General features: G+C 67.4%; 49 protein-coding genes and 1 tRNA gene (1 of these 50 running past the window's edge). 16 read left to right on the top strand and 34 right to left on the bottom strand.

The window, feature by feature from the left end; genetic code table 11:
* Positions 1-559: 559 nt before the first annotated feature.
* From tsaB to mrcB, 4 genes are all read right to left on the bottom strand, one after another.
* The gene (gene tsaB, locus AC5P6E_RS00005) at positions 560-1,273 is read right to left on the bottom strand and encodes a tRNA (adenosine(37)-N6)-threonylcarbamoyltransferase complex dimerization subunit type 1 TsaB (protein ID WP_483698789.1); all 714 of its coding nucleotides are present in this window, start codon (positions 1,271-1,273) and stop codon (positions 560-562) included.
* Positions 1,274-1,282: 9 nt separating this feature from the next.
* Complete coding sequence (gene yoaA / locus AC5P6E_RS00010; RefSeq protein ID WP_241885054.1) at positions 1,283-3,331, bottom strand: DNA repair helicase YoaA; 2,049 nt, start codon at positions 3,329-3,331, stop codon at positions 1,283-1,285.
* Between the two features lie 566 nt (positions 3,332-3,897).
* Positions 3,898-4,434 carry a hypothetical protein gene (locus AC5P6E_RS00015; protein WP_071306674.1) on the bottom strand — a complete coding sequence of 179 codons (537 nt, stop codon included), beginning with the start codon at positions 4,432-4,434 and terminating at the stop codon, positions 3,898-3,900.
* Positions 4,431-6,875 carry a penicillin-binding protein 1B gene (gene mrcB / locus AC5P6E_RS00020; RefSeq protein WP_329836159.1) on the bottom strand — a complete coding sequence of 815 codons (2,445 nt, stop codon included), beginning with the start codon at positions 6,873-6,875 and terminating at the stop codon, positions 4,431-4,433. Before mrcB ends, AC5P6E_RS00015 begins: the two co-directional genes overlap by 4 nt.
* A gap of 96 nt (positions 6,876-6,971) precedes the next feature.
* Here mrcB and AC5P6E_RS00025 point away from each other — a divergent pair, with 96 nt between their 5' ends.
* Positions 6,972-9,071: a glycosyltransferase gene (locus tag AC5P6E_RS00025; RefSeq protein WP_329836157.1), complete on the top strand. Its 2,100-nt coding sequence runs from the start codon at positions 6,972-6,974 to the stop codon at positions 9,069-9,071.
* Here the strand turns inward: AC5P6E_RS00025 and AC5P6E_RS00030 are convergent.
* Together AC5P6E_RS00030 and AC5P6E_RS00035 are read right to left on the bottom strand one after the other, a co-directional pair.
* On the bottom strand, positions 9,068-10,633 hold the full coding sequence (locus tag AC5P6E_RS00030; RefSeq protein WP_313123538.1) for a hypothetical protein: 1,566 nt from the start codon (positions 10,631-10,633) through the stop codon (positions 9,068-9,070). The genes AC5P6E_RS00025 and AC5P6E_RS00030 overlap by 4 nt on opposite strands.
* 30 nt (positions 10,634-10,663) lie before the next feature.
* Positions 10,664-12,820, bottom strand: coding sequence for a RelA/SpoT family protein (locus AC5P6E_RS00035; RefSeq protein ID WP_019336379.1), 2,157 nt, complete (start codon positions 12,818-12,820; stop codon positions 10,664-10,666).
* A gap of 130 nt (positions 12,821-12,950) precedes the next feature.
* On the opposite strand from AC5P6E_RS00035, the gene AC5P6E_RS00040 reads away from it, so the two are divergent.
* On the top strand, positions 12,951-13,487 hold the full coding sequence (locus tag AC5P6E_RS00040; protein ID WP_010481716.1) for a hypothetical protein: 537 nt from the start codon (positions 12,951-12,953) through the stop codon (positions 13,485-13,487).
* Between the two features lie 107 nt (positions 13,488-13,594).
* Here AC5P6E_RS00040 and hrpA read toward each other — a convergent pair whose 3' ends face one another.
* Positions 13,595-17,677, bottom strand: a complete 4,083-nt coding sequence (gene hrpA, locus AC5P6E_RS00045) for an ATP-dependent RNA helicase HrpA (protein WP_019336380.1) — start codon at positions 17,675-17,677, stop codon at positions 13,595-13,597.
* A gap of 86 nt (positions 17,678-17,763) precedes the next feature.
* Between hrpA and AC5P6E_RS00050 the strand changes: the two genes are divergently transcribed.
* The 6 genes from AC5P6E_RS00050 (at position 17,764) to AC5P6E_RS00075 (ending at position 24,724) form a co-directional block, all read left to right on the top strand.
* Positions 17,764-18,312, top strand: a complete 549-nt coding sequence (locus AC5P6E_RS00050; protein ID WP_005410730.1) for a Dps family protein — start codon at positions 17,764-17,766, stop codon at positions 18,310-18,312.
* A gap of 557 nt (positions 18,313-18,869) precedes the next feature.
* Positions 18,870-20,675, top strand: coding sequence for a DNA helicase RecQ (recQ, locus tag AC5P6E_RS00055; protein ID WP_010481711.1), 1,806 nt, complete (start codon positions 18,870-18,872; stop codon positions 20,673-20,675).
* Positions 20,676-20,828: 153 nt separating this feature from the next.
* Positions 20,829-21,209 carry a CopL family metal-binding regulatory protein gene (locus AC5P6E_RS00060; RefSeq protein WP_049481793.1) on the top strand — a complete coding sequence of 127 codons (381 nt, stop codon included), beginning with the start codon at positions 20,829-20,831 and terminating at the stop codon, positions 21,207-21,209.
* A 75-nt stretch (positions 21,210-21,284) separates the two neighbouring features.
* The gene (locus AC5P6E_RS00065) at positions 21,285-23,093 is read left to right on the top strand and encodes a copper resistance system multicopper oxidase (RefSeq protein ID WP_329836018.1); all 1,809 of its coding nucleotides are present in this window, start codon (positions 21,285-21,287) and stop codon (positions 23,091-23,093) included.
* Positions 23,090-24,130: a copper resistance protein B gene (locus tag AC5P6E_RS00070; RefSeq protein WP_019337554.1), complete on the top strand. Its 1,041-nt coding sequence runs from the start codon at positions 23,090-23,092 to the stop codon at positions 24,128-24,130. Before AC5P6E_RS00065 ends, AC5P6E_RS00070 begins: the two co-directional genes overlap by 4 nt.
* Positions 24,131-24,211: 81 nt before the next feature.
* Positions 24,212-24,724: a GNAT family N-acetyltransferase gene (locus AC5P6E_RS00075; RefSeq protein ID WP_329836015.1), complete on the top strand. Its 513-nt coding sequence runs from the start codon at positions 24,212-24,214 to the stop codon at positions 24,722-24,724.
* Positions 24,725-24,802: 78 nt separating this feature from the next.
* On the opposite strand, the gene AC5P6E_RS00080 is transcribed toward AC5P6E_RS00075, so the two are convergent.
* Positions 24,803-25,123 (bottom strand): TFIIB-type zinc ribbon-containing protein, encoded by a 321-nt coding sequence (locus AC5P6E_RS00080; protein WP_010481706.1) that lies wholly within the window; start codon positions 25,121-25,123, stop codon positions 24,803-24,805.
* A 149-nt stretch (positions 25,124-25,272) separates the two neighbouring features.
* On the opposite strand from AC5P6E_RS00080, the gene AC5P6E_RS00085 reads away from it, so the two are divergent.
* Positions 25,273-26,040 carry a CPBP family glutamic-type intramembrane protease gene (locus tag AC5P6E_RS00085; RefSeq protein ID WP_329836014.1) on the top strand — a complete coding sequence of 256 codons (768 nt, stop codon included), beginning with the start codon at positions 25,273-25,275 and terminating at the stop codon, positions 26,038-26,040.
* 94 nt (positions 26,041-26,134) lie between these two features.
* A complete protein-coding gene (locus AC5P6E_RS00090; RefSeq protein ID WP_019337551.1) occupies positions 26,135-26,560 on the top strand; it encodes a response regulator in 426 nt (141 codons plus the stop codon).
* Positions 26,561-26,667: 107 nt separating this feature from the next.
* On the opposite strand, the gene AC5P6E_RS00095 is transcribed toward AC5P6E_RS00090, so the two are convergent.
* Positions 26,668-27,606 (bottom strand): alpha/beta hydrolase, encoded by a 939-nt coding sequence (locus tag AC5P6E_RS00095; RefSeq protein WP_019337550.1) that lies wholly within the window; start codon positions 27,604-27,606, stop codon positions 26,668-26,670.
* Positions 27,607-27,688: 82 nt separating this feature from the next.
* Positions 27,689-28,528 (bottom strand): alpha/beta hydrolase, encoded by an 840-nt coding sequence (locus AC5P6E_RS00100; RefSeq protein WP_495230581.1) that lies wholly within the window; start codon positions 28,526-28,528, stop codon positions 27,689-27,691.
* Positions 28,529-28,810: 282 nt separating this feature from the next.
* Here AC5P6E_RS00100 and AC5P6E_RS00105 point away from each other — a divergent pair, with 282 nt between their 5' ends.
* Together AC5P6E_RS00105 and AC5P6E_RS00110 are read left to right on the top strand one after the other, a co-directional pair.
* Positions 28,811-29,101 carry a hypothetical protein gene (locus AC5P6E_RS00105; protein WP_019337548.1) on the top strand — a complete coding sequence of 97 codons (291 nt, stop codon included), beginning with the start codon at positions 28,811-28,813 and terminating at the stop codon, positions 29,099-29,101.
* A gap of 78 nt (positions 29,102-29,179) precedes the next feature.
* Positions 29,180-29,497 (top strand): hypothetical protein, encoded by a 318-nt coding sequence (locus tag AC5P6E_RS00110; RefSeq protein ID WP_010481695.1) that lies wholly within the window; start codon positions 29,180-29,182, stop codon positions 29,495-29,497.
* Positions 29,498-29,573: 76 nt separating this feature from the next.
* Here AC5P6E_RS00110 and AC5P6E_RS00115 read toward each other — a convergent pair.
* Positions 29,574-29,649 (bottom strand) — tRNA-Lys (locus AC5P6E_RS00115).
* A gap of 178 nt (positions 29,650-29,827) precedes the next feature.
* On the opposite strand from AC5P6E_RS00115, the gene AC5P6E_RS00120 reads away from it, so the two are divergent.
* Entirely contained in the window at positions 29,828-30,826 is a 999-nt protein-coding gene (locus AC5P6E_RS00120) for a DUF2268 domain-containing putative Zn-dependent protease (protein ID WP_495230584.1), read from the top strand.
* A 63-nt stretch (positions 30,827-30,889) separates the two neighbouring features.
* On the opposite strand, the gene queC is transcribed toward AC5P6E_RS00120, so the two are convergent.
* The 18 genes from queC to aspS all read right to left on the bottom strand — a co-directional run bounded on the left by queC (position 30,890) and on the right by aspS (position 47,129).
* Entirely contained in the window at positions 30,890-31,555 is a 666-nt protein-coding gene (gene queC / locus AC5P6E_RS00125) for a 7-cyano-7-deazaguanine synthase QueC (RefSeq protein WP_019337546.1), read from the bottom strand.
* Positions 31,556-31,633: 78 nt separating this feature from the next.
* Positions 31,634-32,335: a 7-carboxy-7-deazaguanine synthase QueE gene (gene queE / locus AC5P6E_RS00130; RefSeq protein WP_010481613.1), complete on the bottom strand. Its 702-nt coding sequence runs from the start codon at positions 32,333-32,335 to the stop codon at positions 31,634-31,636.
* Positions 32,336-32,511: 176 nt separating this feature from the next.
* Positions 32,512-33,330 (bottom strand): tol-pal system protein YbgF, encoded by an 819-nt coding sequence (gene ybgF / locus AC5P6E_RS00135; RefSeq protein WP_010481611.1) that lies wholly within the window; start codon positions 33,328-33,330, stop codon positions 32,512-32,514.
* Positions 33,331-33,333: 3 nt separating this feature from the next.
* A complete protein-coding gene (pal, locus tag AC5P6E_RS00140) occupies positions 33,334-33,852 on the bottom strand; it encodes a peptidoglycan-associated lipoprotein Pal (protein ID WP_005410748.1) in 519 nt (172 codons plus the stop codon).
* A gap of 64 nt (positions 33,853-33,916) precedes the next feature.
* Positions 33,917-35,236: a Tol-Pal system beta propeller repeat protein TolB gene (gene tolB, locus AC5P6E_RS00145; RefSeq protein WP_019337545.1), complete on the bottom strand. Its 1,320-nt coding sequence runs from the start codon at positions 35,234-35,236 to the stop codon at positions 33,917-33,919.
* Positions 35,237-35,521: 285 nt separating this feature from the next.
* Complete coding sequence (gene tolA / locus AC5P6E_RS00150; protein WP_019337544.1) at positions 35,522-36,577, bottom strand: cell envelope integrity protein TolA; 1,056 nt, start codon at positions 36,575-36,577, stop codon at positions 35,522-35,524.
* Positions 36,567-36,995: a protein TolR gene (tolR, locus tag AC5P6E_RS00155; protein ID WP_005410751.1), complete on the bottom strand. Its 429-nt coding sequence runs from the start codon at positions 36,993-36,995 to the stop codon at positions 36,567-36,569. The genes tolA and tolR overlap by 11 nt, the downstream gene beginning before the upstream one ends.
* 24 nt (positions 36,996-37,019) lie before the next feature.
* On the bottom strand, positions 37,020-37,799 hold the full coding sequence (gene tolQ, locus AC5P6E_RS00160) for a protein TolQ (RefSeq protein ID WP_006438802.1): 780 nt from the start codon (positions 37,797-37,799) through the stop codon (positions 37,020-37,022).
* Between the two features lie 10 nt (positions 37,800-37,809).
* Positions 37,810-38,241, bottom strand: coding sequence for a tol-pal system-associated acyl-CoA thioesterase (gene ybgC / locus AC5P6E_RS00165; RefSeq protein ID WP_010481597.1), 432 nt, complete (start codon positions 38,239-38,241; stop codon positions 37,810-37,812).
* On the bottom strand, positions 38,231-39,271 hold the full coding sequence (ruvB, locus tag AC5P6E_RS00170; RefSeq protein ID WP_019337543.1) for a Holliday junction branch migration DNA helicase RuvB: 1,041 nt from the start codon (positions 39,269-39,271) through the stop codon (positions 38,231-38,233). Before ruvB ends, ybgC begins: the two co-directional genes overlap by 11 nt.
* 399 nt (positions 39,272-39,670) lie before the next feature.
* Positions 39,671-41,590 (bottom strand): potassium transporter Kup, encoded by a 1,920-nt coding sequence (locus AC5P6E_RS00175; protein ID WP_019337542.1) that lies wholly within the window; start codon positions 41,588-41,590, stop codon positions 39,671-39,673.
* A gap of 49 nt (positions 41,591-41,639) precedes the next feature.
* Entirely contained in the window at positions 41,640-42,233 is a 594-nt protein-coding gene (gene ruvA, locus AC5P6E_RS00180; protein ID WP_005410756.1) for a Holliday junction branch migration protein RuvA, read from the bottom strand.
* A 13-nt stretch (positions 42,234-42,246) separates the two neighbouring features.
* A complete protein-coding gene (gene ruvC, locus AC5P6E_RS00185; RefSeq protein WP_010481590.1) occupies positions 42,247-42,768 on the bottom strand; it encodes a crossover junction endodeoxyribonuclease RuvC in 522 nt (173 codons plus the stop codon).
* Positions 42,769-42,873: 105 nt separating this feature from the next.
* Positions 42,874-43,605, bottom strand: coding sequence for a YebC/PmpR family DNA-binding transcriptional regulator (locus AC5P6E_RS00190; protein WP_019337541.1), 732 nt, complete (start codon positions 43,603-43,605; stop codon positions 42,874-42,876).
* Between the two features lie 174 nt (positions 43,606-43,779).
* A complete protein-coding gene (locus tag AC5P6E_RS00195) occupies positions 43,780-44,412 on the bottom strand; it encodes an esterase/lipase family protein (protein WP_019337540.1) in 633 nt (210 codons plus the stop codon).
* A 75-nt stretch (positions 44,413-44,487) separates the two neighbouring features.
* Entirely contained in the window at positions 44,488-45,009 is a 522-nt protein-coding gene (locus AC5P6E_RS00200) for a GNAT family N-acetyltransferase (protein ID WP_019337539.1), read from the bottom strand.
* Positions 45,010-45,040: 31 nt separating this feature from the next.
* Positions 45,041-45,361 (bottom strand): hypothetical protein, encoded by a 321-nt coding sequence (locus AC5P6E_RS00205; RefSeq protein WP_019337538.1) that lies wholly within the window; start codon positions 45,359-45,361, stop codon positions 45,041-45,043.
* Positions 45,362-45,377: 16 nt separating this feature from the next.
* The gene (gene aspS / locus AC5P6E_RS00210; protein WP_010481582.1) at positions 45,378-47,129 is read right to left on the bottom strand and encodes an aspartate--tRNA ligase; all 1,752 of its coding nucleotides are present in this window, start codon (positions 47,127-47,129) and stop codon (positions 45,378-45,380) included.
* Positions 47,130-47,287: 158 nt separating this feature from the next.
* On the opposite strand from aspS, the gene AC5P6E_RS00215 reads away from it, so the two are divergent.
* Positions 47,288-48,031, top strand: a complete 744-nt coding sequence (locus AC5P6E_RS00215) for a DUF3011 domain-containing protein (RefSeq protein WP_010481580.1) — start codon at positions 47,288-47,290, stop codon at positions 48,029-48,031.
* A 76-nt stretch (positions 48,032-48,107) separates the two neighbouring features.
* Here the strand turns inward: AC5P6E_RS00215 and AC5P6E_RS00220 are convergent, their stop codons facing one another.
* From AC5P6E_RS00220 to blaL2, 3 genes are all read right to left on the bottom strand, one after another.
* Positions 48,108-48,752 carry a hypothetical protein gene (locus tag AC5P6E_RS00220; RefSeq protein ID WP_019337537.1) on the bottom strand — a complete coding sequence of 215 codons (645 nt, stop codon included), beginning with the start codon at positions 48,750-48,752 and terminating at the stop codon, positions 48,108-48,110.
* A gap of 55 nt (positions 48,753-48,807) precedes the next feature.
* The gene (locus AC5P6E_RS00225; protein ID WP_010481576.1) at positions 48,808-50,022 is read right to left on the bottom strand and encodes a cation:proton antiporter; all 1,215 of its coding nucleotides are present in this window, start codon (positions 50,020-50,022) and stop codon (positions 48,808-48,810) included.
* 85 nt (positions 50,023-50,107) lie between these two features.
* A complete protein-coding gene (gene blaL2 / locus AC5P6E_RS00230) occupies positions 50,108-51,019 on the bottom strand; it encodes a L2 family extended-spectrum class A beta-lactamase (RefSeq protein WP_019337536.1) in 912 nt (303 codons plus the stop codon).
* A 175-nt stretch (positions 51,020-51,194) separates the two neighbouring features.
* On the opposite strand from blaL2, the gene ampR reads away from it, so the two are divergent.
* A complete protein-coding gene (gene ampR, locus AC5P6E_RS00235) occupies positions 51,195-52,058 on the top strand; it encodes a LysR family transcriptional regulator AmpR (protein WP_019337535.1) in 864 nt (287 codons plus the stop codon).
* A gap of 91 nt (positions 52,059-52,149) precedes the next feature.
* Here ampR and AC5P6E_RS00240 read toward each other — a convergent pair whose 3' ends face one another.
* Positions 52,150-54,015 carry an ABC-F family ATP-binding cassette domain-containing protein gene (locus tag AC5P6E_RS00240; protein WP_019338701.1) on the bottom strand — a complete coding sequence of 622 codons (1,866 nt, stop codon included), beginning with the start codon at positions 54,013-54,015 and terminating at the stop codon, positions 52,150-52,152.
* 334 nt (positions 54,016-54,349) lie between these two features.
* Between AC5P6E_RS00240 and AC5P6E_RS00245 the strand changes: the two genes are divergently transcribed.
* Positions 54,350-56,737 carry a TonB-dependent receptor domain-containing protein gene (locus AC5P6E_RS00245; RefSeq protein ID WP_019338702.1) on the top strand — a complete coding sequence of 796 codons (2,388 nt, stop codon included), beginning with the start codon at positions 54,350-54,352 and terminating at the stop codon, positions 56,735-56,737.
* A gap of 96 nt (positions 56,738-56,833) precedes the next feature.
* On the opposite strand, the gene AC5P6E_RS00250 is transcribed toward AC5P6E_RS00245, so the two are convergent.
* Positions 56,834-57,221: the 3' end of a hypothetical protein gene (locus tag AC5P6E_RS00250; protein ID WP_237707052.1), read on the bottom strand. Its footprint extends 641 nt past the window's final position; only the last 388 of its 1,029 coding nucleotides appear in the window; its start codon lies beyond the right edge, outside the window; its stop codon occupies positions 56,834-56,836.

The raw sequence follows: 57,221 nt of genomic DNA on the forward strand, positions 1-57,221 counted from the left end.
ACCACAAGGCGAACCGCCTCGTCCCTCATGCCCTGAGTGATCTGCTTTGCCATGGGTCTACCTCGATGCTTGAAATTGATCCTATCGAGTGTCCAAGTTGATTAGACCACCACAACCCATCCATGGGGGCTCGATGGCGCCTTGCTCGTGCGCGCTGTCCTGCGCACACGGCAAGACCGGGGTTGGGCGTCCTGCCCAACCCGCCCGAGGCGTGCCTCGCGCCCATGGCGCCAACGGTCCTGCAAGCCCACACCGCCCCACCTCTGACAGATCGCGGCGCACCATTGCTTTGGTAGGTGTCGACCTTGGTCGATACACATCCACGCCACGCGTGGATGCAAGCGAAGCGACCCGCTTTTGATTTTGACTTTTCTTTTTTTGATCTTCCGTGGCGGACGCGCACGGAAACTGTCAGAGGCCGGGCGGGTGGGCTGCGCAGGGGCGTGAGCCGCATGGATGCGGCGACCGAGCTTACATGGACGTACTTGCAGCGCCCCCTGCGCAGCCCACCCGCCCGGCCAAACCACGGCTTGTGCTTTCGCGCTCCGCCACGAGGGGCTCAGCCGTTGGCCTTCGCCTTCGCCTCGCGCGCAGCCTGCTGCTCGACCAGGGTCAGCGCCACGTTGTCACGCAGGTACGCGGGCTCGACCTTCTCCGGCGCAATCGCCTCGCCACGCGCGAACGCCAGCACCGCCAGTGCCAGCACATCCGATGCCCGCGGCAGTGCTGTCGCATCGAATCCCCGAAGGCCACTGCCCAACTGCGCCACCAGCGCGCCGTCGGCCGCACCGAAGCCGGTGCCGACGCCATAGGCCGACAGCCCGTCCGGCAGCGCCACTGCTGCCGGTGCACATACACGCTCGCCATCGCGCGCGAGCGGCAGGCCGTCAACACGCTCGAAGCGCGCAACGTACAACTCTCCCATCCGTGCGTCGATCGCCGACAGGATCTGCGTTTCTTCTGCCGGTGCCCGCAGCGCCAGCACCTGCAGCGTCGATACCGGCAGCAGCGGACGGTCCAGCGCCAGTGCGATGCCCTGCGCGATGGCGATCGCCAGGCGCACGCCCGTGAACGCACCAGGGCCGCGGCTGAGCGCGATGCCGTCCAGCTGGCGGCGGCTGATGCCGGCTTCGGCCAGCAGCGCCTCGGCCCACGGCAGGCTCAGTTCGGCATGCCGGCGTGGGGCGATCTCGAAGCGTTCCAGTACCTGCCCATCGACATGCAGGGCAACGGAACAGGCTTCGGTGGCGGTTTCAAAGGCGAGCAGTTTCATCGGATCGGGTCAGAACAGGGGGAACGTGGCACCGGGCGCCGGCTCGGGGCCGGTCGCAACAGCGGCCCGGGCAGCCGCATCATCGGCCACGGGCGCCCATTGTGGCGTAAAGAAGGCCTGCACATCGGTCAGGTTGCGGGTACGGCGGAACGGCGGCAGCGAATCGAGGAAGACCCGGCCGTAGCCGCGGTTGAGCAGGCGCGGGTCGCACAACACCAGCACGCCACGGTCGCTCTCGCTGCGGATCAGGCGGCCGACGCCCTGTTTCAGCGCAATCACCGCCTGCGGCAGCTGTTCATCGCGGAACGGATTGCCGCCCTGGCTGCGGATCGCCTCCAGACGCGCCTCGTACACCGGATCGTCCGGTGCCGCGAACGGCAGCTTGTCGATCATCACCACGCTCAGCGCCTCACCCACCACGTCCACGCCCTCGCGGAAACTGGCCGAGCCCAGCAGCACGCCATTGCCCGATTCGCGGAAGCGCTGCAGCAGCGTCGCACGCGGCGCCTCGCCCTGCACGAACAACGGCCATGGCCCATCACGCAGTGCCTCGGCGGCCTCGCGCAATGCACGGTGCGAGGCGAACAACAGGAACGCCCTGCCCTGCGAGGCCTGCAGCACCGGCCGCAGGGTCTGGATCAGCGCGGTTCCGAAACCACGCGCGGCCGGATCAGGCAGGCCCTCGGGCAGATAGCACAACGCCTGCTCCGGCCAGTTGAACGGGCTGGGCTGGACCAGCGTATGCGGGTCGTCCAGGCCCAGGCGCGTGGCGATATGATCGAAACCACCGCCCACGGTCAGTGTCGCCGAGGTAAAGATCCATGCGGCTCGGCTGCGTTCGCGATGCTCGCGCAACGGGCCGGACACATCCATCGGCGTGCGCTGGCAGCGGAAACCACGCGGCGTGAGCTCGTACCAGAGCACATCGGCGGCGCTGGCGGTCTCCTCCGGATCGGTATCGAAATCGAGGGTGGGTTCGTCATCCCCCAGCCAGCGGCTGAGCCGCGAAACCGCTTCGCGCGCACGCGCATGGCAGGCATCGAGGCCGGCAGCCGCTTCGCGCAGCGGCTGCAGCGCCTGCTCCAGCGTCACCAGGCCAGCCATCACCGCATCGAAGCCATCACGCACCTGCGGCATCGCCAGTGCACGCCATTGCGTGCCACGCGCTGGCAGCCCTTCCATTGCCGAGCGCAGCGCCAACAGCGCCTGCTGCAACTGGTCGACCGGTTCCTGCAGCGCCGACTGCGCGCCCCCGACGCCGCGCGCTTCGGCCAGGCAGTCGCGGCCCAGTTCCTGCCACGGACGCATGCCAAAACCTTCGCCGAAGAACTGCGCGGCCAGTTCGGGCAACTGGTGCGCCTCGTCGATGACGAAGGCCTGCGCCCCAGGTAACAACTCGCCAAAGCCGTCCTGCTTCAGTGCCAGGTCGGCCAACAGCAGATGGTGGTTGACCACCACCACATCGGCGGCCTGCGCGCGTTGCCGCGCGCGCACCACGAAGCAGTCATCCCAGAACGGGCAGTCGGTCCCCAGGCAGTTGTCGACAGTGGAGGTGACCATCGGCAGCAGCGGCGAATCATCGGCCAGGCCTTCCAGTTCGGCGATGTCACCGAACTCCGAACGACCGGACCAGGCCAGGATCCGCTGGAACTGCGCAGCCTGTTCGGGGCTGGAAAAACGCGGCTCGCCGCGCGCCTGCTGCAGGCGATAGCGGCACAGGTAGTTCGCGCGTCCCTTCAGCAGCGCACTGCGCAGGCCGACACCGAGCGCCTGGCGCACCCGTGGCAGATCGCGGTGGTAGAGCTGGTCCTGCAGCGCGCGGGTACCGGTGGAGATGATGGTGCGCAACCCGGACAGCAGCACCGGCACCAGGTAGGCGAACGTCTTGCCGGTGCCGGTACCGGCCTCGGCCAGCAGCAGGTCACGCTGCTGCAGCGCATCGGCGATGGCTTCGGTCAGGTGCAGCTGTGCCGGACGCGGGACGAATGCATCCAGGTGCGAGGCGAGCGCGCCGCCGTCGCTGAGGGCTTCGCGGCTGGCATGGACAAGGTCGGACATCAGAGGGAAAGGATACCCGGCCGGGCGCTGCCCGGCACCCGTTTCAAGCCAGGGCACCAGCAAAAGCAACGGCAACAGCTTGGTTCATGGCTCTGGGTTTCTACATGCTGGGCGGGTCGGGAGGGGCAGGCAGGACACGCCGTAAACCCATCCTTGGGGGCTCGATGGCGCCATCCATGGCGCCAACGGTCCTGCCTGCCCCTCCCGACCCGCCTTCGACAGTTTCCCGGTGACGGAGGCACGCGCTTCGTAGCGTCGAGCTTGCTCGACTGGGATGTCAAAAGCGGTGGAGGGAACAGGAAAAGAAGATGGATTACTGCGAGCGCGCGCAGCGCGCGACCCGCTTTTGATTTTCTTCTTCTTTTCCGTGGCTGGCCGCACACGGAAACTGTCAGAGGCCGGGCGGGGTGGGTTCGCGGGGGTGTCCGCGGCATGGATGCCGCGGCCAAGCCCCCAAGGACGGGTTCACGGCGTCCCCCGCGAACCCACCCCGCCCGGCCAAGCGCAGCTTTTGCTTTCGGCGGCCAAGCAGCCAGCCACGAGGGGCTGCGCCGTTGGCTGAAAATTCAGTACCGCTTGATCCCCGGCACCGTGCAGCCTTCAATCTGCGCATGCGCCGACACCGCATTTTCCTTCTCGCCGCGCGCCAGGCGCGACTGCTCGATCGTCGCCCAGTGCCGCCGGCACAGCGGCCCCGTCTTCGAGCCCAGATCCACCGCCTTGCGCGCGAACGTCTCCGCCTGCGCCCACTGCCCCTGCAGCAGTGCCAGTTCGGCACGTTCCTGCAGCACCGCCGGGTCGCCGGCGACGATTTCCAGCGCGTGGTCCAGGCTGCTGGCGGCACCGGCCAGGTCGTTCGCCTGGCGTTGCGCCTGCGCGGTCACCCGCAGGTCTTCCACCTGCGAATCACGCAGCGGCTGCACCGACAGCTCCTTGTCGTCCGGACCTGCGGCCGCATCCACCGCAGCCAGGCGCTGTGCCGGCGTAGTGGTATCGACCGGCGTGACCACCGGCGGCGCGCTGGTCACGCAGGCGGCCAGGGCCAGGCTGAGGCCGGTCAGGGCCAGGGGCTGCAGCAGGGATCGCATGTTCATCGGCATCATCGGCTCGGGGGAGGAGTGGCGGCGGCGGGCGCCGCGGCAGGTTCGGCAGGCGCTTCCGGCTTGCGGTCCAGGCCGAACCAGCTGCGCCAGCCACCGCCCTCGCCTTCGCCTTCGGCACCCTGCCCGTCCGGCGACACCGCCGGCGCGCACGGTGCATAGGCCGGTGCATAGCCCACCACGAACGGGAAACGACGCGCGCCCGGGCAGCCTTCATCCGTGCTGTTGAGTCCGGTGGGCGCCACCGACTGCCAGTCCAGGCCCTTGTTGCTGACCCGCAGCGGAGCACTCGGCAGGCGCTGGAAGATACCCGACCAGACCCGCATCGCGCCGGTGGCACCGTACAGGCCGGCCTGCTCGTTCTGGTCGTTGCCGATCCAGATCACCGCCAGATGATCGCCGGTGTAACCGGCGTACCAGCTGTCGCGACCATCGTTGGTGGTACCGGTCTTGCCGGCCGGCTGCAGGCGGCCGAGGCCATCAGCGTTGAGCCGCTGCGCGGTGCCGCTGGCAACCACCTGCTGCAGGCCGACACTGATCAGGTTGGCGGCAATCGAGTCGCCCTCCTGCGCCGGTGCCGGGGTCTTGTCGTAACGCTTGAGCAGCTTGCCCTGCGGATCGAGCACGCCACGCACCGCATGCAGCGGTTGGATCTCGCCACCGGACGCGAGGAACTGGTACAGCTGTGCCATCGCGTACGGGCTCTGGTCGGTCGAGCCGAGGATCACCGCCGGGTTGGCGTCGGCCTTGATGCCGGCCAGGACATGGATCAGCTGGGTCACGCGCTCCGGGCCGACCTGCATGCCCACGCGCACCGTGGCCTGGTTGTAGGAATGCGCCAGTGCGTCGATCAGGCGCACCGTGCCGTGGCTGCGGTTGTCCGCGTTGCCGGGACTCCAGTTGCGGCCGCGGCCGAGCTGCACCGTCACCGGCGAGTCATCGACCCAGCTGGCCAGCGAGTAGCGGTCCGGCTGTGCCAAGGCCAGCAGGTAGACGAACGGCTTGAGCAGCGAACCGACCGGACGCTGTGCTTCGATCGCCCGATTGAAGCCGACCTCGGACACCTCACGGCTGCCGATCACCGCCAGCACATCACCGTTGTGCACGTCGGTCAGCACCATGCCGGCCTGCAGTTCGGGGCGGCGCTTGCTTTCCAGCGACTTGATGGTGCGGGTCACCGCGCCTTCGGCATAGGCCTGCGCGGACGGCGACATGCCGGTCATCACGCTCAGGCCCGCGCCCTGCAGCGCCGATTCCGGATAGTCATGGCCCAGCTGGCGGCGGACCAGATCGACATAGGCCGGGAAGCGGTTGGCGGCAACCAGGCCCGGCGTCTTGGGCACGCCCAGCGGGGCCTTCAACGCACGTTGGTACTCGGCGTCATCGATCAGCGTGGCCTCGTGCAGTTTGCCCAGCACGAAGTTGCGGCGATCCAGCGCGCGTTCCGGATTGCGCCGCGGGTCGTAGAAGGACGGGCCCTTGACCAGGCCGATCAGCAGCGCGATCTGCTCGGTCTCCAGCGACTGCAGGTCGCGGCCGAACCAGAACTCGGCACCGGACGACATGCCATGGATCGCCTGGCTGCCACGCTGGCCCAGGTACACCTGGTTGAGGTAGGCCTCGAAGATGGTGCGCTTGTCGTAGCGCGCTTCCATGATCAGCGCGTACAGCACTTCGTTGAATTTGCGGGTGACCGTTTGTTCCTTGCCGATGCCGAGCAGGCCGCTGCGGGCCAGCTGCTGGGTCAGCGTCGAAGCGCCCTGGCGGCTCTGCCCACCGGAGCGGATGGTCACCCACACCGCGCGCGCAATGCCGGACAGGTCGATGCCGTGATGGCGGTTGAAGTCCTTGTCCTCCACCGCCTGCAGGCCGGTCACCAGCAGGTCCGGCGCCTCGTCCATGCGGATCAGGCGGCGTTCTTCCTGCTTCTGGCCGTACAGGGTGGCGATGCGGGCCGGGTCCAGGCGCGCGGCCTTCAACGCCTTGCGGTTGTCGGCGTCGCGCAGCGAGGCGACCGCACCATCGGCCAGCGACAGCTCGAGCCGGCGCGGGGCAACCCGGCCATCGACGTCGTTGTAGCCGCGGCTGGAGATGACGAAGCGCCCGCCGTTCACCGCATAGGTGGCCGGCTCCTTGCCCTGGCCGTCATCGCGGTAGGCGGAGGCGGCCAGCTCGGTCTTCAGCGTGGACGCATCCATCGCCTTGCCGGGGGTGAGCACCAGCGGGCGCGCATAGACACGCGTCGGGATCTGCCAGCGCAGTTCACCGAAACGTTGGGTCACCTGCTGGTTCAGGTACAGCGTATAGGGAATGAGGAAACCCAATCCCAACGCGACCGCAGCCATGCTCCAGGTGATCAGGCGACGCCGCCACAGTGGGCCGTTGTCCTGCTGGTCGTCGTCGTCGAAATCGTCGATGTCGTCGGAATCGTAGCGTCGGGGCACGGGAATGCGAGAATGTAGGGTCTGGCGAGTCTACCCCAGCCGCTGCGGCTGGCGGATTCTCCCGGGTTCCCCTGCTTAAGCTGGAGTTGCAACCGGATGGCGATGTCCCTGGCCGAGATCCGATACCTGATCAACCGCCTCACGGGCCTGGCCCGCCGGAGCCTGGCCAGCCTGCGTACCCGTGGGTGGCGGGCGACCTGGCAGCGCATCCGCGTGCATACCCAGCGCGCCGTTCCCGCACCGCGCACGCCGCTGTTCCTGCCGCCGGCACAGGATTTCGCCCCCTTCACGGTGCCGTTCAGCGAGACGCCGGAAGTGAGCATCGTCATCCCGGTCTACAACCACGCCGGCCACACCCTGGCCTGCCTGCGCGCCCTGGCGGCACATCCGCCGCTGGCCGCGTGCGAGATCCTGGTAGTGGATGACGGCAGCAGCGACGCCACCGTGCAGTGGATGCCGCAGGTAGCCGGACTGCGCTACGAAGTGCGCGAGCACAACGGCGGCTTCATCGAGGCCTGCAACGATGGCGTGTCGCGCGCACGCGGCCGCTACGTGGTGCTGCTCAACAACGATACGGTGCCGCAGCCGGGCTGGCTCGACGCTCTGCTGGACACGTTCGCCAGCACGCCCGGCGCCGGCCTGGTCGGCAGCCAGCTGCTGTACCCGGATGGCCGCCTGCAGGAATCAGGGGGGGTGATCTTCGCCAACGGCAGCGGCTGGAGCTACGGCCGTTTCGAGGCGGCGGACGACCCGCGTTTTGCCAGCCTGCGCGACGTCGACTACTGCTCCGGTGCGGCGCTGATGCTGCCGCGCGCCCTCTGGCAGCAGCTGGATGGCTTCGATACCCGCTACAAGCCGGCCTACTACGAGGACACCGACCTGGCCTTCCGCGTGCGTGCACAGGGCCTGCGCGTGCTGGTTCAGCCGGCCAGCCGGGTGATCCACGACGAGGGCACCAGCAACGGCACCGACACCGGCAGTGGGGTGAAGGCCTACCAGGTGCGCAACCAGGCCATCTTTGCCGCCCGCTGGGCCACCGAGCTGGCCCGCCATCCGGCGGTGGGCGAAGTGCCATCACCGGCGCTGCTGCTGCGTGGCCGACGCCAGGTGCTGATCCTGGACGAGGAAGTACCGCAGCCGGATCGCGATTCCGCGTCACTGCGCCAGGTGAACCTGATCCGCCTGCTGCTGCAGGGCGGCGCTCATGTGGTGTTTGTTCCCACCCGCCGCGAACATGGCGGTGCCGCCACCGAAGCACTGCAGCGGATGGGCGTGGAAGTCTGGTATGCACCGTTCCTCGATGGCGTCGCCAGCTGGCTGCGAACGCACGGTGCACGCTTCCACGTGGCGCTGCTGGTCCGCCACCATGTCGCCCACGAGTGCCTGCCGCTGCTGGAGCGCTATGCGCCACAGGCACGCACCGTGTTCGACACCGTGGACCTGCACTACCTGCGCGAACGCCGTGGTGCCGAAGTCGCCGGTGATGCCGGGCTGCTGCGCGCCGCCGAGCGCACCCGCGCCAGCGAGCTGGCGGTGACGGAGCAGTGCGACGTCACCGTGCTGGTCAGTGCCGCCGAGCGTGAGCAGCTGCAGGCCGACGCCCCGTCCGTGCAGGTGGAACTGATCTCCAACCTGCACGACGTCGCCGGCGCCGGCAGGCCGTTCGAACAGCGCCATGATCTGGTGTTTGTCGGCGGCTTCCGCCATCCGCCGAACCTGGATGCCATGGAGTGGTTCATCGGCGAAGTCTTCGCCGGCATCCGTGCCCGTCTGCCCGATGTACGCCTGCACTGCATCGGTGCCGCCACACCCGATTCGCTGCTGGCATTGGCCGCACGCCAGCCCGGCGTGCAGATGCACGGTTTCGTCGAGGACATCACGCCCTACATGGACGGCGCACGCATTTCCATCGCGCCGCTGCGCTTCGGTGCCGGCGTGAAAGGCAAGATCAACCTGAGCATGGCCCATGGCCAGCCGGTGGTAGGTACCACCTGCGCCGTGGAAGGGATGCACCTGCGCCCGGGCCAGGACGTGCTGGTGGCCGATGATGCGGCGGGCTTCGCCGATGCGGTGGTCCGCCTGTACCAGGATCCGCAGCTGTGGCAGCAACTGTCCGATGCCGGCCTGGCCAACATCGCAGAGCACTTCTCGCTGGACGCTGCCCGGGCAACCGTGCAGCGGGTGTTCTTCACCTAATCCGGGCGCCCGCCTGCGCGGCGCAGGCGGTCTTCGAACGCTGGCAGCTCGGCCAGGTCCGGCTGCAGCAAACGGGCCTGTCCGGCGGCATGCGCCGCGAAAGCCAGGTCGCCGTTGCCGAGCCGTTCGCTGCCGATCGCCAGCCAGCGCTGGGCCAGGCGCAGGCGCGCCGAGGGAAGTCCGGCCGCGGTCGGCGACAGGGTCTGCCAGGCCTGCAGGCAGGCACCTGCGGCCTGCACGCGGTTCTGCCGCAGGTTGTCGTCGAAGCAGCGGCGGCTGGCGGGCAGCAGCCGCGCTGCGGCAGCCTTCACCCGTGCATCGCGTGGCGCCAGTGACTGCGCTTCGCGCAACGCGTCGAACGCACTGTGGCCGGGGGGGCTGATCCATTGCCCGGCACGTTCGGCGCGCTCGATCCTGCGCAGGTGGTCGCGCAGTTGGCGTTCGCGTTGCGTGTTGCTGACCGCCGGCTGCTGCAGCGCCTTCTGCGCCTGTTGTGCGCGCTGCAGGCGTTGCGCGAGCTGCTGTTGCGCGGCCGGCGAAGCACCCAGTTCCGCCGCCAGCGCGGAATCGGCCTGCGCCGCCTCGAACTGGAAGTCGTCGGCCCGCTTCTGGCTGCGCGCCAGCACCGCCTGCAAGGTCTGTTCGCGGCCGCGCTGGGCACTGGAATCATCAACCGCCACTGCCAGCACGGCGAGGAATCCCTTCGCTGCCGATTCCAGCTGCCGCCGCTGCAAGGCGCGCTGGGCCTGGCGCAGGCGCTGGTCGACAGCCTGTGCCAATGCTTCCTGGCTTGCGGGCAGATCGGCGTGGCCGGCATCGAACTGGCGCGCACGCTGCAGTATCGTCGCTGCCTCGGCCAGCTCGCCGCGCCCGGCCAGGATGCGGGCCTGCTGCAGCAGATCGCTCAGTGCGTCCTCGCGACCTTCCAGCGCCGGCAGATTGTCCGGCTGCAATGCCAGGATGCGCTGGAACAGGGGCAGCGCGCTGCTGTCACCTTCGTCCAGCCGGCCCGCTGCAAAGGCGTTGCGCGCCTGCGCCAGCAGTGCACCGATGCCGGCGCCTGCACTGCGTCGGGCCTGCAGCTGGCGAGCCACGGCGTCCGCATCGGCCTGCGGCACCTGCAGCTCCCGGGCCAGTGCCAGCGCCTTCGCGCTGCCCTCGAGGTCGTTGGCCTGCAGTTTTTCGCTGGCCTGCTGCAGGGCCGCGGCGCCGGTACGGGCCAGGCCTTCGCGGGCCTGCGGACGATCACCATCCAGCGCCAGCACGGCCTGGTAGCGCTCGCGCGCACCACTGCCGTCGGCCGCGCTCAACCGGCCGGTGGCAAGCGCGCGGTCACCTTCGGCCAGCAACTGTTCGATCTGCGGCTCATCCCAGAACCAGTCGGCCAATGGCTTGCGCAGCAGCACCAGCAGCACGAACACCGCCAGCGCCGCGACCAGCGCCCAGCGCCACACCCGGCGCGCGTGGCGTGCCTGCAGCCACCACCAACGGCCTTCACGGCGGACGCGGTCCAGCGCAGGGTGTTCAGCGCCATGCGGGCGATGCGGGGGCTCGCGTTCCATGCGTGCAGGGTAGCCGGGGCAGCGTGAAGCTCAGCCGAGGCGACGCGCCTCGCTCACGCCGGGCAGCGCATCCAGCTTGCCGAGCAGGGTCGACAGCTGGCCGTAGTCGCTCACCTTCAGGCGCAGGCGCAGGTGGGCACGGCCACTGTTGCGTACATTGTCACTGTGGATGTCGAGCACGTAGGCGTCTTCCTGGGCGATCAGGTTGGTGATGTCCTTCAGCAGCCAGCGGCGGTCGACCGCAGTGACCACCACGTCCACTTCGTAGCCGCCGCCGGCCTGGCCCCACTCCACCGGCAGGATGCGCTGCGGGCTGGTGGCTGCCAGCCGGGCCAGCGCGGCACAGTCTGCACGATGCACGGTGACACCACGGCTACGGGTCAGGTAGCCGACAATCGGCTCGCCAGCCACCGGCTGGCAGCAGCGTGCCAGCTGCACCAGCAGGTTGCCCACGCCCTGCACGGTGAACTTGGACTTGCCCAGGTTCTCGCGGCGCGCGGTCGGCCGCGGCAGGGTCGGCGCGGGCGCCGGCTGGCTCGCTGCACGTTCGGCTTCCAGCAGGGTACGGCTGACCTGGTTCGGGCCGGTATCGCCCAGCGCCACCTGGATGTAGAGATCGTCAACGCTGTCGGCATGGAACTTCTTCGCCGCCACCGCCAGGTCCGAGTGCTGCAGGCCCAGACGCTTCAGCTCGCGCTCAAGCAGTTCGCGCCCGGCCTGCACGTTGCGCGCGCGGTCCAGCTTGTGGAACCAGCTGCGTACCTTTTCGCGCGAGCGGTTGCTGGCCAGGAAGCCGTTGGCCGGCATCAGCCAGTCGCGGCGGGGGTCGGCCTCCTTGCCGGTCAGGATCTCGACGCGGTCGCCGCTGCGCAGGCGATAGGTCAGCGGCACGATGCGACCGTTGACCTTGGCGCCCCGGCAGCGGTGGCCCACCATGGTGTGCACCTGGTAGGCGAAATCGAGCGGCGTGGCGCCCTGCGGCAGATCCAGCACCTCATCCTTCGGGCTGAGTGCATAGACCCGGTCTTCGGTCAGCTCGGCATCGAGCGCCCCGGCCAGCTCATTGCCCTGCCCGTCCTGCGCCTGCTCCAGCAGCTGGCGCATCCAGGTGATCTTGCGGTCGAAGGACTTCTCCGCGCCCTTGCCACCTTCCTTGTACTTCCAGTGCGCGGCCACGCCCAGCTCGGCCTGCGAGTGCATCTCATGGGTACGGATCTGCACTTCGATGGTGCGCCCTTCCGGGCCGACCACGGCGGTATGCAGCGAGCGATAGTCGTTGGCCTTGGGCCGGGCGATGTAATCGTCGAACTCGCTCGGCACCGGCGCCCACAATGCATGCACCACGCCCAGCGCGGCGTAGCAGGCGGCGACGTCGTCGACCATCACGCGCACCGCACGGATGTCATACAGCTGGTCGAACGCCAGACGCTTCTTCTGCATCTTCCGCCAGATGCTGTAGATGTGCTTTGGACGGCCGCTGACCTCGGCCTTGATGCCCTGCGCGACCAGCTCGCGCGACAGCACCTTCTTGACGTTCTCGACGTAACGCTCGCGGGCGATGCGGGTTTCGTCCACCTCCCGCGCAATGCGACGGTAGGTCTCCGGTTCCAGGTGGCGGAACGCCAGGTCCTCCAACTCCCACTTCAGCTGCCAGATGCCCAGGCGGTTGGCCAATGGCGCGTGGATGTCGCGTGTCAGCTGTGCCAGCGCGCGGCGTTGCTCGTCATCCAGCTTGTCGGCCGCGCGCATCCGCGCCAGCTGCCGGGCCAGCAGGATGGGCACCACGCGCAGGTCGCGGATGATCGCCAGCAGCAGGCGGCGCAGGCCCTCGCTGTTGCGCCCTGCCTCACGGCCGGCATGCAGCGCCCACACCGGGTCGGCGGCGTCCTGGCCATCCAGCAGGCCGATCACCGCGGCCTTGTGGTTGCCCAGCGGCAGCTGTTCCAGGCTCGCCCGCAGGCCCGGCAGGTCGAACAGCAGGGCCGCGACCACCGCGCCTTCGTCGGCGGAGAGCATCGCCAGTGCGTCGAGGGTGTCACCCAGCACCGACCAGCTGGCACGCATCTGGTGGTCGCATTCCGGCGCTTCCCAGTGCCCGCGCAGGGCCTGGCGCAGCGGAGCAGGCAGCACGGCTGCCGAGGGACGGTTCAACAAGGCATCCAGGCCGGGGACGGAAGCGCGGTTCACAGCATCGAGCAGGCAAGACAGAGGCCTCTACACTAGCGCCGGCGCCGTTCAGGGACAATCACCGCGGCCACCATCACCCGGCATGAAGACATGCCGTTACACTCGCGGTCAAACCCAGGAGAGTCCCGACATGTCCTCGATCGCCCCGCGTTTCCGCCTACGGCTGCTGGCCTGTGCCGCACTGTTGCTGTCCTTGTCGGCGCCTGCGCTGGCCCAGCGTGTGGTGGAGGGGGACCTGCAGCAGCAGATGTCACCGGCCGAGTTCAAGGCTGCTGGCCTGGACAAGCTCAGTGCGCAGGAACTGGCCACGCTGAACCGCTGGCTGCAGGGCAAGGTCGAAGCCGCCACCACCCAGGCGGTTGCCGCCGTACGGGAATCGGCACGCGAGGAAGGCCGTCAGGAAGTGATCGTGAAGAATCGCGGCTTCTTCGATTTCGGCAGCAGCGAGCCGATTGTCGGCGTGCTGCAGGGCGAATTCCGCGGCTTCGGCAAAGGCCGCGTCTACGTGCTGGACAACGGCCAGGAATGGGAGCAGACCGATGCAAGCACCCTGGCCGGTGTGCGCAAGCAGTCCCCCGCCGTCAGCATCAAGCCCGGCGTGATGGGCGTGTGGTACCTGAAGGTCGACGGCGTGAACACCCAGCCGAAGGTGCGCCGTACCAAGTAACGCCGCCCATTGTGTAGAGCCGAGCCCACGCTCGGCTGCGATCTGCAGGGGAAGTGACGAGGCATCGAAAAGCAGCCGAGCATGGGCTCGGCTCTACAGCAACGACGTCATGCCTGGCGCAGTGCGGCTACCCGCTGCGCCAGCTTCTTCGCCGAGATGCCGGTCCGCGCGCCCAGCTCCTGCGCGAACAGTGACACCCGCAGCTCTTCCAGATCCCAGCGCAGCGCCTGCCATTGCGGGCGCTCGCGCAGTCCCTGCTGCTCCCCCACTTCCAGCGCTTCCAGGAACGGGTGCAGTTCCAGCATGCGCGCCTGGTCACGTGGCGGATCACGCTTGGCACGCTCGGTGCGCAGGATCATCGCCTTCAGGTAGCGCGGATACTGCGCCAGCGCGTCAGCCGGCGTGTCGCGCAGGAAGCCGGGATGGATCAGGCCGGCCAGCTGCGCTTCCATGTCGTCCAGGTTGCCGCGCGCCCAGCCCATCAACGGTGCTTCCAGCATCGGCTTCAGTTCCGCCACCAGGCCCAGGATGGTTTCGGCCAGTTTCAGCCGCGACATCGCCTCACCGAACAGGGCCTTGGCCGCATGCTCGCGTCGCTGCTCGAAGGTCGCCGCATCGCGGATGTCTTCCAGGCCCTCGGCCAGCACCGCGTTCATCGCTGCATCGACCAGGTCGCCGCGCAGGCGCTCCTGCGATTCGATCGCGGCATACAGCAGGCCGGTCTTGGCACCGACCGGCAGCTGCTTGCGCGCCTGCTTCACCTTCTCGGCCAAGGCGATTTCCAGCAGGCGGCGCACGCCGAGCGGATGGGCCTCCAGCGCCTGCTGGCGGTCGGCGAAGATGCGCAGCGCCACGCTGTCGCCCTCGTCCAGCAATGCCGGATAGGCCGGCACGCCCGCTTCACCGGGCACCTGCAGCGGAATCGGCGTGGCCGGGAACGTACGCAGGCCATCGGCCGCCATCTCGCGGCCGGCGCGTGCAGCGAACGCATCGCCGGCACGACCGCCGAACTTGGCGCGCAGTGCATCCAGATCGCGCGAGGTCGCCAGCACCTTGCCCTGCTCGTCGCGCAGCCGCAGGTTCATGTGCAGGTGCGGTTCGATCGAACCGGGCTCGAAATCGAGCGCGGTCACCGTGGCGCCGGTTGCGCGTGACAGGAAGCGCGCCAGTTCGCCGGTGATGGCATCGGCGCTGGGCTGCGGGAACGCCTCGTAGAACGCGCGGCCGAAATCCGGTGCCGGCACGTAGTTGCGACGCATCGCCTTGGGCAGGCTGCGGATCAATGCCGAGGCCTTGTCGGCCACGAAGCCCGGCGCCAGCCAGCCCAGCTGCACCGGGTCCAACGCGTTGAGCAGGTGCAGCGGCACATCCAGGGTCACGCCGTCATCGTCTGCACCCGGCTCGAAGCGGTAGTGCAACGGCAACCGCGCCTGGCCCAGCGCCAGGTACTTCGGGTAGCGCTCCTGCTCGCTGCCTTCGCCGGGCAGCAGGTCGGCCAGCGACCAGTGCAGGGTCTTGCGCTGTTCCGGCGCCAGCCCCTTCCACCAGGAATCCAGGCCCGCGGCCGAATGGATCTGCGGCGGCACCCGGTCCAGGTACCAGCGCGCCTGCCAGTCCTCGTCGGCGACGATGCCGGCGCGGCGCAGCTTGGCTTCTTCCTCGCGAGCGGTCTCCAGCACTTTCTGGTTGTCGGCCACGAAGCTGGCGCGGGTGTTGATCTCGCCGGTCACCAATGCCTGGCGCACGAAGATGTCATGTGCCTCGCCCGGTGCGATGCGGCCGTAGTGCACCGGCTTCTTCGGCGCCAGCACCAGGCCGAACAGGCTGATCTGCTCGGACGCCAGCACCTGTCCCTGCGCGCGCGACCAGTGCGGATCGAAGTGCTTGCGCAGCAGCAGGTGCGGCAGTTCGGCGATCACCCAGTCCGGCTCGATCGCGGCCAGGGTCATGCCCCACACCTTCTGCGTATCCAGCAGGTTGGCCACCAGCAGCCACGGCGGCGGCCGCTTGGACAGCGCCGAACCGGGGAACGGCAGGAAGCGGCGCTGGCGTGGTGCCTGGAAATCACCCTTCTCGGTACGGTGGCCGATCTGCGTCGGCAGGCCCGCCACCAGCGCCCGGTGCAGGGTCTGGTAGGCGGCGGCGCGCACGCGTTCGCTGAAACCGCCGCCAACCGGCGCCTGTTCCTTCTGCGCACGCACGGCCACCGGCGCCGGTGCGGCCTCGGCCTTGCCTTCGCGGGCGAGGCGCGCGGCACGGTGCAGCTGGCCTCGGGTGGCTTTCACCGCCGCGGCGTCGTCACGCGCCGGTGCCGGCGCACTGCTGCCGGCCAGCAACGGTGCCATCGACGCCTCGTTGGCCTCTTCCTTCCAGCCCAGTTCTTCGCACAGCAGGCGCAGCTGGCGATGCAGCTCGCGCCACTCGCGCATGCGCAGGAAACCGAGGAAATGACGGCCGCACCAATCGCGCAGCTTGGACTGGGTCAGGTCTTCATGGGCCTGCCGATAGGCATCCCACAGGCGCAGCACACCGACGAACTCGGAGCGCCCATCGGCGAACTGCGCATGCGCGCTGTCGGCTGCACCGCGGGCTTCGGGCGGGCGTTCGCGCGGGTCCTGGATGCCCAGGAACGAGGCGATCACCAGCATCGGGCGCAGGCAGCCGGCGGCCTGCGCGGCGACCAGCATGCGCGCCAGCTTCACGTCCACCGGCAGGCGCGCCATCTGCTTGCCGATGGTGGTCATGCGCCGCTCGGCATCGATCGCGCCCAGTTCTGTCAGCTGCTGCCAGCCATCGGCTACCGCGCGCTCGTCCGGTGCTTCCAGGAACGGGAACTCCTCGATGCGGCCCAGGCCCAGCTGCAGCATGCGCAGGATCACCCCGGCCAGGCTGGAGCGGCGGATTTCCGGATCGGTGAACTCCGGCCGCGCCTGGAAATCGGCCTCGGCGTACAGGCGGTAACAGATACCCTCGGCGATACGACCGCAGCGGCCCTTGCGCTGGTTGGCGCTGGCCTGCGAGATCGGCTCGATGTGCAGGCGGTCCAGCTTGTTGCGCGGGCTGTAGCGCTTGACGCGGGCGAAGCCCGGATCGACCACGTAGCGGATGCGCGGCACCGTCAGCGATGTTTCGGCCACGTTGGTGGCCAGCACGATGCGCCGGTTCGGCCCGGGATTGAACACCCGGTCCTGGTCCTGGTTGGACAGGCGCGCGTACAACGGCAGCACCTCGGTATTGCGGTACTTGCGCCGTTCCAGCGACTGGTGCGCATCGCGGATCTCGCGCTCGCCCGGCAGGAAGATCAGCACGTCGCCGCGCGCATCCAGGCGGGTGATCTCGTCGATGGCCGACACGATGGCGTCGTTGACGGTGCGTTCACCGTGATCTTCGCCCTCGCCTTCCAGCGCGCGGTAGCGCACTTCCACCGGGTAGGTGCGGCCTTCCACGCTGATCACCGGCGCATTGTCGAAATGCTGGGCGAAGCGTTCGGTGTCGATGGTGGCCGAGGTCACGATCAGCTTCAGGTCCGGGCGCTTGCGCAGCAGCTGCTTCAGGTAGCCCAGCAGGAAGTCGATGTTGAGGCTGCGTTCGTGCGCCTCGTCGACGATGATCGTGTCGTAGTTCGACAGCCAGCGGTCGCTGGCGATCTCCGCCAGCAGGATGCCGTCGGTCATGAACTTGATGCGGCTGTCTTCGCTGACCTTGTCGTTGAAGCGCACCTGGTAGCCGACCAGCTGGCCCAGTTCGCTCTGCAGTTCCTGCGACACGCGGCTGGCCACCGCACGTGCGGCAATCCGTCGCGGCTGGGTGCAGCCGATCATGCCGGCCTGGCCACGGCCTGCAGCCAGGCACAGTTTCGGCAGCTGGGTGGTCTTGCCCGAGCCGGTTTCACCGGCGATCACCACCACCTGGTGGTCGCGGATCAGCCCGATGATGGCGTCGGCTTCACGCGCAATCGGCAGCTGCGGGTCCAGAGTAATGGACGGCTGCTGCTGCGCCCGTGTCATCCGGCGCTGCACCGACGCCTGCAAGGCCTGCTCGAAGGTGGCGGCCAGTGCCGCATCCTGTGGCTTGGCCTGGCACCGCGAGAGCATCCCCAGCAAACGGCCCCGGTCGCGGCTCATGGCGCCGTCGATGGCGGCACGCTGTTGGCGCAGGCGGGGCGATGGATTTTTATCGATAGAGTTCATCAATCGGTTCGTTCAAAACTTTGAAAGCGACCAGTCATCACGACCGGTTTATTGTGAAGGCCAACGATTCCACAAGGAGGAACCCCATGGCGAAGACCAAGAGCACGACCAAGGCCAAGACCGGCAAGCAGAAGCTTGCAGCGGCGGCACCGTCGGCGCCGAACATCGATATCGGGATCACCCAGGGCGACCGCAAGAAGATCGCCGACGGTCTGTCGCGCTTCCAGGCCGATGCGTTCACGCTCTACCTGAAGACGCACAACTTCCACTGGAATGTGACCGGGTCGATGTTCAACTCGCTGCACACCATGTTCGAGACGCAGTACACCGAGCAGTGGGCGGCACTGGACGACGTGGCCGAGCGCATCCGCGCGCTGGGCTTCAATGCCCCGGGCTCCTACCGGGAATTCGCTGCGCTGACCTCGATCGCCGAGGAACCGGGCCTGACCGACAGTGCGGACTGGCGTGAAATGGTACGCCAGTTGGTGGTCGCCAACGAAGCGGTCTGCCGTACGGCGCGTGAAGTGCTGGAGGTGGCGGCCAAGGGTGACGATGCCCCGACCGAGGATCTGATGACCCAGCGGCTGCAGACCCACGAGAAGTACGCCTGGATGCTGCGCTCCCTGCTCCAGTAAGGGGGTTGGGAGTGGTTCGGCAGGGCTGCGCCCTGCACCCGCAGAGGCCGAAGCAACAGCAACTACCAGAGCAAGAGCAAGAGCTGGTTTCCTGTGGGTTGGCGGGGTGGGTCCGGTTGCGGGAGACGCCGTAAACCCGTCCTTGGGGGCTTGGCAGCCGCATCCATGCGGCTGACACTCCCACAACCGGACCCACCCCGCCCTTGACAGATTTCCGCGGTCTGCCTGCCCTTGTAGAGCCGAGCCATGCTCGGCTCTTTTCGTTTCGATCTCGAAATATTCGATTTCGATGGATTTTGATCCACGCATGGCGTGGATGGCCCAACCGTCACCGGGAAGCTGTCGGGGGCGGGTCGGTGTGGGCTTGCAGGACCGTTGGCGCCATGGATGGCGCCATCGAGCCCCCAAGGACGGGTTTACGGCGTGTCCTGCAAGCCCACACCGACCCGCCCAACCAGCAGACACGCCAGAGCCGGCTGTTGCCTTTGACGTTGCCGTGGCTTGTAGCAGGTGCAGGGCGCAGCCCTGCCGCCGCCTCCGGGAGGTAAACTAACCGGATGGCTTCCCGTCCCGCGCACGACCTGCTCCAACGCGTCTTTGGTTACGACGATTTCCGTGGTCCCCAGCAGGACATCGTGGAGCATGTGGCTGCCGGTCACGATGCCCTGGTGCTGATGCCCACCGGCGGTGGCAAGTCGCTCTGCTACCAGGTGCCGGCCCTGCTGCGTGACGGATGTGGCATCGTCATCTCGCCGCTGATCGCGCTGATGCAGGACCAGGTCGAAGCCCTGCGCCAGCTCGGCGTGCGCGCCGAATTCCTGAACTCGACCCTGGACGCTGAAACGGCCGGCCGCGTGGAACGCGAACTGCTCGCGGGCGAGCTGGACATGCTTTATGTCGCCCCGGAGCGGCTGCTGACCGGCCGCTTCCTGTCGCTGCTGTCACGCAGCCGGATCGCCCTGTTCGCCATCGACGAAGCGCATTGCGTATCGCAATGGGGCCACGACTTCCGTCCGGAATACCGCCAGCTGACCGTGCTGCACGAGCGTTGGCCGCAGATCCCCCGGATCGCGCTGACCGCCACCGCCGACCCGCCGACCCAGCGCGAGATCGCCGAGCGCCTGGACCTTCAGGAAGCACGCCACTTCGTCAGCTCCTTCGACCGCCCCAACATCCGCTACACCGTGGTGCAGAAGGACAATGCCCGCAAGCAGCTGACCGATTTCCTGCGCGGCCACCGTGGCGAGGCCGGCATCGTCTACTGCATGTCACGGCGCAAGGTCGAGGAGACTGCCGAATTCCTGTGCGGCCAGGGCTTCAACGCCCTGCCCTACCATGCTGGCCTGCCGCCGGAAGTGCGCGCTAACAACCAGCGCCGTTTCCTGCGCGAGGATGGCATCGTGATGTGCGCCACCATCGCCTTCGGCATGGGCATCGACAAGCCGGACGTGCGCTTCGTAGCGCATACCGACCTGCCGAAGTCGATGGAAGGCTACTACCAGGAAACCGGGCGCGCCGGCCGTGATGGCGAAGCCGCCGAAGCCTGGCTGTGCTACGGCCTGGGCGACGTGGTGCTGCTCAAGCAGATGATCGAGCAGTCCGAGGCCGGCGAAGAACGCAAGCAGCTGGAGCGGGGCAAGCTCGATCACCTGCTGGGCTACTGCGAATCCATGCAGTGCCGCCGCCAGGTGCTGCTGGCCGGTTTCGGCGAGACCTATCCGCAGCCCTGCGGCAACTGCGACAACTGCCTGACCCCGCCCGCTTCGTGGGATGCCACCATTCCCGCGCAGAAGGCATTGAGCTGCGTCTACCGCAGCGGCCAGCGCTTCGGCGTCGGTCACCTGATCGACGTCCTGCGTGGCAGCGAGAACGAGAAGGTGAAGCAGCAGGGCCACGACAAGCTGAGCACCTATGCGATCGGCCGCGACCTGGATGCACGCACCTGGCGCAGCGTGTTCCGCCAGCTGGTCGCCGCCAGCCTGCTGGAAGTGGATAGCGAGGGCCATGGCGGCCTGCGCCTGACCGATGCCAGCCGTGACGTGTTGACCGGCCGCCGCCAGATCAGCATGCGCCGCGACCCGGCCAGCAGCACCAGCGGACGCGAGCGCAGCGCACAGCGCACCGGCCTGTCGGTGCTGCCGCAGGATCTGGCCCTGTTCAACGCCCTGCGCGGCCTGCGTGCCGAACTGGCGCGCGAACAGAACGTGCCGGCCTTCGTGATCTTCCACGACAGCACCCTGCGCAACATCGCCGAGCAACGCCCGACCAGCCTGGACGAACTGGCACGGGTCGGCGGCATCGGCGGCACCAAGCTGAGCCGCTACGGCCCACGCCTGGTCGAAATCGTTCGCGAAGAAGGCTAGCGGCGGGCCCCTGTAGAGCCGAGCCCACGCTCGGCTGCCTCTGCGCGAACAGCAGCCGAGCGCAGGCTCGGCTCTACATTGATGCTGGTCCAACCTTGAACCGGCCATTCAGCCGGAAGTGCATCCGCGCCCACTTGCAGCTAGATTAACGCCATGTCCCTAGCCTCGACCCTGCTCCGTGTCGTGCTCATGCTCAGCCTGTTGCTCAACGGGCTGAACGCGGCCATGGCCAGTGGTCACGAGGAAATGGGCCGGATGGCCCACGCGGTAGCCGCCCTTGATGGCGGCGATGCCGACTGCCACCACCACGCCGCCATGCAGGCCGACGAGGCCCCACAGGCCAAGGCCCCCGCCCACGACGCCCACTGCCAGATCAAGGACTGCGTGCGCAGTTGCGCCCAGCACCCGCTGCTGGTGGTGCAGCCGTTGCCGTATCTGGCGGGCCCGGCACTGTCGCTGGCGCCGCAGCCGATGTCGGCCACTGGTCGGCCGGCGCCGCCGCTGCCGCCGATCTCCCGCCCTCCCATCGGCTGATTCCACACGCACCGTGCGCCCTGCGCACCGTAGCCGGCCACCTGCCGGCGTCTTTACGTGTCTGGAGTCACCACCATGAATACCCGCATTCCCCCCGGCCCGGGCGCTGTGCCCATGCCGTCGCGCCGCCTGTTCGTGCAGGGCCTGGCCGCCGGTGGCGTGGTTGCCGGCATCGCCGCTGTCGGCGTGCCGCAGCGCGCGCTCGCCGCCGCCACGGCCGCCCCACGCCTGGCCGGCGCCCCTGCCGTGCTCAGCGACACCCGCATCGAACTGGCCATCGGCGAATCGCTGGCCAATTTCACCGGCCGCACCCGCCCGGCGATCACCGTCAACGGCTCGCTGCCGGCCCCGATCCTGCGCTGGCGCGAAGGCCAGACCGTGGATCTGTTCGTGCGCAACACGCTGGACCGCCATCCGACCTCGATCCACTGGCACGGCATTCTGCTGCCAGCCAACATGGACGGCGTGCCCGGGCTGAGCTTCAACGGCATCGGCCCCGGTGAGACCTACCACTACCACTTCGACCTCAAGCAGTCCGGCACCTACTGGTACCACAGCCACTCGATGTTCCAGGAGCAGGCCGGCCTGTACGGTGCGCTGATCATCGATCCGGCCGAACCGGCGCCGTACCACCACGACCGCGAGCACGTGATCATGCTGTCCGACTGGACCGACATGGACCCGGGCGCGCTGTTCCGCCGCATGAAGAAGCTTGCCGAGCACGACAACTACTACAAGCGCACGCTGCCCGACTTCCTGCGTGACGTGAAGCGCGACGGCTGGTCGGCCGCGTTGTCCGACCGTGGCATGTGGGGCCGGATGCGGATGACGCCGACCGACATCTCCGACATCAACGCGCACACCTACACCTATCTGATGAACGGCACCGCCCCGGCCGGCAACTGGACCGGGCTGTTCCGCAGCGGCGAGAAGGTGCTGCTGCGCTTCATCAATGGTGGGTCGATGACCTATTTCGACGTGCGCATCCCCGGCCTGAAGATGACCGTGGTCGCCGCCGACGGCCAGTACATCCACCCGGTCAGCATCGACGAATTCCGCATCGCTCCCGCCGAAACCTACGACGTGCTGGTGGAACCAAGTGGGCAGGACGCCTTCACGATCTTCTGCCAGGACATGGGCCGTACCGGCTACGCCGCCGGAACACTGGCCGTTCGCCATGGCCTGCAGGCACCGATTCCCGCGCGCGACCCACGCCCGTTGCTGACCATGAGCGACATGGGGCACGACGTGGGCAGTGGTGGCCACGGTGGCCACGACATGGCCGCGATGAAGGGCATGGAAGGCGGCTGCGGCGCCAGCATGGGCCACGGCGCGCACGGAGGCGATACCGCCAGCAAGGCACCGAAGCATCCGGCCAGCGAACGCAACAACCCGCTGGTGGACATGCAGAGTTCGGCCTCCGAACCGAAGCTGGACGACCCCGGCATCGGCCTGCGCGACAACGGCCGCCAGGTGCTGACCTACGGCGCGATGCGCAGCCTGTTCGAAGACCCGGATGGCCGCGAGCCCAGTCGTGAGGTCGAGCTGCACCTGACCGGCCACATGGAGAAATTCTCCTGGTCGTTCGATGGCGTCCCGTTTGCCAGCGCCGAACCGCTGCGGCTGAACTACGGCGAGCGCATGCGCATCGTGCTGGTCAACGACACCATGATGCAGCACCCGATCCACCTGCACGGCGTGTGGAGCGATCTGGAAAACGCGCAAGGTGAATTCCAGGTGCGCAAGCACACCATCGACATGCCACCGGGCACCCGCCGCAGCTACCGCGTGCGCGCCGATGCGCTCGGCCGCTGGGCCTACCACTGCCATCTGCTGTACCACATGGAAGCGGGCATGATGCGCGAAGTGAGGATCGAAGAATGAGCCGCTCACTGCTTTCCCCCAGCCTGCTGGCCCTGGGCCTGACCGCCGCATTGCCGGTGTTCGCGCAGTCGCACGCAGGCCATGACATGGCCGCGATGAACGCGCCGGCGAAGACCGCGAAGACGCCGGCCGAACCGGTCGATCATTCGAAGATGGATCACTCGAAGATGGACATGGGTGCGGCGGATCACGCCGGCATGGACCACTCCACGATGGACCACTCGAAGATGGACCATGGCGCGATGCAGCCAACGCCGATGGACCATTCGCAGATGGACCATTCGCAGATGGACCATTCGGCGATGGGTCACGGCACGCCCGCACCGACCGAACCCCTCGAACCGATCCCGGTGCCTACCGATGCCGACCGTGCCGCTGCATTCCCGCCCATCGCCCACGGTGCGATGGAGCATGCGCCGGAGATCAACAGCCTGCTGCTGATCGACCGCCTTGAGCATTGGGATGGCAAGAGCAGCAACGGCCAGGCTTGGGAGGCCACGGGCTGGATCGGCGGCAACATCAACCGCCTGTGGCTGCGCACCGATGGCGAACGCAGCCGTGGCCGCACCGAATCATCGTCGCTTGAAGCACTGTATGGCCGCAGCGTGTCGCCGTGGTGGGACGTGCTGGTCGGTGTGCGCCAGGACTTCCGACCGGCCGACTCCCGCACGTGGGCGGCCATCGGCATCCAGGGCCTGGCGCCCTACAAGTTCGAGAGCTCGGCCACGCTGTACATGGGCTCCGGCGGCCAGGTGCTGGCCAAGGCCGAAGTCGAGTACGACGTGCTGCTGACCAACCGTTTGATCCTGCAGCCGCTGCTGGAAGCCACGGTGGCAGCCAAGGATGAACCGGAGTACGGCATCGGCCGTGGCCTGAACAAGGTCGAAGCCGGGCTGCGACTGCGCTATGAGTTCAGCCGCCGCTTCGCGCCGTACATCGGCATCAGCCACGAACGCAGTTTCGGCGACACCTCTGACTATGCCGGTGACCACGCGCGCGACACGCGTTGGGTCGCTGGCGTGCGCATGTGGTTCTGAGCAGCGTTACGTGAGCAGTGGCCAGCCCCGGCAGCCGCCGGGGCCGGCTACACTGCGCCACGTTCCAATGCAGGCACCGCCATGTCGTTGCAGATCCGCCGCGCCACCCTCGCCGACGTCGACACGCTGTCGGCGATCGCCATCGCCACCTACACCGAGACCTGGGGCGACTCGTATCCGCCGCAGGACCTGCACGATTTCCTGCAGGATCACTACAGCAGCGAACCGCAGCGCATCGAACTGTCCGACCCACGCAGTGCCATCTGGCTGCTGATGGACGGTGACGCCGTGGTCGGCTATCTGGCCGCCGGCGCCAACACCCTGCCGCACGCCGATGCATGCGAGGGCGACATCGAACTGAAGCGGTTCTACATTCTGGCTGCACACCAGAACGGCGGCCATGGTGCACGCATGATGGACGCGTTCATGGCCTGGCTGGACCAACCACAGCGCCGCACCCTGTGGGTGGGCGTATGGGAAGAAAACTTCGGCGCGCAGCGCTTCTACGCGCGCTATGGGTGCAGCAAGGTCGGCGAGTACGACTTCATCGTCGGCGACACGCATGACCGCGAGTTCATCCTGCGGCGGCCGTGATCACGCGCTCCATGTAGCGTCGAGCCATGCTCGACTATGGCCTGCAACATCCAGTCGAGCATGGCTCGACGCTACAAACTAGAAATCGAACAACTCCGACAGGAAGCTGTCCTTCTTCTTTTTCTTGTAGCCGTGGCTGTACTGCTGGCCCCGGTTGTCCTCGTAGCGCTGGCCCAGATGACGGGTGTCGCGATGCATCACCGGCGGCGGCGCGGCGGCCGGCTGCGACTGCGCCGGGGCGGGCGGCGGTACCGCACTACCCGCACCCGCGCGCTCGATGATCTTGTCCAGTTCACCACGATCCAGCCAGACACCACGGCAACCAGGGCAATAGTCGATCTCGATGCCATGGCGTTCGGCCATCTGCAGGGTCTGGGTCTTGCACACGGGGCACAGCATTGGCATTGCTCCTGTCGGTCTGGTAACGACTGTACCTGCCCTGTGATGACTGTGCGGCAACACATGACCGATGGCACAGGGACTTCCGGCGCGTGCCAGCGTGCCCGGCCCCTTCCACACTGCATGCTGGTTCCGCAGGGAGTGCGTGCATGACCGTCCTGTCCCGCCTGCCCAGCGCCGCGCGCCTGCTGCTGGTGCTGCTCGGCGTCGGCGTTGGCCTGAATCTGCGCGACATCGCAGCCGCCGCAGGCACGCCGATTCCCGCCTTGCCCATTGCTTACGGCGGCAGCCTGCTCGACAACGCGCTGGCCGTGCTCGTGGCACTCCTGCTGGCCGCGCTGCTGCGGCCACGCGGGATGGGCCTGATGGCCAGCCTGGGACTGCGCGGCAACGGCTGGGGCGGCCCGTTCTGGGTACTGCTGGCCAGCCTGCCCTGCTGGCTGGGCCTGGCGCTGCTCGGTACGCCGAACAAGGCACTGACCGCACTGGATGCCACCATGCTGGCGGTGCTGTTCCCGCTGGCCGAGGAAGTGCTCTTCCGCGGCCTGGGCTTCGTACTGCTGGTGAAGATCGTGCGCGGCCCCTGGCCATGGCTCGCACTGCCGCAGGCGCTGTTGTTCGGCATGGTGCACTGGCTGGGCTTCGGCGGGTTCGACGGCGGCGGCCTCGCGCTGTTCGTCGGCGCGGTAATCGCCCTGGGCGGCTTCATCTTCGCCTGGCTCGACCACCTCGACGGTGACACCTTGTGGTGCGGCCTGGTCCTGCACGTGTCGATGAACCTGGCCTGGAACGTGTTCAGCCTCGATGACGCCGTTGCACTGGGCTGGCAGGCCACCGGCCTGCGCATCGGCACCGCCCTGCTCGCGGTCGCGATCCTGGCCTGGCACGTGCGTCGCCGGCGCCAGACGCGGTTGTAACGCCCACTTAGCTTGCCGTGCACGCCGGGATCACTACCGGCTTGCGCATACTTGCGCGCCTTTCGCTCCCCCTGTTGTCCGGAGTTGCCGCGTCATGTTGCTGTCCAAGCGCTTTGTGGAACCGCGCGTCCTGCTGATCGAGGACGCCGAGGAAACCCAGGAACTGAGCCGTCTCGCCCTGGAAAGCCAGGCTTGCCAGGTCACCGCTGTCAGCAGCGCCGAGGCCGCACTGGGCCTGCTCAACGCCGGTGAACCGTTCGACCTGCTGTTCACCGACGTCTGCCTGGGCGGCATCAGCGGCATCGAAACCGCCAACCGCGTGCGCGAGCACCTGCCGCAGCTGCCGATCCTGGTCACCTCCGGCATGGATCAGCATCGCGTGCTGCCGCAGCTGCGCGCCGGCATCCACTTCCTGCCCAAGCCATACAGCATGAGCGAGCTGCTCGATGCCATCCGCCTGTGCTTCCGCCACGCAGCGGATGCCGCGCTGATGCCGCCGCCGCGGGCCAGCGCGGCCTGAGGGGATCATCCACGCATGGCGTGGATCTACTGATTCCGTTTCTCGTCGGCGTGGACCCACGTCAACAACCCCGGTAGATCCACGCCATGCGTGGATTGAACCTGCGATCAACCGCTGCTGTACGGCCCGCTACCCGGGAACACCTTCAGCAGTGCGCGGGTGATCATGTCCGGGTAGACCGTGAAGTGATCCTCGTCATCGATCACCATGTCCTCCACCTTCAACGATCGCCCGCTGCTGCGCAGCTGCTCGGCGAATTCTGCGTTGTGGCGCAGCATGTCGTTGCGGGTGAAATAACGCGGTTCGGGCTTGACCGTTTCAAAGCTGCCCACCGACAGCACCACCGTGGTCGGCTGCGCCGGCGCCTTGGCCTCGGCCTGCATGCGCGGCACCCGATGGTCGTCGAACCACAGTGATGGGCTGGAGAGGATGTAGGTGCGGAACATGTCCGGGCGCGTGGTCAGCACATAGGCGCCGAACAGGCCACCATAGGAATGACCCGCATAGGCGCGCCGCGCCGGATCAGTGCGGTAGCGCGCATCGATCATCGGCAGCACCCGCTCGGCGAGGAAATCGCGATAGTGCGCCGCGCCACCGTAGCTCACGTCATCGCTGTAATCACGCGGATCGGTACGCGCCGGATCGCTGGGCGTATAGTCGCGCGAGCGGCTCTGCTTGGAGGTCAGCCCTTCCTGCGGCGGCAGCCCGACCAGGATGAAATCCTCCAGGTTGACACCCTTCTGGCCCACCAGGTTGCGCACGCTGCGCACCAGCGGGAAGCTGTACAGCGCGTCGGTCACGTACAGCACCGGATAGTGCTTTTCCGGATGTGCGGCGTAGTCGGCCGGCAACGCCACCCAGACCGGATAATCGCGGCCGATCGGATCGTGCACGCGCAGCGCTTCGGTATCCGGCAGCACCACGCCCGACACTGCGGCGGCTGGGCTCTCCTTCGCTTCACTCTGCGCTGCCGGCGGCGCCACCGACATCGCACAGCCACTCACGGCCAGGCAGGCCGCCACACTCCATCCACGCACACGCTGCATCCACACGCTCCCATTGCGGGCGGCGCACCGGATGGCGCCGCTGCCGCATCCTTGCATGGTGCGCAACCCGCTGCCAGTGCGGTCAGGGCGAGGCCGGCGGCGCCGGGAACAGTGTGCGCAGCGCCTGCAATGCGGCCGGATGATAGATCGTAGCGTGGGTTTCTTCCGGCAACGGCAGGTACTTCACCAGCGGCGACGGCGAAGCCTGCTGCAACAACTCGGCCCGTCGTGCAGTGGATGCGGCCAGCTCCGGCTGCCCACTGCTGGCCAGGAATACGCGCGGCTGCGCACGCGTCACCGCCGGCAGCTGCTTGGCCGCCCCGGCCAGCATTGCACCACGGTTCCACCACAGGCTGGGGTCCAGCGCGATGTAGCTGTTGAACAGTGTCGGTTCCTGCAGCAGCGTTTCGACCACGAACAGGCCGGCCAGCGATTCTCCGATCAGTGCGCGCTCGTCGGTGGTCGGGTAGCGCTGGCGCACCTGTGGCATCAGTTCATCGCGCAGGAACGTGCGGTAGGCCGCCGAGCCGCCGATGCGCGGCGCGATCTTCTGGTCCTGCGGGTCCTTGCTGGGGCCGGTCATGTCGCGGCGGCGCTCGGTGTTCTCGATGCCGACCAGCAGGAACGGACGCATGCTGCCGTTGCCGCTCAGCACCTGCACCAGCCCGGCCACATGCAGGAAGTCCTCACCGATGCCGCCATCGGCCATGTACAGCACCGGCAGCGGCGCCTTCGGATCCAGGCCCCACGGCTGCGGGCGGTAAACATTGATGCGGCGGGTTTCGCCCAGCGCCTTCGACTCGATGGTGAAGGTCTCGCCGATGACCAGAGGAGTTGCGGCAGCGGGCGACGCGGTTTCGGCGGCCATCAGCGGCCCGGCGGAGACAGCGGACAACAACAGCGACAGCACGATCAAGCGCATGGAGCGGCCCATCCTGGGAAAGTGCCGAGCATAACGCCAAGACCAAGGCGTCGGCCGATTCGGCAAGCCTGCCTGTATGCTACGGCGCTGCGCGATGCTTGAACTGTATCGGGAAATGACTGCAATCGCGTTTGCTAGCATTCATCGTTTCCTACAAGGAGTTGGGACATGGGGGGATTCAGCATTTGGCACTGGATCATTCTTCTGGCGGTCGTCCTGATCCCGGTCGGCATCGCAGCCGTCATCGCAGCGATTGTTCTCAGGCGAAAGTAGATCCACGCCATGCGTGGATGCGCATTATGGGGATGCCTCAAGGGCATCCGCGATGGCGACGGCGCCGACGGTCTGCCCTGGCCGGAAACCGATCTGCCGCCCGGGCGGGAACAGGCGATGGCACACGCGGAGCGTGCCGCCATTGGCATGCTGACCGTGGCGGAAATGCTGCACGCCGCGGAACGCTGCCGGTCGATGGCCACGCCCGACCGCCATCTGGATGAGGGGCTAATCGATGGGTTGTTCTTCGCCTGCCGCGGGCTGGCGGAACTGGTGTGCCGGGATATCCGGCCGGCGTAGCCGCCGTTGCACCCAGATCCGGTCCATACTTGGGACGGACTGGTTGCCAGTCCCTTCAAAACCTACAAGGAGGTTTGCATGTTGAGTGCCCTGCTCATCGCCGCGCTGGCCGCCAGCTCGGCCGCGCCCGTACCGTATGCCGATTGCCTGCTCGGCAACATCCAGCCCGGGCTGTCTGATCGTGCCGTGCAACTGGTGCAGGAGGCCTGTGCTGCAAAGCATCCGGAGAGCTTCGCCGCAGCAATGGAACTGGAACGCAGAACCAGTCTGCAGCGGCTCACCTATTTCGAGGCGGCAAGAGCGGAGGCGGCACGTTCTGCGAATGCAGCAGCAACGGCCGCACAGGAGGCTGCTGACGCGGCGGCGGCTAAAGCGAAGACTGCGCGGACGAAGTAGTTGCCCTGGACGAGCGCAACAAAAAAGGCACCGCATTGCGGTGCCTTTCTGAATGACCTGGGTCATTGGATGCAATTGGTGGGCCGTGAAGGATTCGAACCTTCGACCAAAAGATTAAAAGTCTTCTGCTCTACCGACTGAGCTAACGGCCCATTGCACTGCCCCAGCCTTTCGGCGGGGTGGGCATTCTACCCTACTTTGCCGGGCCGGGTGAAACCCTGGTGCGTCGAGGTTGCCAGCCAGCGGCCGGCACTACCCGATCTGGGCCGCCGGCTTAAACCTTCCGGGCCGTCGTCGCATCCCATCTGTGATCCTTCCCCGGAGCCACGGATGCGCCTGCCCCTCTGCCTCATTGCCGCCCTGCTGCTGCCCTGCGCGGCACTGGCCGCCCCGCCCCAGGTCGTCACCGACGACATCGGCCGCTTCTGGGCCACCTATGACACGGTACGCGCCGAGCCCGACGTTGAACGCCAGGTCGCACTCGTGCAGGAGCGCTACATCGATCCAGGCAGCCCCGGCCTGCATGCGCTGATGCAGGTCCGCAACTACACCGCCCGCGAATACGCCGAGGCCATGCGTGCGTGGCCGCGCTTCTGGACGTCGGTTCGGCCGTTGACCGCCAACGCGCAGCAGGCCAGCGCCACACTGGAACGGGATCTTTCCAAATTCCGGGCGCTCTACCCGGCTTTGCGCCCGGCCACCATCACCTACGCAGTCGGTGTACTGCGCACCGGTGGCACCACGCTAGGCGACAAGGTGCTGATCGGTGCCGAGATGGCGCTGGGCGATGAGCGCGTGGACGTGAGCGAACTGCCCGAAAAGATGCGCGAGCGGCTACGGATCTTCTACGACAGCCGTCCGGGGGCGAACAACGCGCAGAACAACCTGCACGAGTACGTGCATACCCAGCAGCGCGAGACCACCGGCAGCCTGGCCCAGTACGCGGTGCGCGAGGGTGTTGCCGAGTACGTGGCCGAACGACTGAGTGGGCGTCGGCCAGCGCTTCCGCTGTACAGCTACGGACCCGCGCATGAGGCGGACATCCGCACGCGTTTCATTGCAGAGATGGACGGGGGTAACCTCGACAACTGGCTCTACAACAGCGCCCGCAATCCATTCGGGGTGAGTGATGTGGGGTACTACGCTGGGTATCGCATCGCGCAGGAGTACATGCGCCAGCAGGCCGACGAGAAGGCCGGTATCGCGCGGATGATCGAGCTGGACTATGCCGATGCGGGAGCGGTGCGGGCATTCATCGAGGCATCGGGGTGGTTGCCTGATGAGGCTGCCGGCCAGCGGCCGGCACTACCAGACTCCAGCCGCCGGTAGCGCCGGGACAGAGAGTGCGAACCAACGGTTCGCACCCACCATTGGGGCATCAGCCCCATCACCTCAGGCGTACAGCGTGGGGTCCGGCACGCCGGCTTCGGCGAAACCCTGCGCGCGCAGGCGGCACGCATCGCAGTGGCCGCAGGCGGCGCCGTTGGCGTCGGCGTTGTAGCAGGACACGGTCAGGCCGAAGTTCACGCCCAGGCGCACGCCTTCGCTGACGATCTGGCCCTTGCTGAGGAACTGCAGCGGCGCGTGTACCTTGATGCCCGCACCTTCCACGCCCGACTTGGTGGCCAGGTTGGCCAGCGCCTGGAACGCGGCCACGAACTCGGGGCGGCAGTCCGGATAGCCGGAATAATCCACCGCGTTGACGCCGCAGAAGATGTCGTTGGCGCCGAGCACTTCGGCCCAGCCCAGGGCCAGCGACAGCATGATGGTGTTGCGCGCCGGCACGTAGGTGACCGGGATGCCGGCACCGCCGGCCTCGGGCACGTCGATGTCGTCGGTCAGCGCCGAGCCGCCAATGCTGCGCAGGTCCACGTCCACGGTCTTGTGCGCGACCACGCCCTGGGCCTTGGCCACGCGGGCGGCGGCGTCCAGTTCGGAGGTGTGGCGCTGGCCGTAGCGCACGCTCAGGGCATGCACGGCGAAGCCCTGTTCCTGGGCCATGGCGATGACGGCGGCTGAATCCATGCCGCCGGAGAGAAGCACGACTGCCTTCTTCATGGGTAAAACATCCGGTTGGGAGGGGAAAGCCAGCACGCTGTCCCGCGCCGGAGCTACATCAGGGAACGCTGCGCCGGCTCATCGGCCCGGCTCGTCGTTCCACAGGATTTTATGCAACTGCATCTGGAAGCGCACCGGCAGCCGGTCTTCAACGATCCAGTCGGCCAGCTGCCGCGCGGTGATCTCGCCCTTGCTCGGCGAGAAGAACACCGTGCAGCGCTTGACCAGATCGTGCTCGGCCAGCAGGGACTTGGCCCAGTCGTAATCCTCGCGGCTGCAGATGACGAACTTGATCTGGTCGCGGGCGGTCAGCAGCGGCAGGTTGTCCCAGCGGTTGCGCGCCACTTCGGCCGAACCCGGGGTCTTGATGTCGACCACGCGCGATACGCGCGGGTCCACCGCGCTGACGTCCAGCGCGCCGGAGGTCTCCAGCGAAACGTCCATGCCGGCATCGCAGAGCTTCTGCAGCAGCACCAGGCAACGCTTCTGCGCCAGCGGCTCGCCGCCGGTCACGCACACGTGGCGCACGCCCTGGGCCAGCACCTCGGCCACGATGTCGTCGATGTCCCACCAGGTGCCGCCATGGAAGGCATAGGCGGTGTCGCAGTACTGGCAGCGCAGCGGGCAGCCGGTCAGGCGCACGAACACGGTCGGCCAGCCGGCGGTATCGGCTTCACCCTGCAGCGAGGTGAAGATCTCGGTGATCTTCAGGCGTGGCAGGGGCGACTGCACGATCTCACTGGGCGTGGCGGCGGCGCTGGACGGGGTAACGGCGGTCATGGCGGGGAGTTCTTGGTGGGACACGTGGCGGGTGGGCTACCGTGGCCGGTAACGAAAGCAGCCGAGCATGGCTCGGCTCTACAACAGCAACCGGACGGGTTTGCCGGTCCGGAAACGAAAGCAGCCGAGCATGGGCTCGGCTCTACAGGGCACCCATTGTACGCCCGGTCAGCGGATCAGCGGATCTGCTTGCCGAGGCGGATGGACTGCAGACGGTCCTGCGCGGTGCGCGCGGCGTCCGAGCCAGGGTACTGCGCCACGACGGTCTCCAGCGTCTGCTGGGCCTGGTCGACCTTGCCCTCGCCGTATTGCGAGAGGCCGACCTTGAGCAGGCCGCCAGCGGCCTTGTCGTGGGTCGGATAGCGCGAGAGCAGTTCGCGGAACTGGGTCTCGGCCATCGGGAAATTGCGGGTGGCGTAGTAGCTCTCGCCCAGCCAGTACAGCGCGTTCGGCGCGTAGACGCCGTTCGGATACAACTGCAGGAAGCTCAGGAACAGCTGCGCCGAGTCATCGTACTTGCCGGCCTTCAGCGAATCGAAGGCGACGTTGTAGGAGGTGCGCTCGTCGCCGGTGGCGGCAAGGCTGCCGGCATCACCATGGACGGAAGGCGGCCGCTCGGAAGTGGCCGCCGCTGCGGGTTTTGCCGGAGCCGGTGCGGCCTTCGGCGCGCTCGCCGGAACGGGCGGCAGGGCCGGGGCGGCATTGCCCCCTTCCAACCGGTTCAGGCGGCTGTCCAGATCCAGGTACTGGTCCTGGGCGGACTGCTTGAGCTGGGCGTTGTCGTGCTGCAACTGCTCGATCGAGGCCTGCAGGCTGGTGACCTGCTGCCGCAGCTGATTGATCTGGTTCAACAGGTCCTGGTTGGCACTGTTGTTGTACATCTGCTGCTCGATCGCGCCAACGCGGTCGGCCAGGCTCTGTCGCTGTGCATGCGCCGGTGCGGCAGCCACGAGGGCTGCCGCAACGACCAGCATCAGTTTGATGCCAATGCGCATGGATTACTGCGCGGTGTAGACGATTTCGACGCGACGGTTCTGCGACCAGCAGGACTCGTTCGACTCGGTGCAGACCGGACGCTCTTCACCGTAGGACACGACGGTCAGCTGCGAAGCCGAGCCACCGTTGGCCTGCAGGGCCGAGTTGACGCCGTTGCCACGACGCTCACCCAGGGCCTGGTTGTACGCGCGCGAACCGCGCTCGTCGGTGTGGCCCTGCAGGGTGATGCGCGAGGACGGACGGTCACGCAGGTACTTGGCGTGGCAAGCCATGATGGCCTGGAATTCCGGCTTCACGTCTTCCTTGTCCAGGTCGAAGTAGACAACGCGCTGGCGCAGGCAGGCGTCGGTGTCCAGGTCGCCCGGGCCGTACAGGCCGGAGGTCGACGGACCGGTCGGGGTGGTGGTCGAGGTGCCGGTGTCAACCGGGGCTGCCGGCTCTTCCTTCACCTTCTTCGAGCAACCGGCCAGGACGGCCACAGACAGCAGGGAAACAAGCAGAACGCGGGTGGACTTGTTCATGGCGATACCTTTGTGGCTCCTAGGCCGATGAGGGGTTCAAGACAGCGAAAATATTAACACTCTTTTAGCGCTGGGTACGGTATGGGGACCATGCCGGCTCGCGCACATCACCATCGGCCAGGACCAGGCGCTGGCGAACCCGCGCATCGGCCGAAACGGCATACAACACACCACGGCCACCTTCGCGGGCGGCGTACAGCACCATGCTTGCGTTGGGCGCAAAGCTGGGCGATTCATCCAGCGAACCCGGGGACAGCGTGCTCCAGCGGGGCGAACCCAGCGAGCTGTCCATCATCGCGATCTTGTAGCTGTTGCCCGAGCCCTGGGCGACGGCGATCTTCTTGCCATCGTAGGACACCGAGGGCTTGGCGTTGTAGTTGCCCTGGAAGGTCACGCGCTCGGCGCTGCCGCCGCCCGCACCGACCTTGTAGACCTGCGGACGGCCGCCGCGGTCGGAGGTGAAGTACACCGCGCTGCCGTCCGGCGCCCAGGTCGGCTCGGTATCGATGGCGAAGTGGTTGGTCAGCTGGGTCAGCTGCTTGCTGCCCAGGTCCATCACGTAGATTTCCGGGTTGCCCGAACGCGACAGGGTCAGGGCCAGCTTGCGGCCGTCCGGCGAGAACGCCGGAGCGCTGTTGATGCCACGGAAGCTGGTGACCAGCTCGCGCGCACCGGTGCCGATGTTCTGGATGTAGATGGCCGAATTGCCACGCTCAAAGCTGACGTAGGCCAGCTTGCTGCCATCCGGGCTCCACGACGGCGACAGCAGCGGCTCGGCCGAGCGCACGATGGTCTGCGGGTTGAAGCCGTCGGAATCGGCCACCATCAGCGCGTAGCGCATGGCATCACCCTTGCCGCTGGCGGTCACGTAGGCGATGCGGGTCCAGAAGGCGCCGCGCACACCGGTGATCTTCTCGTAGATGGCGTCGGCCATCTGGTGGGCAACGTCGCGCATGGCGTTACCACGGGCAGTCATCGCCAGGCCCAGCAGGCGCTCGCCCTTGGGCACGTCGAACAGTTCGTACTCGACCCGGTAGGCGCCGGCACCGGCATCCAGCACGCGGCCGACCACGATGTAGTTCTGCTTCAGCGCGCGCCAGGTGGCGAACTGGATGTCGCCGCCGCGCACCGGCTTATCGACGATCTGCGCTTCCGGCAGCGTGCGGAACTGGCCCGAACGCTCCAGGTCGGCACGGACCACGCCAGCGACGTCGGTCTGCGGTGCAGCCGCCGAACCCTGGTAGGGCATCGGCACGATGGTGATCGGCAGCGCGGAGGCATTGCCGCCGATGATGTCGATATCCAGCCCCTTCTGCTGCGCGACGGCAGCAAAGGGCAGCAACAGGGCCGCAAACACGGCAAGCCAGCGAGGCATCTTTTTCATGGAGCGCTCAATAGGGGGAAACCGGAACGAGGGATAACAAAGCGGAAGTGAACCGCTTCGCAATCATGAACCAAGGGTACGTGAATTCCGGGTCAGTTCCAGCCCGTCCTCTCACGCACCGTTAACGTCGTGGCTAACATCGCACTCGCCTGCCCCGGTAACGCCGCCCTGTGGGGCGGTGTTCGACAGCAGCCCACACCCTGCCCGGCCGAAACCAGACCTGCCAGAGGCGAGCGCGACATCCGTGGGCGCAGGTGGCCCGGAAGCCACCCTGCCCTGCCCGCCTCAGCGATCCTGGGCGGTAAAGGTGAAGTTGAGCGTGCGCGCGAATACCGACTCGAAGCCGCGGTACGGCAGCGGCTGCGCATTGAGCACGGCGGCCTCGATCGAACGCTTGCCGGCCTCGTCGTACGGGCAGTTCGGGCTGACCTTGGCCTGCATCACCGTGCCACCCGGAATCTGGGTGATGGTGATCTGGCAACGCTGACCCAGCGGCACCGTATCCGGGCGCACCCACTGCGACAGCACCTTGGCCTGGATCGCGGCAGCGTACTTGGCCGATAGATCGTCGCTGTTGCCGCCACCACCGGCGGCTGGCTGGGATGCACCGCTGGCACCGGCGGCGGCACTGCCGGCGGCATTGCGCGCGGCGGCGACCTCGCGCAGCTTCCGCTCGGCCAGCTTGGCTTCCTTCTCGGCCTGCTCGCGGCGGGCACGGATCTCGGCGATCTTCTTCTGCTTCTCGGCCTCGGCCTTGTCTGCGGCCTGGCGCGCCTGATCGGCCAGCTTCTTCTTCGCGTCTTCTTCCTGCTGCTTGGCCAGGCGCAGCTTCTGCTCCGCTTCTTCCTGGCGCTTGCGTTCGGTCAGGTCGATCTGCTCCTGGCGGCGCTTGGCTTCCTGCTCCTGCTTGGCCTTCTCCTGCGAGATGGCCAGCGCGCTCACTGCTTCCTGGTCCTTGGTGTCCGGCTGTGCGACGCGCTCCTGCGCCTGTTGCTGCTGGGGCGTGGGAGCGTCCTGCGGGCGCGGTTCGGGAATCGGCTGCGGCGGCGGAATGGTGTCTTCCGGTACGGGGATCGGTTCGGCCACCGGCGGCGGCAGGTCCTCCAGCTTCTCCGACTGGCGCAGGGCCTGGCGTGCGGCGGAGGCCTCGGACGCGGACAGCGCCAGGCTGGCCTCGACCGAGGGATCGCCTGCGGCGGCGTCGGTGTTGCGCTCGGGCGACCAGAACCAGGCCACGATGAAGACCAGCGCGACCAGCAGGTGCACCAGCAACGCCAGCGCCAGGGGCAGGCCCCAGCCGGGTTCGCGCTGCTGTGGAGGTGGCAGGGCGTCAGCGTGCATCGGTGGCCAGGCCTACCTTGTCTACCTTGGCGCGCTTGATCACATCCATCGCAGCGATGACCTTTTCATAGGCCACGGCACGGTCGGCGGCGACGATCACGCGCACGCCCTTGTCCTGGGCGGCGATGCCGGCCAGGCGGCCTTCCAGTTCCTCGGCCGACACAGCGGTCGGTTCCTTGGCGTCGGGCAGCTTCAGGCTGAGCTGGCCGTCCTGGCGCACCGAGACGATCACCGGGTCCTGCTTGCTCTCCAGCGCCTTGGCGTTGGATTGCGGCAGGTCGACGTCGAAGCTCAGCGTGAGCAGCGGCGCGGTGACCATGAAGATGATCAGCAGCACCAGCATGACGTCGATGTAGGGAACGACGTTGATTTCCGATTTCAGCTTGCGGCGCTTGCGGCGACCGATGGCAGCGGACATGGCTTGGACTCCCGGGTCAGGCGCTTACTCGTCGCCAGCGCTCTGGCGCTGCAGGATGGAGCTGAACTCTTCGGCAAAGGTCTCGAACCGCACCGACATGCGCTCTACGCGGGTGGTGAAGCGGTTGTAGGCCCACACTGCCGGAATCGCCACGAACAGGCCGATCGCGGTGGCGAACAGGGCTTCGGAGATGCCTGGCGCGACGGCGGCGATGCCGGCCTGCGCACCGCTGCTGATCATGTCGTGCATGGTCACCATGATGCCGAACACGGTGCCGACCAGGCCCACGTACGGCGCGGTCGAGCCGATGTTGGCCAGCAGTTCCAGGTTGCGCTCGAGCTGGTCCACTTCGCGGGTGTAGGTGGTGCGCATGGCACGCTGCGCGCCTTCCAGCTGCGCGCGGCCATCCAGGCGACGCTTGTCGCGCAGGCGGGTGTATTCGCGGAAACCGGCTTCGAAGATGGCTTCCAGGCCGCCGACATTGCGGCTGCGGTCGGTGGCCGAGCTGTACAGCTTGCCCAGGTCCGCACCGGACCAGAAGCGGTTCTCGAACTCGTCGGCTTCGCGGGTGGCCTGCTTGAACACGCGGGCCTTGCGGAAAATGATCACCCAGCTGACGAACGAGCCGACCAGCAGCAGCAGCACGATGATCTTCACCGGCAGGCTGGCCTTGGCCATCAGTTCGAGGTAGTTGATGCCGCCGCCGGTGGTGGCCTGGGCAAGGGTCTGTGTCGCGGCGTTGCTGACGTCGGCCGGCAGTGCCTCGGTGACCGTGGCCTGCAGGGCCAGGAGCGTTGCGATCATCCGTTGTTCCTCAGTGTTCGGATTCGGGGTGGAGGTGGGGTTGCAGCACGGCAAGGACGGCCTCGTCCATGCCACGCGGGCGGAAACTGGCCGCTTCCAGTGCGGCGATGCGGACCTGCGCCGACAGCAGCAGTTCGCCGTCGCGCAGGATCTGCTGGTCGAAGACCATGCTGGCCTTCTTCAGCTGGACCAGGCGGGCACTCACCTGCAGGGTGTCATCCAGCCGTGCCGGCCTGATGAAATCCATCTGCATCGAGCGCACCGCGAAGACCATCCCATGCTCGGCGCGCATGCGCTCCTGGCCGTAGCCCAGCGCACGCATCCATTCGGTCCGGGCCCGTTCCATGAAGGCCACGTAGCGGGCGTGGTAAACCACGCCACCTGCGTCGGTATCTTCCCAGTAAATGCGTGTCGGCCAACTGAATCGGGGCTCAACCGACATCGGGAACCTCCGCGAACAGGTCCTGCGGCGGGTTCTTCGGCTTCAGGCCCATGTGCCGGTAGGCCTTGTGAGTCGCCATGCGGCCGCGCGCGGTACGCACCAGGAAACCCTGCTGGATCAGGTACGGCTCGACCACGTCTTCCAGCGTGCCGCGCTCTTCGGACAGTGCCGCGGCCAGCGATTCGATGCCGACCGGGCCGCCATCGAAGTAGTCGACCATGGTCTTGAGCAGACGGCGGTCAAGCTCGTCGAAGCCCTCCGGGTCGACCTTCAGCATCTGCATGGCAGCCTGTGCCACGGCCTCGTCGATGTGGCCGCCGGCCTTGACCTGCGCGTAGTCGCGCACGCGGCGCAGCAGGCGGTTGGCGATACGCGGGGTGCCACGCGCGCGGCGCGCGATCTCCCCTGCCCCATCGGCGGTGCAGTCGATGGCCAGAATGGCCGCCGAGCGGCGCACGATCCGGGTCAGCTCCTCGACGCTGTAGAACTCCAGGCGCTGGACGATGCCGAAGCGGTCGCGCAGCGGCGCGGTCAGCAGGCCGGCACGGGTGGTGGCACCGATCAGGGTGAACGGCGGCAGGTCGATCTTGATCGAGCGGGCGGCGGGGCCTTCGCCGATCATGATGTCGATCTGGAAATCTTCCATCGCCGGGTACAGCACTTCCTCGACCACCGGCGACAGGCGATGGATCTCGTCGATGAAGAGCACATCGTGCGGCTGCAGGTTGGTCAGCAGCGCGGCGAGGTCACCGGCCTTCTCGATCACCGGGCCGGAGGTCACGCGCAGGGCCACGCCCAGTTCGTTGGCGATGACATGACTGAGGGTGGTCTTACCCAGGCCGGGCGGCCCGAAGATCAGCACGTGGTCGAGCGCGTCGCCACGCCCCTTGGCCGCCTGGATGTAGATCTCCATCTGCTCGCGCACCGGCACCTGGCCGAGGTAGTCGGCAAGGCGCTTGGGGCGGATGCTGGCGTCGGCGGCGTCATCCTCGCGGGTGGCGCCGGCGCCGATGATGCGGTCGTCGGTCATGTGCTGATTATGCGGCAAAAGTACGGGTTTCGGCCGGACTGCGCCCGGCACCCGCAGAGGCAACGTCAACATCCAGAGCAACAGCCGAAGCGGTCTTCCTGGGGATTGGCGGGGTGGGTCCGGTTGCGGGGGACGCCGTAAACCCATCCATGGGGGCTTGGTCGCGGCATCCATGCCGCTCACACCCCCTCAACCGGACCCACCCCCGCCTTCGACAGATCGCCGCAGTCTGTCTGGATGGCGTGGCCTGCTCTGCCTGCTCCTGGCGGGTGTCGACCTTGGTCGACACGGTATGGCCTGCTCTTGGTGGGTGTCGACCTTGGTCGACACGGTATGGCCTGCTCTTGGTGGGTGTCGACCTTGGTCGACACGGTAGGTTGGATGGATCGACGGTGGAGATTAAATCTCCACCTGCGCGCCGAGTTCCACCAGCCGGTTACCCGGAATCCGGAAGAAGCCGGTCGCAGGAGCAGCATTCCTGTGCATCAGCGCGAACAGCTTGTCGCGCCAGATTGGCATGCCGCGATTGGCGGTGGCCACGATGGTCTCGCGGCTGGCGAAGAAGGTGGTGTCCATCGGGTCGAAGTAGATCCCGCCGTGGTCGCACGAGCGCATCAGCGCCAGCGGCACGTCCGGGGTCTCCATGAAGCCGAAGCGCACGTAGACGCGATAGAACTCGTCGCCTACCGATTCGATCTTCAGTCGCTGCCCTTCCATCGCATACGGAATCGGCAGGGTTTCCACGTGCAGGAACACGTTGCGCTCGTGCAGCACCTTGTTGTGCTTGAGGTTGTGCATCAGCGCATGCGGGGCCACGGTCGGGTCGGCGGTGAGGAATACCGCAGTGCCCGGCACGCGTACCGGCGGTGCCAGCATCAGGCCCGGCAGGAAGGTATCCAGGCGGATGCCGTCCTTGCGGATCTCATCGCGCAGCAGCTCGCGGCCACGGCGCCAGGTACGCATCATGGTGAACAGGAAGATGCCCAGCACCACCGGGAACCAGGCGCCCTGCAGCAGCTTGGCGCCATTGGCGATGACAAAGCCGAGGTCGATGATGAAGAACACCACGCACAGCGGCAGGATCCACTTGCGTGCCTTTGGCCACAGCGAGCGGGCCACCAGGGCCAGCAGCAGGGTGTCGATCAGCATCGTCGCCGACACCGAGATGCCGTAGGCCACGGCCAGGTTGGACGAGCTGCGGAAGGCCAGCACCAGGCCGATCACCATCACCGCGATGCCCCAGTTGATGCCCGGGATGTAGATCTGGCCGATGGTGTCGTGCGAGGTGTGCTTGATGCGCATGCGCGGGATGTAGCCCAGCTGCATGGCCTGGCGCGAGACCGAGAACGCACCGGTGATGACCGACTGCGAGGCGATCACCGCGGCCATGGTGGCCAGGATGATCATCGGATACAGCGCCCACGGCGGCACCGCCTCGAAGAAGGGGTTCTTCAGCGCCTCTGGGTGGTTGAGCACCAGTGCGCCCTGCCCCAGGTAGTTCAGCACCAGGCACGGCAGAACGAAGAAATACCAGGCGTGGCGGATCGGCTTGGCGCCGAAATGGCCCATGTCGGCGTACAGCGCTTCGCCGCCGGTCACTGCCAGCACCACCGCGCCGAGGATGAAGATGCCGTGCCAGCTGTGCTCCATGAAGAAGCGGATCGCCCACCAGGGGTTGAAGGCCTTCAGCACTTCCGGCGCGTCGACGATGTTGTAGATACCGATCGCGGCCAGCGAAATGAACCAGACCGACGTGATGGGGCCGAAGGCCTTGCCGATCTTCTCGGTGCCAAAGCGCTGCGCGGCAAACACCATCAGCAGTACCACCACGGTGATCGGCACGATGAAGGCATGCAGGCCCGGCGCGGCCACCTCCAGGCCTTCGACGGCGCCCAGCACCGAAATCGCCGGCGTGATCACGCCATCGCCGAAGAACAGCGAGGCACCGAAAATGCCGAGGATGCCGACCACGTACGCCGAGCGTGACCCGTTGCGCAGCGTGCGCTGGGTCAGCGCCATCAGCGCCATGATGCCGCCTTCGCCGTCATTGTCGGCGCGCATGATGATGGTCACGTACTTCAGCGTGACCACGATGTTCAGTGCCCAGAACGCCAGCGAGAGCACGCCCAGTACCGTGTCGTGGTCGCTGTTGAGCCCGTAGTGCGGCGAGAACGCCTCCTTCAGGGTGTACAGCGGACTGGTACCGATATCGCCGAAGACCACGCCGATCGCACCAATGATCAGCGCCAGGCCTCCGGCTGGAGGGGCGTGACCATGGCCGCCTGGGGCGGCTGCGTGCGGGGTTTGACTGCTGGACATGGGACTCCTGGCGAAGCTCAGGCGGTGGGTTGGGGGAAAGAAAGGTGGGTCAGCGCAGCGCCGACTGCAGCGCCTTGCGGATCACGGTGGCCACTTCGTCGCCCTCATTGAAGGCGTCGCGGGCCATGCGCGCGGCTTCGGCCGGCTTGTAGCCCAGCTGCTGCAGGGCCACGGTGGCATCGGACAGCGGGTCAGCCGGGGCCGGGCCACTGCCGGTCGGCAGCGCGCCGCCGGCACCAAACTGGGCGGCGCGGTCACGCAGTTCCAGCACCATGCGCTCGGCAGTCTTCTTGCCGATGCCCGGAATACGAGTCAGCGCAGTGATGTCGCCGGCCTGGACCATGCGCGCGAACTCCTCGACGGTGACGCCGGACAGCACGGCCAGCGCGATCTTCGCGCCGATGCCACTGACCTTCTGCACGTCGCGGAACAGACGCCGCTCGCCCTCGCGCAGGAAGCCGTACAGCGAAACGCTGTCTTCCTTCTGCGAGTAATGGGTGTACAGGGTGACCTCGCGGCCGAGCTCGGGCAGGTCGTAGAAGGTGCTCATCGGCGCCTCCAGCTCGTAGCCCACTCCGTTCACGTCCACCACCAGCCACGGCGGCGCCTTGTAGGCGACGATGCCGCGCAGTCGACCGATCATTGCGTGCAGCTCCTCATTTGCGGCCCCACGCCTGGCGGGCACTGAGCCCCAGGCGGTTGGCCGTCGCCCTTACGTGGGCATGGGTGATCGCCACCGCCAACGCGTCGGCCGCGTCGGCCTGCAGCTTGGTTTTCAGGTTGAGCATGAGCCCGACCATGTGTTGAACCTGTTGCTTTTCGGCGCCACCACGCCCGACCACCGCCAGCTTGATCTCGCTGGCGGCATATTCATGCACCGGCAGGTCGCGCAGCACCACGGCGGAAATCGCCGCGCCACGGGCCTGGCCCAGCTTCAGTGCCGAATCGGGGTTGCGGGCCATGAACACGCGTTCGATGGCCACTTCCTGCGGCTGGTACTCGCGGCACAGGTCAGCCAGGCCCAGCACCAGCAGCTTCATGCGCTGCGGGAAGTCGTCGGCGCCCAGCAGCACCAGCGGCTGGTGATGCACGTGGCTGACCTTTCCGGTGGCGTCGACATCAATGATGCCGACCCCGGTCCGCTGCGAACCGGGGTCGATGCCGAGGATGCGGGTCATGCTGCACTCCTGGCGGGGTGGAACGGAAAGCGCTGGCAGGCGTATGGGCTCATGACTGTCCGCGGTGACCGTTCAACGGCCCGCGCCCAGGCCGTCGTGGACGGCTCAGGCGTAGGCGTCGGCGCCGAGTTCGGCGTTGGAATACACGTCCTGCACATCGTCCAGGTCTTCAAGCATGTCCAGCAGCTTCTTGACCTGCAGGGCAACCTCGCCCTCGACCTTGATGTCGTTGTCCGCGCGGAAGGTGATTTCGGCGTGGTCGGCGACATGGCCCGCAGCGGTCATTGCATCCTTGACCGCGTTGAACGCGTCAGGGCTGGTGACCACATCGATCGAGCCATCGTCCGGGTAGACCACGATGTCGTCGGCGCCGGCCTCGATGGCGACCTCGGTGATGGCTTCCTCGTCGACGCCCGGGGCGAAGCTGAGCACGCCCAGGCGCTTGAACATGAAGGCCACCGAGCCTTCGGTGCCCATGTTGCCGCCGCACTTGCTGAACGCATGGCGGACATCGGCCACGGTGCGCACGCGGTTGTCGGTCAGGCAGTCGACGATCACGGCCACGCCGCCCGGGGCATAGCCCTCGTAGCGGATTTCCTCGTAATCGACGCCTTCCAGTTCACCGGTGGCCTTCTTGATGGCGCGCTCGATCACGTCCTTGGACATGTTCACGGCCAGGCCCTTGTCCATCGCCACGCGCAGGCGCGGGTTGTTGTTGGGGTCGCCTCCACCGCCGCGCGCGGCAACGCCGATCTCACGGATGATCTTGGTGAAAATCTTGCCGCGCTTCGCGTCGGACGCGTTCTTGCGGGCTTCGATGGAGGGGCCTCTACCCATGGGTGCTACCGTCTGGCTGCTTCAGGATCAAGGCGCGGATTCTACCTGATCGGGCGCTGCAACCGTGTCTAGGCCCGTATTGTTGTAGAGCCGAGCCCATGCTCGGCTCAATGGGCCCGACGGAATGCAGCCGAGCGTGGGCTCGGCTCTACAGAACGGTCCCACCGCCGGGCCTTACGCGGCGGCCGCGTCGCGGCTGTGGTCGAACTGGCCGTGGCGCAGGAAATGGGCGGTCTGCCGTGCGGCGTCGGGCGACACCACCAGGCCACTGTGGCTGGTGCGGACCACGCAATGGTCGGCCAGACCCGGCAGGCGCGTCTCAGCCAGGGTCACGGTGCCGTCCGAGGCATCGTCGATGGCCCCCAGCAGGCTGCCCAGCCCATGCGGCACCGAACCGGCGATCAGGCCAACCTCGGCCCTGCCCTGCCAGTCCGGCAGGCCATCCAGCAGCAGGTCGCTGCTGCGCCCCAACGCGAGGCCCCAGCCGTGCTCGGACAACGAACGCGCAGTGCCACTGCCGCGCAGCGGCGAGCCCAGGCAGACCACGCGCTGCACATCCAGCTGCGGCTGGCGGCGCAAGGCCTCCAGCGCCAGCAATCCCCCCAGGCTGTGTCCGACCAGCGACAACGGGCCGGCATCGGTCAGCCGCTCCAGCAGCTGCGGCACGGCCACGTCGGGACCACCGAATACCGAGGAATAGCCGAACGCGTGCACCTGGAAACCACGTGCGCGCAGGCGCCAGGCCAGCGGCCCGACCCAGGCACGGGCATTCCAGATGCCATGCAGCAGCAATACGGGGGGAGTCATGCAAACAGCCTGGCGGTCAGCGGGGCGGGAACGTACGGTGATTGAACACGCGCGCGCAGCAAGCGGCGGTGAACGTCAGGCTGCGCGCGGTGTGCGGCGCAGGATGAATTCAAGATCGTGGGTGTCGCCGACCGGGAACAGATATTCGCCCGCCTTCTCGAATCCATAGCGGGCGTAGAAGCGCTGTGCGCCGAAGTTCTCCGACCACACGCCCAGCCACAGCGTGCGCGGGCCTTCGTGCTCCAGCCAGGCCAGCGCGGTTTCCAGCAGGCGGCTGCCCCAGCCACAGTTCTGCTGGGCCTTGATCAGGTACAGGCGCTTGAGTTCGCCGTCACCGGGTTTCACCTCGGGATGCGGCAGGCCACAGGGGCCGGCGGCGGCATGGCCGACCGCCTCCCCGTCCAGCTCCAGCAGCCACACCGCGTAGTCGGGGTGGGCCAGGATCACGCGCTGGCGCTCGACCGTGTAGGCCTCCTCAAGGAAGGCCTGCAGGTCCTGCGGCGGATACAGATGGCCGAAGGTTTCGGTGAACGTGCGGGCAGCCAGCGCCGACAGGGTCGGCGCGTCGTCCACAGTGGCGCGGCGGATCGAATACATGCAGGAAGTTGACGTCAGGGCGTAGGGCGGGTCAAGCCTTTTCAGGCGATTCCGCTTCTTCTTCCTCGTCCTCTTCCTCGTATTCCTCTTCGTCCTCGTCCTCTTCTTCCTCGCCTTCCTCGTCCTCGTCGTACTCTTCCTCTTCGTCGTCCTCATAATCCTCGACGCCGAAGTCTTCACCGTCCCAACGGCCTTCGCCGTCGGCGACGAAGGTCAGGGCCATCGCCGCCGGGTTGGTACCCACACGAACCAGCCACCCCCCGAACACGCGTGCACGCTCGGTGACCAGATTGGCCTCGGCGCCTTCATTGCCCAGCTTTTCCCACTCCAGCGAAAACGCGAACTCGGTCATTGCCTGGATCTCCTGATCAGTTGGTCTTGGGGCGAACCTGGATGTGCACTTCGGCCAGCTGCGCGTCGACGATCGGCGACGGCGCGTCGGTCATCAGATCCTGTGCACCGGTGGTCTTCGGGAACGGGATGACGTCGCGGATCGACTCGGTGCCGGCCATCAGCGCGGCGATGCGGTCGATGCCGAAGGCGATGCCACCGTGCGGCGGCGCGCCGTAGTTCAGCGCGTCGAGCAGGAAGCCGAACTTGGCGCGGGCTTCTTCGGCACCGATGCCGAGCAGCTCGAACACTGCGCTCTGCATGTCCGGACGGTGAATACGGATCGAACCACCGCCGATCTCATTGCCGTTGAGCACCATGTCGTAGCCGCGCGAGACGGCGGTACGGGCGTTGGCGCGCAGGTCGGCGATGTCGTCCACGGCCGGTGCGGTGAAGGGGTGATGCAGGGCGACGTAGCGCTGTTCTTCCTCGTCCCACTCGAACATCGGGAAGTCGGTGACCCACAGCGGTGCCCAGCCGTCGGCGACCAGGCCGAAGTCCTTGCCGGCCTTCAGGCGCAGCGCGCCCATGAAGTCGGAGACCTTGTTGTAGCCACCGGCACCGAAGAACACGATGTCGCCGTTGCCGGCACCGACGTGCGCGACCAGCGCAGCGAAGCTTTCCTCGCTGAAGAACTTCTGGATCGGCGAGCTGACTTCGCCGTTGTCGGCGATCTTGATGTAGGCCAGACCCTTGGCACCGTACTTGGCGGCATGCGCGGCGTACTCGTCGATCTGCTTGCGGCTGAGCGCCGCACCGCCCGGGATGCGCAGCGCGGCAACGCGGCCTTCGGCATCGTTGGCCGGGCCGGTGAACACGGCAAATTCGCTGTCCTTGACCAGCTCGGCCACGTCCACCAGTTCCAGCGCGATGCGCAGGTCCGGCTTGTCCGAACCGTAGCGACGCATCGCCTCGGCCCAGGTCATGCGCGGGAAGCTGGCGTCCAGCTGCACGTCCACCACTTCCTTGAAGATGGCGCGGATCATGTCTTCGACGAAGTCCTGCACGTCGCGCTCGCGGACGAAGGCGAATTCCATGTCCAGCTGGGTGAATTCCAGCTGGCGGTCGGCACGCAGGGCTTCGTCGCGGAAGCAGCGCGCGATCTGGTAGTAACGGTCGAAGCCGGCCACCATCAGGATCTGCTTGAACAGCTGCGGGCTCTGCGGCAGGGCGTAGAACTCGCCCGGGTGCATGCGCGCCGGCACCAGGAAGTCGCGGGCGCCTTCCGGGGTGGCCTTGGTCAGGATCGGGGTCTCGATGTCCTGGAAGCCCTTCTCGTCCAGGTGGCGGCGCAGGGCCTGCACCAGCTTGATGCGGGTGCGCTGCATGCGCTGCATCTCCGGGCGGCGCAGGTCCAGGTAGCGGTACTTCAGGCGGGTTTCTTCGCCCGGGTTCTCGTGGGCGTGGAACGGCAGCGGCGCGGCCTTGTTCAGCACGGTGATGGCAGTGGCGATCACTTCCACCTTGCCGGTGCGCATCTTGTCGTTCACCGCGTGGCGGGCACGCACCACGCCTTCCACCTGCAGCACGTCCTCATAGCCCAGCGACGCGGCCACGGCAAACACGTCGGCGTTGTCGACTTCCACGGTCACCTGCACGATGCCTTCATGATCTCGAAGATCGATGAAGCAGACGCCGCCCTGGTTACGGGCCACGTCGGTCCAGCCGGCGAGGGTGACAGTCTGGCCAATCAGGGTCTCATCGACCAGGCCGCAGAAGTGGGTACGCATGGGGGGAAGCTCCGCTGGAGAACGCCGGCACCGGATGGGGGCCGGAAAGCCTCGTATTCTGCGGCCGAGGCCCCGGCCGGGGCAAATCCGGCCAGTCACACCGGCTTGATCGCCCCCCTCCCTATAGTCGGGCACCTGCCACCGTATGGGATGCCGCCATGAAACCGCTGTCCCTGGCCAGCCTGGCCGTAACCCTCAGCCTGGGTGCCCTGGGTACCCTTGCCCTGCCCGCCCCTTCCGCGCATGCGCAGAGCGGCGTGGTCCGCTGCGAAAGCCAGAACAACCGCGAACGGGTCTGCAACACCGGCTGGCGCAATGCGCAGCTGGTGCGCCAGCTGTCCGGCTCGGACTGTGATGAAGGACGAACCTGGGGCAGCCGTAACGGCAGCATCTGGGTCACCAACGGCTGCCGAGCGGAGTTCGTCGAGGCCCGCGGTGGCTGGGGCGGCGGCAATGGCGGTGGCTGGGGCGGCAACAACGGCCGGCCCGGCGAGACCATCCGCTGCGAGAGCCAGAACAACCGTGAGCGCAGCTGCCCGGTCGGCTGGCGCAATGCCCGCCTGGTCCGCCAGCTGTCTGGCAGCCCCTGCAACGAAGGGCGTACCTGGGGCGTGCGCAATGGCGCAGTCTGGGTCAGTGGCGGTTGCCGTGCCGAATTCGCCGAAGCCCGTGGCTGGGGCGGTGGCGGCGGTGGCTGGGGCGGCGGAAACAGCAATTACACGGTGACCTGCAGCAGCAACAACAACCGCTCGCAGACCTGCGACTGGGATGAGCGCCAGGGCCGTCCGGTGCTGCAGCAGCAGCTGTCCGGCAGTGCCTGCCAGGAAGGCCGCAGCTGGGGCTACTCGCGTGGCCAGGTGTGGGTGAGCAACGGCTGCCGGGCACGTTTCGGCACGCGGTGAGGGGTAGCGCCGGGCCATGCCCGGCGAGCGCAGTGGCGCGGTCAACTGCAGAAAACCCGCCGGGCACGGCCCGGCGCTACCGGGCTGGCTGCGCGGCCTCATCACCCCAAGGCGGCGGCGGCAGGTCGACCGGCTTGCTCAGATCGAACTGCACGCGGAAGCGGCGGCCGTCCGGGCGCGTCAGCTCGTAGACGAACGTCTGGTCGGGATCGATTTCCATCGCCCAGGTGTTGTGCGTGGAGGCCAGCATATCGGCGCGGCGGAACATCGCCACCGAATCGGCATCGGCCGGGAACTGCTGGCGCTCGGCAGTGCCCGGCGGCGTGCTGTCGCCACCGTACAGGGTGATCGCGTCGGGGCTGCCGTCTTCGTGGCGATGGTCGTGCTTCAGGCGCAGCCCGTTCGGCGTGCGGATCAGCACCCACGTACGCGAGTGGTCATCCCCCACGTGGAACGGGATGCGCAGCTCATGCGCCGGATCGGCGCAGCCGCGCACATGCATCACCAGGCGCTGCCCGGCGAACGGGTCCTTCCCTGTCGGCGCCGGCGTGTCCTCCACCACCTTGCCGGCGTAAGCCTGGCCGCAATGCGCGGCGATGGCGGCCATGAAGGCATCGGCCGGTGCGGTCGCCAGATCATGGGCGACCGTGTCGGAGCGCTGCGTACAGGCAGCAAGGCTGAGCAGGAGGACGGAAGCGGTGACGGCGGCAGGCAGTTTCATACCCCAACCCTAACGGCCATGGCCGAAGTGCGCAAACCGCACGCGCAGCATCCGCTCAGCGATCGAGGGCAGATGCCGCCGGCAGTGTTTCTGTGGCTGCCACCGGCGCGGCTTCGCCTTCACCCGCAGGTTCCTGCTCGACCGGATCGACATCGAACGGGGTACGGAACACCAGCGACGGCAGCAGCGTGGTCAACGCCGCATACAGCAACAGCGCGCCGAACAGCACCGCCGGAATCTGGAAGCGCTCGCGCATGATCGCCGCCAGCACCAGGGTGAAGATGAGGGTCGGAGCCAACGCCAGCGAGACCCGCAGGCTGCTGCGGAAGCTCTCGCCGAACATGACCCGGCGCTGCAGCCAGACCACGCCGATGCGCAGCGGCAGCACCACCAGGGTGATCACGATGCCCAGCCCCAGGGCCTCGAAGCTGAGCGCTTCGGCGGGCACCTTGGTGCCGGCGTTGAAGAAGTAGAACGGCACGAAGAACGAGGCGAACAGGCGCAGCGCATGCAGGTTCTCGTGCGAGGCCAGCAACGGCATGCGCTGGTGCAGCAGGCGCGCGACCAGCCCGGCGATGAACGCGCCGACCAGGTAGTACACGCCCAGCAGGTAGGTGATGTAGGCCGCGACCATGCCCACCATCACCAGCAGCGAGAATTCCGAGCCCGGCGCGTGCGGCGCCACCCAACGGCCCAGGCCGATGAACAGCAGCGGCAGGCCGACCATCATCGCCAGCAGGGCCAGGCTGGACAGCGCCATATGCCCCGGATCGCCCGCCTGCAGCACGATGAACAACGCCGCCAGCGCCAGCAGTTCGCCGGCGATGGCCTTGCTGGTCACCCAGAACCGCTCGTCCTCGCTCAGGCCCAGCCGCGACAGCGAATCCATGATGAAACCGGTGGAGGGCGTCAGCAGCGCCAGGGCCAGCAGGCCGGCAGCCTGCCAGGGCAATCCCGCGTAGCGCCAGGCCAGCCAGCCTACGCCGAACAGCGTGCCGGTACGGATCACCAGATGCGCCAGCAGCGGCCACATGCCACGGCGCAGCGCCTGCAGGTCCACTTCCAGGCCGGCGAACAGGAACAGCGAGGAAATCCCCAGCGTGGCCAGCAGGCCGATCACCGCATCGTGGGCCTGGTCGCCCAGCCAGAGCATGCCGATGATGCCGAACAGCAGGCAGGTCAGTGGTGCGGGCAGGCTGAAGCGCTGCAGCGCGCGCGGGATCACCAGCAGCGCGAAGATCAGCAGCAGGTAGATCAACTCATGGCTCATCGGGGTCTTCCGTGGGGTTCGAACGCGCGCAGGATGCGCGCGCCGAACCGATCCGGCAAGCCACGTTTGAATGACCCCGGTTACCTCATCCAATCAGTCGATCGGCGATCCGGCCCACCTGGGCCAGCACCAGGGCGCGCTGCTCATTGCTGATCGCACCGGCCTGCAGATAGGCGGTCAGCACCCACGGTGCGCCGCCCGCGCGCGGCCACAACACGGCGATGTCGTTGCGCGCGTCCTCGCCATTGCTGCCGGTCTTGTCGCCAACGCGCCAGCGCTTGCCGAGGCCCGCGCGCAGGCAGGCGTCGCCGGTCTCGTTATCGATCAGCCAGTCGGCCAGCTGCTGCCGCGACGCCGGCTGCAGCACTTTCCCCAGCACCACACGCTGCAGCGAACCAGCCATCGCCGCCGGTGTGGTGGTGTCGCGCGGGTCGCCTTCGGCGAAGCTGTTCATTTCCGGCTCCAGCCGGTCGCTGCGGCTGACCGCATCACCGCTGGCGCGCAGGAACGCGGTCACCGCCGGCGGGCCACCGACCACGCCGAACAACAGGTTGGCGGCGGTGTTGTCGCTGGTGATGATCGTGGCCCGGCACAGGTCGCGCACGGTCATATCCTTGCCGGCATGACGGCGGGTGACCGGTGCGTGCGAGAGCAGGTCGGCCTCGCGCACCGGTACGCGCCGGTCGAGCAGCGCGGGTGCGCGCTCGGCCTGGCTGAGCACGGTCGCGGCCAGCATGCTCTTGAAGGTGCTGCACATCGGGAAGCGCTCGTCCTGGCGATGGCCGACGCGGCGACTGCTTGCGGTATCGAGCAGGGTCACGCCCAAGCGTCCTGCGCAGGCCTTTTCCAGCGCGGCGAAATCACCGGCGGCGTTGATGGCGGTGTCTGTGGGTGCGTTGGCGGCGGCCTTGCCCGCTGCACGTGCCAGCAACGGCAGGGCAAGCGAAGAAGCAACAGCGGCACCACTGAACTGCAGGAATCGGCGACGGGCGAGCATGCGGGGGTTCTCCTGGGGACCGTTCGATTATTGGAACCCACGGCCAGGACGACCAGCGCGAAAATTCAGCACCAGCCATTAGATTTATTGATGTCTATTGCATCAATTCCTGCGATTAGCGGCCTTCCCTGCCCAGGCGTTAGGATCAGCCATCATCCAGGCTCACGACTCGACGATGCTGCATCCCACCCTGCCACTGAACGCGCTGCGCGCCTTCGAGGCCGCCGCCCGCCACCAGAACTTCACCCGTGCCGCGCTGGAGCTGTGTGTCAGCCAGGCCGCGCTGAGCCACCAGATCCGTGGGCTGGAGGACCGGCTCGGCATCCGCCTGTTCCACCGACTGCCTCGCGGCGTGGCGCTCACCGACGAAGGCGCGGCGCTGTATCCGGTGCTCAACGAATCGTTCGAGCGCATCTCCGCCAGCATTGCGCGCTATACCGGCGGGCCGGCCCGTGAAGTGCTGACGCTGGGCGTGGTCGGCACCTTCGCCACCGGCTGGCTGCTGCCACGGCTGGCCGCATTCGAGGCCGCGCACCCGGACGTCGAGCTGCGCCTGCAGACCCACAACAACCGCATCGACCTGGCCGGCGAAGGCCTGGACCTGGCCATCCGGTTTGGTGATGGCGATTGGCAGGGCCAGGCCTGCACGGCGATCCTCGACGCGCCGTTCGCGCCGCTGTGCGCGCCGGCACTGGCGCGGCGGCTGAAACAGCCGCGCGACCTGGGCACGCTGCCGCTGCTGCGCTCCTACCGCAGCGACGAATGGCCGCGCTGGTTGCAGGCGGCAGGAGTGAGTGGCGTGGAAGCCCGCGGGCCGGTGTTTGATTCGTCATTGACAGTGGCGATGGCCGCGGTCGGCGGCGCCGGCGTGGCGCTGCTGCCGCTGCGCATGTTCGAGCAGGAGCTGGCCGAAGGTCGCCTGCTGCAGCCGTTCAGCACCACGCTGGAGCTGGGGCGCTACTGGCTGACGCGATTGCGCTCGCGCGCCGAGCGTGAACCGGCGAAGCGTTTCCGCGAGTGGCTGCAGGCGCAGGGATGAAACGCAGGCGACGTGGGTAGCGCCGGGCCATGCCCGGCGGCTTTTGCGATCCGTTGCGCTCGCCGGGCATGGCCCGGCGCTACCGATGGCATCAGGACTCCAGCAGTTCCATCCAGGCCGCTTCGGCCTTTTCAAGCTGCGCGGCGGCGGTTTCGCGGTTACGGCCGATCACCGCCATGCGCGTGGCATCGGCGTAGTTGGCCGGGTCGGCCAGCTGGCGGTCCAGCTCGGCCAGCGCGCCTTCCAGCTCGGCTACCTTGGCCTCGGCGGCGGCCAGCTTGTGCGGGTTCACCGGCTTTTTCTGCACTACCTGCGCCACCGGCGCGGTCTTGACCACCACCGGCTCTTCCACCTGCTCCATGCGGGCCTTGGTCCCCTGTGCCTGCGGGCGGGTACGCAGCCACGCGGCGTAGGCATCCAGATCGCCGTCGAACGGCTCGACCACGCCATCAGCCACGCGCCAATAGGTATCGCAGACCAAGCCGATCAGGTGGCGGTCATGCGAGACCATCACGATCGCGCCTTCGAAGGTGGCCAGTGCTTCGGCCAGCGCTTCGCGCATTTCCAGATCAAGGTGGTTGGTCGGTTCGTCCAGCAGCAGCACGTTCGGCTGCTGCCAGGCGATCAGCGCCAGCGCCAGGCGTGCGCGCTCGCCACCGGAGAAGCCGTCGACCGGCTCGAACGCGCGGTCACCCGGGAAGTTCCACTTGCCGAGGAAGTCGCGGAACGACTGGTTCGGTGCGTCCGGGGCGATCTCGCGGAAGTGCTCCATCGGCGACTGGCCTTCGTGCAGCGACTCCACCGTGTGCTGGGCGAAGTAGCCGATCTTCAGGTCCGGGTGCGCCATGCGCTCGCCGACGATCGGCGCCAGTTCACCCACCAGGGTCTTCACCAGGGTGGTCTTGCCGGCGCCGTTGGGGCCGAGCAGTCCGATGCGCTGGCCCGCTTCCAGACCGAAGCCGACGTTGTGCAGGATCACCGCGTCCTTGCCGTAGCCGGCCTCGACGTGGTTCAGGCGGATCAGCGAGAACGGCAGCTTGGCCGGCGGCGCGAACTCGATACGGAACTCACGCTCGGCGCGCACCGCTTCGGTGCCGGCCAGCTTGGCCAGGCGCTTCATGCGGCTCTGCGCCTGCGCGGCCTTGCTGGCCTGCGCCTTGAAGCGGTCGATGAAACTCTGCAGGTGGGCACGCTCGGCCTGCTCCTTCTCGTGCGCGATCTGCTGCTGGCGCAGCTGTTCGGCGCGCTGGCGCTCGAAATCGGTGTAGCCGCCCGGGTAGAGTTTGGCGCCGCCACCGTGCAGGTGCAGGGTGTGGGTGGCCACGTTGTCGAGGAACTCGCGGTCATGCGAGATCAGCAGCAGGGTGCCCGGGTACTTCAGCAGCCACTGCTCCAGCCAATACACCGCGTCCAGATCCAGGTGGTTGGTCGGTTCGTCCAGCAGCAGCAGGTCACTGGGCATCATCAGCGCGCGGGCCAGGTTCAGGCGCACGCGCCAGCCGCCGGAGAACGAGGACACCGCGCGATGGTGGGTCTCGGCCGGGAAGCCGAGGCCATGCAGCAGCTTGCCGGCGCGCGCTTCGGCGTCGTAGGCATTGAGCTCGGCCATCTTCGTGTGGGCTTCGGCCACCGCTTCCCAGTCTTCACGGGCGGTGGCCTCGGCCTCGGCGGCCAGCACCGCGGCCACGTCGATGTCGCCGCCCAGCACGAAGCTCAGCGCCGGGTCGGGCAGCGACGGGGTTTCCTGGGCAACGCTGGCGATGCGCACCTTGCCGGGCAGATCGACATCGCCCTTGTCCGCCTCCAGCTCGCCCTTCACCGCCGCGAACAGGCTGGACTTGCCAGCACCGTTGCGGCCGACCACACCCACCCGGTAACCGGCGTGCAGGGTCAGGTCGACATTGGACAACAGCAGCCGCTCGCCGCGGCGCAAGGCGAAATTACGAAGGGAGATCATCGGGGGAGGCGTCCATATAACCGAATGGAATGTGCTGGTGAGCACTGTTCCTGCGACGCAATTCTAGCGTTAACGAATACTTGACGCGCCCCGGGATGCGCAGCGGCCGGCGTTTCTCTCTCCCACGTCCTCGCCGCGCGCCTCCCGGGCCCCTCCCCGCAAGCTCCGATCCGGGCTAAATGGTTGCTTCTGCAACGTTTTTCCCGATGACCGGCATTTGACAGCCACTGAATATCCCGTTAATTCCTGCTTTGCGCACCGCAACAACCGCCGTCCGCCTCACCCCCGTGATGTCGATTCCGGTGCCGCCCCCGCCAACCGGAGCCCCATCCCGATGACCCGCAAGACCAGCCTGATCGCCGCCGCCGTCGCTGTCGCACTCGGTGGCTCTCCGTTCGTTGCCGCTGCCCAGCAGGCCGGCACCGCCGCCAACACCCTGGACACGGTGATCGTCACCGGCACCCGCGTGGCCGACCGCACGGTCGCCGAGTCGCAGTCGCCGATCGACATCATCACCCCCGAAGCCCTGCAGTCCACCGGCACCAGCGAACTGGCCACGGCGCTGTCGCGCGCCCTGCCCTCGCTGAACTTCCCGCGCCCGGCCCTGACCGATGGCACCAGTGGCGTGCGCCCGGCGCAGCTGCGCGGCCTGTCGCCGGACCAGGTGCTGGTGCTGGTCAACGGCAAGCGCCGCCACACCTCGGCGATGATCAACGTCAACGGCAGCATCGGCCGTGGCTCGTCGGCGGTGGACATCAACGCGATCCCGATCGCTGCCATCGAGCGCGTGGAAGTGCTGCGCGACGGCGCGTCGGCACAGTACGGCTCGGACGCCATCGCCGGCGTCATCAACATCGTGCTCAAGGGCAGTGGCAGTGGCGGCAGCCTGGCGGTGGACTACGGCCAGTACTCGGCCGGCGACGGCAACAAGTACCAGCTGTCCGGCGATACCGGCGTCGAGTTCGGCAACGGCCGTGGCCGCGTGCACGTGGCCGGCCAGATCAGCCAGCAGGACGAGAGCAACCGTGCCGGCCCGTACCGCGGCACCACGCCGAATACCGGCAACTTCCCGAGCATCGGCCAGAAGACCTTCATCGTCGGCGACCCGCGCGTGGATGCCACCGCCGCCTCGGCCAACGCCAGCTTCGACTTCAGCGACCACGTGACCGGCTACGCCAGCGCGCTGCTCAGCAACCGCGACATCACCTCGTTCGCGTTCTACCGCTCGCGCAACCACAGCGGGCAGAGCGCGCTGCTGGCGCAGACCTACCCGGATGGCTACGTGCCGGAGATCAACCAGTATTCCAAGGACCGTTCGCTGGTGGCCGGGGTCAAGGGCAACACCGACAACGGCTGGACCTGGGACCTGAGCCTGAACCATGGCGAGAACACCCTCGATTTCCACACCCGCAACAGCATCAACTACAGCCTCGGTGCGACCAGCCCGCGCTCGTTCTACGACGGCACGCTGAAGTACCAGCAGGACATCTTCAACGCCGACCTGACCAAGTCGCTGGACTGGGGCCTGGCCTACCCGGTCACGCTGTCCTTCGGCGGTGAGTACCGCAAGGAGAAATGGGACCAGAAGCCGGGCGAGCTGAACTCGTACACCGGCAGCGGCGCGCAGGGCTTCGCGGGCTTCACCCCGACCAATGAAGTGCATGCCGACCGCCACAACTACGCGGTCTATGCAGGCCTGGAAGCGGACCTGACCGAGAAGTTCTCGGCGGGCATCACCGGCCGCTACGAGGACTACTCGGACTTCGGCGACCGCTTCTCCGGCAAGCTGTCGGCGCGCTACGCGTTCACCGACAAGGTCGCGCTGCGCGCTACCGCGTCCAGTGGCTTCCGCGCACCGTCGCTGGCGCAGCAGGGTTACCAGGCCGTCACCAGCCAGTTCCTCAATGGCGTGTTCGTTGAACGCGGCACCTTCCCGACCACCAGCCCGGCCGCGCAGGCGCTGGGCGCCTCGCCGCTGAAGGCCGAGACCTCCACCTCCTACAGCCTGGGCCTGGTGCTGCAGCCGGTGGACCGCCTGTACATCACCGTCGATGCCTACCAGATCGACATTGATGACCGCATCGCGCTGTCGTCCAGCATCACCACCAACGCCGCCACCAGCGCGCTGCTGGGGACCCTCGGCCTGCCGCAGGTGACCGCGTTCTCGTACTTCACCAACGGCCTGGATACGCGCACCCGCGGCGTCGACTTCGTGTCCAGCTACACCGTGCCGTTCACGGCCAGCAGCCTCGAGCTGACTGCGGCCTACAGCTACAACGACACCGAAGTGCGCCGCGTCGGCGGCACCCCGGCGGTGTTCGGCACGCTGGGCCTGACCCAGTCGCTGATCGGCCGAGATGAGATCGGCCGCATCGAGGGCAGCTACCCGCGCGACAAGGCGATCCTGAGCGGCACCTGGCGTTCGGACCACTGGGAACTGGGGCTGGCCGCCACCCGCTACGGCAAGTTCACCGTGCGCAACTCGGCCACCGCGCTGCGTGACCAGACCTACGGCGATGCATGGGTGGTGGATGCCTCGGCCAGCTACAAGCCGAGCAGCAACTGGACCCTGACCGTGGGCGCCGACAACCTGCTGGACAAGTACCCGGACCGCACCGAGGACCTGCAGAACTCCACCTTCGGCATGCTGCCGTACAGCAACTACTCGCCGTTCGGCTTCAACGGCGCGTATGTGTATGGGCGGATCAAGTACACCTGGTAAGGGGTAGTGCCGGCCGCTGGCCGGCAACTCCTAGCCACATCTCTCACACCCGCCGGAGTGATCCGGCGGGTGTTTTGTTATGTGCTGCGGGCAAGATCAGCCGCGCGGCTGGCAATTGGACGTGCGATGACCTTCTGCGATCACACGGACAGACTCGAGACAGTTGTCCAGACTGTCAAAATTCACGTTCACTTGAAGACCAGGGAGCATCCAGCTCGCGCTGCCAAATGTCTGTTCATCGTGCCAACGACTGGCCCTTTGGCCAATGCGCTCTTCGAGAATGGACGGCGGATCATCGAACTGAAGACCGAATGGCAGCGACCCAGCCCAGGCTCTTGAGTTTCCCAATCGATCGCGGATGAAACTGATACCCGTGCATACCGGATGGCCACCGGGCGTGCCCCGCTTGCTGTCGAAGTAAAGGATGAAGCCATGCTCGTCGGCTCTATCGACGACCTCCCTGCTCGACTCCGCCATCAGACTC

The organism is Stenotrophomonas sp. YJH_SMC_16 (genome assembly GCF_059367875.1).

Coding starts and splice junctions, on each gene's coding strand:
- tsaB (WP_483698789.1), bottom strand. CDS start 1,273: ATGAAACTGCTCGCCTTTGAAACCGCCACCGAAGCCTGTTCCGTTGCC.
- yoaA (WP_241885054.1), bottom strand. CDS start 3,331: ATGTCCGACCTTGTCCATGCCAGCCGCGAAGCCCTCAGCGACGGCGGC.
- AC5P6E_RS00015 (WP_071306674.1), bottom strand. CDS start 4,434: ATGATGCCGATGAACATGCGATCCCTGCTGCAGCCCCTGGCCCTGACC.
- AC5P6E_RS00025 (WP_329836157.1), top strand. CDS start 6,972: ATGGCGATGTCCCTGGCCGAGATCCGATACCTGATCAACCGCCTCACG.
- AC5P6E_RS00030 (WP_313123538.1), bottom strand. CDS start 10,633: ATGGAACGCGAGCCCCCGCATCGCCCGCATGGCGCTGAACACCCTGCG.
- AC5P6E_RS00040 (WP_010481716.1), top strand. CDS start 12,951: ATGTCCTCGATCGCCCCGCGTTTCCGCCTACGGCTGCTGGCCTGTGCC.
- hrpA (WP_019336380.1), bottom strand. CDS start 17,677: ATGAACTCTATCGATAAAAATCCATCGCCCCGCCTGCGCCAACAGCGT.
- AC5P6E_RS00050 (WP_005410730.1), top strand. CDS start 17,764: ATGGCGAAGACCAAGAGCACGACCAAGGCCAAGACCGGCAAGCAGAAG.
- recQ (WP_010481711.1), top strand. CDS start 18,870: ATGGCTTCCCGTCCCGCGCACGACCTGCTCCAACGCGTCTTTGGTTAC.
- AC5P6E_RS00060 (WP_049481793.1), top strand. CDS start 20,829: ATGTCCCTAGCCTCGACCCTGCTCCGTGTCGTGCTCATGCTCAGCCTG.
- AC5P6E_RS00065 (WP_329836018.1), top strand. CDS start 21,285: ATGAATACCCGCATTCCCCCCGGCCCGGGCGCTGTGCCCATGCCGTCG.
- AC5P6E_RS00070 (WP_019337554.1), top strand. CDS start 23,090: ATGAGCCGCTCACTGCTTTCCCCCAGCCTGCTGGCCCTGGGCCTGACC.
- AC5P6E_RS00075 (WP_329836015.1), top strand. CDS start 24,212: ATGTCGTTGCAGATCCGCCGCGCCACCCTCGCCGACGTCGACACGCTG.
- AC5P6E_RS00080 (WP_010481706.1), bottom strand. CDS start 25,123: ATGCTGTGCCCCGTGTGCAAGACCCAGACCCTGCAGATGGCCGAACGC.
- AC5P6E_RS00085 (WP_329836014.1), top strand. CDS start 25,273: ATGACCGTCCTGTCCCGCCTGCCCAGCGCCGCGCGCCTGCTGCTGGTG.
- AC5P6E_RS00090 (WP_019337551.1), top strand. CDS start 26,135: ATGTTGCTGTCCAAGCGCTTTGTGGAACCGCGCGTCCTGCTGATCGAG.
- AC5P6E_RS00095 (WP_019337550.1), bottom strand. CDS start 27,606: ATGCAGCGTGTGCGTGGATGGAGTGTGGCGGCCTGCCTGGCCGTGAGT.
- AC5P6E_RS00100 (WP_495230581.1), bottom strand. CDS start 28,528: ATGCGCTTGATCGTGCTGTCGCTGTTGTTGTCCGCTGTCTCCGCCGGG.
- AC5P6E_RS00105 (WP_019337548.1), top strand. CDS start 28,811: ATGCGTGGATGCGCATTATGGGGATGCCTCAAGGGCATCCGCGATGGC.
- AC5P6E_RS00110 (WP_010481695.1), top strand. CDS start 29,180: ATGTTGAGTGCCCTGCTCATCGCCGCGCTGGCCGCCAGCTCGGCCGCG.
- AC5P6E_RS00120 (WP_495230584.1), top strand. CDS start 29,828: ATGCGCCTGCCCCTCTGCCTCATTGCCGCCCTGCTGCTGCCCTGCGCG.
- queC (WP_019337546.1), bottom strand. CDS start 31,555: ATGAAGAAGGCAGTCGTGCTTCTCTCCGGCGGCATGGATTCAGCCGCC.
- queE (WP_010481613.1), bottom strand. CDS start 32,335: ATGACCGCCGTTACCCCGTCCAGCGCCGCCGCCACGCCCAGTGAGATC.
- ybgF (WP_010481611.1), bottom strand. CDS start 33,330: ATGCGCATTGGCATCAAACTGATGCTGGTCGTTGCGGCAGCCCTCGTG.
- pal (WP_005410748.1), bottom strand. CDS start 33,852: ATGAACAAGTCCACCCGCGTTCTGCTTGTTTCCCTGCTGTCTGTGGCC.
- tolB (WP_019337545.1), bottom strand. CDS start 35,236: ATGAAAAAGATGCCTCGCTGGCTTGCCGTGTTTGCGGCCCTGTTGCTG.
- tolA (WP_019337544.1), bottom strand. CDS start 36,577: ATGCACGCTGACGCCCTGCCACCTCCACAGCAGCGCGAACCCGGCTGG.
- tolR (WP_005410751.1), bottom strand. CDS start 36,995: ATGTCCGCTGCCATCGGTCGCCGCAAGCGCCGCAAGCTGAAATCGGAA.
- tolQ (WP_006438802.1), bottom strand. CDS start 37,799: ATGATCGCAACGCTCCTGGCCCTGCAGGCCACGGTCACCGAGGCACTG.
- ybgC (WP_010481597.1), bottom strand. CDS start 38,241: ATGTCGGTTGAGCCCCGATTCAGTTGGCCGACACGCATTTACTGGGAA.
- ruvB (WP_019337543.1), bottom strand. CDS start 39,271: ATGACCGACGACCGCATCATCGGCGCCGGCGCCACCCGCGAGGATGAC.
- AC5P6E_RS00175 (WP_019337542.1), bottom strand. CDS start 41,590: ATGTCCAGCAGTCAAACCCCGCACGCAGCCGCCCCAGGCGGCCATGGT.
- ruvA (WP_005410756.1), bottom strand. CDS start 42,233: ATGATCGGTCGACTGCGCGGCATCGTCGCCTACAAGGCGCCGCCGTGG.
- ruvC (WP_010481590.1), bottom strand. CDS start 42,768: ATGACCCGCATCCTCGGCATCGACCCCGGTTCGCAGCGGACCGGGGTC.
- AC5P6E_RS00190 (WP_019337541.1), bottom strand. CDS start 43,605: ATGGGTAGAGGCCCCTCCATCGAAGCCCGCAAGAACGCGTCCGACGCG.
- AC5P6E_RS00195 (WP_019337540.1), bottom strand. CDS start 44,412: ATGACTCCCCCCGTATTGCTGCTGCATGGCATCTGGAATGCCCGTGCC.
- AC5P6E_RS00200 (WP_019337539.1), bottom strand. CDS start 45,009: ATGTATTCGATCCGCCGCGCCACTGTGGACGACGCGCCGACCCTGTCG.
- AC5P6E_RS00205 (WP_019337538.1), bottom strand. CDS start 45,361: ATGACCGAGTTCGCGTTTTCGCTGGAGTGGGAAAAGCTGGGCAATGAA.
- aspS (WP_010481582.1), bottom strand. CDS start 47,129: ATGCGTACCCACTTCTGCGGCCTGGTCGATGAGACCCTGATTGGCCAG.
- AC5P6E_RS00215 (WP_010481580.1), top strand. CDS start 47,288: ATGAAACCGCTGTCCCTGGCCAGCCTGGCCGTAACCCTCAGCCTGGGT.
- AC5P6E_RS00220 (WP_019337537.1), bottom strand. CDS start 48,752: ATGAAACTGCCTGCCGCCGTCACCGCTTCCGTCCTCCTGCTCAGCCTT.
- AC5P6E_RS00225 (WP_010481576.1), bottom strand. CDS start 50,022: ATGAGCCATGAGTTGATCTACCTGCTGCTGATCTTCGCGCTGCTGGTG.
- blaL2 (WP_019337536.1), bottom strand. CDS start 51,019: ATGCTCGCCCGTCGCCGATTCCTGCAGTTCAGTGGTGCCGCTGTTGCT.
- ampR (WP_019337535.1), top strand. CDS start 51,195: ATGCTGCATCCCACCCTGCCACTGAACGCGCTGCGCGCCTTCGAGGCC.
- AC5P6E_RS00240 (WP_019338701.1), bottom strand. CDS start 54,015: ATGATCTCCCTTCGTAATTTCGCCTTGCGCCGCGGCGAGCGGCTGCTG.
- AC5P6E_RS00245 (WP_019338702.1), top strand. CDS start 54,350: ATGACCCGCAAGACCAGCCTGATCGCCGCCGCCGTCGCTGTCGCACTC.